This is a genomic window from Bacteroides sp. AR20 (assembly GCF_964250605.1).
Classification (GTDB): Bacteria; Bacteroidota; Bacteroidia; order Bacteroidales; family Bacteroidaceae; genus Bacteroides; species Bacteroides uniformis.
This window is the reverse complement of the sequence record NZ_CAXUGK010000008.1, coordinates 1-57,671: the sequence shown is the minus strand read 5'-3', so window position 1 is coordinate 57,671 and position 57,671 is coordinate 1. Positions and strand designations below refer to the sequence as shown.

Genomic DNA, 57,671 nt, shown 5'->3' with positions numbered 1-57,671 from the left:
TCTGGGCATCATTCACATATTTGCGGATGGTATGTTCTTCATCTTTCTTGCAAATCAGTAATACATTGTCCGACTCGGCTATGAGATAACCTTCCAAACCGTCGATAACTGCAAGTTTGTTGTCGGGCAGCACCACGATATTGTCTTTGCTATTATAGATGAGGGATTTACATTTTAAGGCTACATTGCCTGCTTCATCTTTGGGAGACAAATCATACAAAGACCCCCAGGTTCCTAAATCAGACCAGCCGAAATCGCCTAATGACACATATACATTGTCTGCCTTTTCCATGATGCCGAAGTCTATGGAGACATTGGGGCAAGCAGGGAAGTTCTCATCAATGAATTGTTTCTCTTGGACTGTTCCATACACATCTTTGCCGGGGGCCAGTTTGGAAGTCAGCTCGGGCAGCAGGGCTTCGTTTGCCTTGATGATGGTATTTACGTTCCACATGAACAGACCAGAGTTCCAATAGAATTCTCCACTTTCCACGAATACTTTTGCCAGTTCCAGTTCGGGCTTTTCAGTGAAGGTTTTTACCTTGTAGAAATTATCACCGGCGGCTTCGGCTATTTGTATATAGCCATATCCGGTTTCCGGACGGTTGGGCTTGATGCCGAGTGTCAGCAGATTGTCCGATTGGGAAACGAAGTCCAGCCCTTTTTCGATAGCTGCCAGAAATTCGCCTTCCTTCAGGATTAAGTGGTCCGAAGGAGCTACCACTATATTGGCGTTCGGATTCAAGGCGCGGATATGATAGGAAGCCCACGCAATGCAGGGGGCTGTATTCCTGCGTGTCGGCTCCAGTAGAATCTGTTCGGGTTTAAGTTCGGGAAGCTGTTCTTTTACAAGGTCGGCATACAAGTCATTTGTTACGATAAGTATATTTTCCATGGGGATTACCTGCTTGAAGCGGTCGAAGGTTTGCTGCAGCAAGGAACGTCCTGTACCGAAGAAATCCAGAAACTGTTTTGGAAGTGTCTTGCGGCTGAATGGCCAGAAACGGCTGCCGATTCCTCCGCCCATAATTACACAGAAATTATCCTTATTGGTTACCATGCTATTGATTTTAAAAGTTTCTGCTAATGTACTGCATATTTTACAAACAAGGAATGATTCAAGCAGGTTTTATCGTTTTTTTCGCCTTTTTTTAGGAAAAGTATTGCAGGTTTAGAAAAAAGCTGTATCTTTGCACCGCATTTGAGAAGTCAAACATGCCCAGATGGCGGAATCGGTAGACGCGCTGGTCTCAAACACCAGTGGATTCACTTCCATCCCGGTTCGACCCCGGGTCTGGGTACGAAATAAAGAAGCGGGGAAAGTTTTAATGCTTTTCCCGCTTTCTTTTTATACTTATCTTTTATGCCCTTTGCTCATGGGAACAGATATCTGGCAAGAGATAGAAGTACTGAATCAAGAATTTGTGAGGCTTGGTATCAGTCAGTCGGTAGACTATGAAAAGTACTACCTCTATTCGCTTATTACCCATTCTACTGCTATTGAGGGCTCTACACTTACCGAATTGGATACCCAGTTGCTTTTTGATGAGGGGGTAACAGCTAAAGGAAAGCCGTTGGTCTATCATCTGATGAATGAGGATTTGAAGAAGGCATACGAACTCGCCAAAGAAGAAAGTGCACAAAATGCGGAAATTACGCCTGTTTTCTTACAAAAATTGAATGCTGCTCTAATGCGTACTACTGGGAGTGTATATAATGTAATGGGCGGTTCTTTTGATTCTTCTAAAGGTGAATTTCGTTTGTGCGGCGTTACTGCTGGGGTGGGCGGGTGTTCTTATATGAGCTATCCTAAAGTTCCCGCTAAAGTAGAAGAACTTTGTTCTATATTGAGAGAAAAGCAAAAGAATATGGAAACATTTCGGGAACGATATGAATTGAGTTTCAATGCTCATCTCAATTTGGTAACCGTTCATCCGTGGGTAGATGGCAATGGGAGAACGGCTCGTTTGTTGATGAACTATATCCAGTTCTGCCATCATCTTTTTCCGACGAAAATCTTTAAAGAAGATAGGGGCGACTATATTCTTTCTTTGCGGCAGTCGCAAGAAGATGAGAACAGTCAGCCTTTCTTGGACTTTATGGCAGCGCAGCTGAAAAAATCATTTGCGTCAGAGATTGAGAAATACAATACTGGACGTAAAAAAGGTTTTAATCTCATGTTTTGAAAAGCGACGATTCCTTCCTGATAAGCTCATATAGGCATTAGCTGATTGTGCTGTATCATCCTTTTGTATTGGGTTATTCTCAAAATATTCTCTTCTCGGCATTAAATACAAAATAATGGGTGTAAAATGCAAATTTATTTCGTAGATACTGTTTTCGCATTTATTTTTTTCTAAATTTGCAGTAGCTGGAATCTTATCTAACTATTTAATTATTAAATGTTTGCCAATTATGACAAAACATGTTCCTTTTTTTTTACCTCTCGGAAGTATTCGGTTACTGACGATATTCTTCTCTTTTTGTATAATCTTTGTTCATCCGGCATTGGCTGACAAAATGGCTGAAAGCCCCGAACTTTTCGATACTGCTTTCACCTTGCAGGAAAGGCTTGATATTCCCGACGGGTTTGTTCAAAGAGAGATGGTCTATATTTCCATTCTTTTAGGTACATTGGTGCTGTGCCTCTTCTTTTTCTTCATGCAGAGGCGGATGAAGAAATTGAGGGAAAGGGACCGGGAGAGGTATCTGCAACTGTTGGAAGGCATTCTTGATAATCTTCCCATTGCGGCAAAAGTGAAGGATGTGAATGATGGGATGCGCTATACTTTTTGGAATAAAAAGGCAGAGGAACTCTTTGAATGTTCGGCCAGAGAGGCTATAGGCAAGACGGATTTTGAAACAATGCCAGAGGCTGCGGCTTTAATTAGGAAGGAGGATGAAGAGTTGGTCAAGACGGGGATTCCACAAGAAGGTATACGACGTTTTTTTACCAAGAAGAACGAGGAGCGGTTTACCTTCCAGAACAATAATTTTATAAAGCTTTCTGATGGTCGCAAGTGGATTGTTTATACTGCTTGGGACATTACTGATTTGAAAATCATGGAGCGCAAGCTACGTCTGGCCAAAGAGGAGGCTGAGGAGTCCAACCGGATAAAATCGGCTTTCCTGGCCAATATGAGTCATGAGATACGTACTCCGCTCAATGCAATAGTTGGTTTTTCGAGTATTTTGGCCACGGAAGTGTCTGAGGAAGAACGGGTGGAGTATCTCGATATTATAGAGCGGAATAATGAACTGCTGTTGCAGCTCATCAATGACATTCTGGATTTGTCGAAGATAGAAGCCGGTACATTGGAGTATGTCTATGCTAACGTGGATATCAATAAAATGGTGTCCGAGATAGAGCAGGCTACAAGTATCAGGCTGACCAATAAAGACGTGCGTCTGGTCACGGTTACGCCATTGCCCGGTTTGCTGCTGTATACCGATCAGCGCAGAATTACTCAGGTATTCAATAACTTCATCAGTAATGCGCTGAAGTTTACTGCTGCCGGTAGCATTACCATTGGTTACGGAATGCCCGAAAATAGCTATATCCGTTTTTATGTCACCGATACCGGGACGGGGATATCATCTGAGAATGCGCAGGGGATTTTTAACCGCTTTGTGAAGCTGGATTCCTTTAAGCAAGGTACCGGACTGGGACTGGCCATTTCGCAAAACATTGTGAAGGAACTGAAAGGAGAGATAGGGGTGGAGTCACAGTTGAGCAAGGGCTCCACTTTCTGGTTCACGTTGCCTTTTTATAAGATGGACGCGCACCGTTCTATCTTTCCTTGATGCTGCAAGCTCAATCCAATGAAGGGACATCGATTGTCTGGCTTTCCTCGTTCCAGTTGTCAAGGGTGAATTCTCCGGATGATTCTTCGGAAAAGATGTCTCCCAGAGTGAGGGTCAGGGTCAGTTTGGAGTTTGCTTCCAAAGGTCCGTTCAATGTTTGCTTGAAACTTTTCACGTTTCCATTTTTCAGTATGATGCTCATCTGGAATTCCGGTTTCCCGAAAGAAGGGAAGAGCATGACGGTGGCGTTGCTCATTTGTGTACCGTCGACGGAACGGACCAGAGGGAAGGCTACTGTGCGTGGGCTTCCTTGAGGAGCGGCGGTGTAGAAATTCAGTTCTCCAGCAATATTGGTGATGCGCACCACCATGCTGTCGATGCTCGAACTGAGGATGCCGTTGTTCTTGTCCTTGATGATTACTTTCAGTCCGGTCACTACCCGTTTGAGGGATGCTTTCAGGTCCTCACTTCCAATGTTGGCAGGCTGGACGGCGTGTACCAGGTCGAATACCGGATAATAGGTTGTGTCCGCTTCCATTTTGAATAGGGAGAAGTGTTGCCGGGACATGTCTTCGCCTAAGATGTAGACCGGGTCCCTCATGAGAGGATGTGCATAAATCGGCTCCTCGTATTTAGGGGTTCCCCAATAAATCATGTTATAGAGACCTGCGGGTAAGGATAACTCTCGATTGACGCCATCGTTATAGAAAGCTCCGTCTTTAACTTGGTAGTAACCGTAAAAAGGTGTCAGCTTCCGGTTTATGTAGTTTCCATAATAAATAGAGGTGCCCGCCTTGCAGGGCATGATGGTCAGTATGCCGGTCAGCGGGCTTTGTCCGCTTTCTGTGGACACGTCCATCAAAAGTCGTGGTGATACCAACTCACTGCTTTTTTCTATCTGGGGCGGATTGTCATCGGCGCAGCTTGCCACGATTGCGGCAAGTACTGCAAATACTACTAATTTTTTCATTATCTGTTAAGCTTTAGGTTGTTCTTCCTTGAGAACGTTTTTAGAAAGAAATGGTTCTTTGTACTCCGGAGAAAGTATATTGGGGATGGAAAAGTGAGGTGAAACCAATTCCGGTATTGAGGGGAATGGGAAGAATAGCCCCTCTTCAAAAGGCTTAGAGAAGGGACGGAAAACAAATTATACCTTTTTTAGTAACATTTTAGAAGCCTTGATTAACGAAATCATATACTCTTCGTAACAATTTCTCGACATTCTTTTCTTGTTCCTCCATACATTTGCATCCGAGTTCTTTGGTATTAATTGAAGAACACAATGAATCTTTGATATTAACCATTAAATAATGTACAATGAGAAAAACATTCTTGGAAAAGTGCATAAATCTGCGTTTATGCCGTGTTGCATTGGTACTTTTGTTTCTTGTACCTGCAATCAGTAGCCTGCAGGCTAATCCTTCTCAAAACAAGACCATTTCGGGTGTTGTGACATCGGCTACGGATAGTGAGCCGTTGATAGGTGTCAGCGTGCAGGTGAGAGAAACCGCTACGGGTGGAATTACCGACATTGATGGCCGGTATTCGGTAAGTGCCCAACAAGGACAGACACTGGTGTTTTCTTACATCGGTTATCAATCACAGGAAATCAAGGTAGGTACTTCTTCCGTCATCAATGTGGTGCTGAAGGAGGACACGGAAATGTTGGATGAAGTGGTTGTAGTGGGCTATGGTGTCCAGAAGAAGAAATTGGTGACGGGTGCCACTGTTCAGGTGAAGGGTGACGAAATAGCCAAGATGAATACAACCAATCCCTTGCAGGCTATGCAGGGACAGACACCGGGTGTAAGTATTGCTTCGACTTCCGGTCAACCGGGTGCTGACATGAAAGTGAGTATCCGTGGTCTTGGTACCGTGGGAAATAGTGCTCCTCTTTATCTGATTGATGGTGTGGGTGGTGATATTTCTACTTTGAATCCTGCCGATATTGAAAGTATAGATGTACTGAAAGATGCGGCTAGTGCGGCTATCTACGGTTCGGCCGGTGCTAATGGTGTAGTGCTTATTACTACCAAGCAAGGGCGCGAAGGTAAAGCGCAGATTAGTTTCGATGCTTATTATGGAATACAGAATGTAGCTCGTAAGGCTAATATGCTGAATGCAAAAGAGTATATGGCCATTATGGATGAGCAGGCTTTGAATAGCGGACTTTCGGCTTACGATTGGAGCCAATACCAGTCTATTTACGATGCCAATGGCAATGTGTATGATACGGATTGGGTAGATACTATGTTCAAAGATAATGCCACAACGGAGAGCTATACGCTGGGTGTCACTGGTGGAAACGCAACTTCCACTTATGCCCTTTCGTTAGGATATATGAGTCAGGAAGGTATTGTCGGCGGTTCGGATGTGTCTAACTATTCGCGTTACAATTTCCGTGTGAACAGCGAGCACAAACTTTTCAAGGATATTTTGAAAGTGGGCGAGCAGGTGAGTTTTGTATATAAGATGAATAACGGTATCAGTGTAGGCAACCAATATAATAATACCTTACGCGGTGCATTCGGAACATCGCCTATCGCTCCTGTCTATAGCGATAATAATCTTTATGATTCGCCTTACAATGACACCAGTACCAGTGACTGGAATAAAGGTGATGGAAACCCTTATGGTTTAATGATGACCGACAGCAACAATGAGAACAAAACGGCTACTTTTTCCGGTAATGTTTATGCTGAATTGCAGCCTGTCAAGAATTTGAAGATAAAGTCTGTATTCGGTGTGGTTTATGGTTCCAGCGAATACCGTAGTTTCAAGCCTCTCTACAAGTTCAGCCAATATATATATAATGAAGAACGTACTACCGTATCTCAAAATGCCAATCACTCTTTGGGTATGACATGGACCAATACGGCTTCTTATGACTGGACTATGGGAGAACATTCGTTCAACGCCTTGCTGGGTATGGAAGCCTATCGTTACGAGGGCACTTATATCGAAGCTAAAAATGGTATGTTGAAAGAAGGTTTTGATGATTGGGAGCATGCTTTTGTGGGCAACGGAACGGCCTCCGATTCGACCAACGGCTTGGGTGTCAGTGGCAATCCGCATACCGAGAGCCGCAAGGTGTCCTATTTCGGCCGATTGGGTTGGAACTGGAAAGAAACTTATATGGTCAATGCTACTTTGCGTGCAGACGGTTCGAGCAACTTTGCCAAAGGCAACCGTTTTGGTTACTTCCCTTCGGTATCGGCAGGATGGACCATTACTAACGAAAAATTCATGGAAAGTACGCAAAACTGGCTCGACTTCCTGAAAATACGTGCCAGCTGGGGACAAGTGGGTAATGCCAACATTGACGCATTCCAATATCTGGCTCCTATCAAGAGTACCAATACACACTATCTTTTCGGCAGCGGTTACGGCGACTCGGATGCTGCGGCACAGCTCGGAACCAACTGGGGAGCTTACCCTAGTCGTCTGGCTAATGCTGACATCAAGTGGGAGACTTCACAGCAGACCAATATCGGTCTTGATGCCCGATTCCTCAACAGTCGCCTGGGTGTTAATTTCGATTTCTACATTAAAGATACTAAAGACTGGCTCGTGGTGGCTCCTATTCTTGCTACTGCCGGAGCAGGTGCTCCTTATATTAATGGCGGTGGAGTGAAAAACACCGGTGTGGAACTCAATCTTACTTGGAATGACCAAATAGGCAAAGACTTTAGTTACAATATCGGTATCAACGGTGCCTACAATAAGAATAAGGTCGGAGAGATTCCTAACGACGATGGTATCATTCATGGCTCTACCAACCAGTTGTATGACAATACTCCTGAATTCTATCGTGCCGAGAATGGTAAGCCTATCGGTTATTTCTATGGTTTCAAGACAGCAGGCATATTCCAAAACAATCAAGAAATAGAGGATTGGATTAAGGCTGGTAACGGTGTGCTGCAAGCTGACGTACAACCAGGTGACGTGAAGTTTGTGGACATCAACCATGACGGACGGGTGAACGAGCTTGACAAGACCGATCTTGGTAACGGTATTCCTGATTTCACTATGGGCTTCAATCTCGGTTTCAACTGGAAAGGACTTGATTTCTCTGTAGTGGCCAACGGTGCTTTCGGACAGCAGATTGTCCAGAGCTATCGTAACCATACCTCCAAGCAAGCCAATTATACTACTGCAATTTTAGGACGTTGGACAGGAGAGGGAACCAGCAATCGCATACCTCGTGTCACAGACCAGAATCTCAACTGGCAGTTCTCAGACCTCTATGTGCAGGATGGTGATTACCTGCGAATCAGTAACATTACTTTGGGCTACGACTTTGCCAAGCTACTGAGATGTAAGGTCATCAGCCAGTGCCGTATCTATGCTCAGGTACAGAATGCGTTCACATTTACCAAATATGACGGCATGGATCCGGAAATAGGTTATGGTCCCGAAGGAGATAACGGACAAGGTTGGGTATCGGGCGTTGATTTAGGTTATTACCCCCGTCCCCGTACCGTATTGTTTGGTGTTAACTTGAAATTTTAAAATATAGACTGATATGAAGAAAAACAAAAATATATTTATGGCAAGTGTCCTGCTCCTGAGTTTGGGACTGGCTTCGTGTACCGACAGTTTTCTCGATGTTACGTCGAAGACTGAATCTTCAACCGGTACATTCTATAAGACTGAAAAAGATGCTTATCGTGCTCTGATAGGTTGTTATGATGGTTGGCGCCAGACTTCATCAGCCATGATGGTAGGGTTTTATATGGCTTCCGAGGTGATGAGTGCCGAGTGTTTTGGCGCTACCGGAAATGCCGATGGACGTGGCTATCAGGCCATTGACCGTTTTGACATCTCCCAATCGCCGGCTGACCTCAACCTATACGAAGGTGACTGGAAAAATTATTATGCGGGCGTCTATCGTTGCAACGAGCTGATAGCTCATGAAGAGCAGATTGTATGGAATGAATCGGATAGCAAACGTGGTATCTATATGGGCGAATGTCGTACGTTGCGTGCATTGCTTTATCTGGATATGGTTCGTTTATGGGGGAATATCCCACTCTTTCTGGAACCGGTAAACGAAAATCGCGCTCCTTCACCTGCCAAAGAGGTGTTCAGTGCCATATTTACTGACTTAAAATATGCTATCGAGAATATTCCCGGTGACGCTTATCCCAAGGCCGACTATACCAAGAACGACGGACATATTACAAAATATGCCGCCGAGGCTTTGCTGGCACGTGCCTATCTTTTCTATACCGGATATTACGGTGAAGAACCTGTAGAGGTGACTCGTGCCGAAGCTTTGGCTGCTGTAGAAGACGTAATCGCTTCAGGAGAATATGGTTTGGTACCGCAATTCAAGAATTTATGGCCGGCTTCTTCTGCAAAAGTGGCCGAAAAAGGAGACTATGAAACTTTGAAGGGTACATATGCCGGTGATGGAAACAAGGAAACCATTCTTGCGTTGAAATTTACCGCTACTCAGGATTATAACGGGAATAATGACTCCAACCGTTGGCAGGTGATGTTGGGTATGCGCCAGCTTAATGCTGCTCCCTATTGCAAGGGATGGGGCGCATTGACGGTAAATCCTGATTTTGTGGAAGCGTTTCCCACTGGTGACCTCCGCCGTTCGGCTTCTATCATTGATTTGGTAGGGGAAGGAATCACCGGTTCGGCCGACTTTACCACCAGTTTTAATGACTGGCGTGAATATACCGGCTATGCTGTGAAGAAGTATGCTCCCCTTTGCTATGCCGATGGAAGCCATGCCGGTAAGCAGGATGGTAGCGGTGACTTCCAGACACAGAACCGCCAAGACTACGTTTTTATCCGTTATGCCGACGTATTGTTGATGGCCGCAGAACTGGGTAGCCCCAATGCGCAAACTTATTTCGACCAAGTGCGTAAGCGTGCTTATCAGGTTGATGACAACGGAACAGTATCGGCCAACTATCAAGCTAAGAGTGTGTCTCAACAAGCTATTATGGAAGAACGTCGTCTTGAATTTGCTTTTGAAAGCATTAATTATTGGGATCTCCTGCGTCAAGGTATAGACGTGGCAGCCGAGAAGCTCGCCTTGAATGGTGTCAAGGTGAAGAGTGGAGGCGCTGATGATGCAATAACCATACGGGTCGACCGTGTGAAAGCCACCAAAGGCTTGAGCCAGATTCCTTATAATCAAATTAACCTTTCACAGAGTGTACTTGTGCAGAATCCCGGATGGTGAGTACCATTAATAGAGTAAATAAAAAATAAAAACAATAAGATATGAGACTTAAATCATTCTTTTCCATATTGGCAGGAGCGGCTTTGATATTTTCCGCTTGCTCGCCCGAAGAGTACGAGATGGGGGCAAAAACCTATGTTTCCGATGATTTGGTGGAAGGTATCGCCTATACGGTGACCCCTGATGCCAATGATCCTAATACGATTCATCTGACTTCGCTCATCAAGGGAGCCACTCCCTTGTGGGTCACTCCAAGCGGTCCTTCTCAAAAGACCACTCTTGACTTGGCACTTCCTTTTGCCGGAGAATATAGCGTGACTTTCGGCGCTTCCACACCGGCAGGTCCGGTATATGGCGAACCATATACCTTCAAGGTAGAGACCAATAACTTTGCCATGCTCGAAGACCCTATCTGGGCTAACCTTGCAGGTGGAGTGGGCAAGAGCCGTAAGTGGGTTCCCATTGACAAGAACTTTGGTATTGGCCGTTGTTCGGGACCGGTGATGTACATGAGCCACACTGATGTGAAAAATGATGGAAGCAATATTACCGACCTTATGATTGGTAGCGCCAATTGGGCTCCCAACTGGGATCCGGGTATCCAATCGTGGCTCATTCCGGCAGACGACCCCTATTTCCAGTCGTACATCACTTTCGGCCTGGATGCTGTGAAAGGCTGTACGGTGGAACTTCATCGGGTGGCTGCTTCGGGCACGACGGATGCCACCGGAACTTTCAACTTGAATGTGTCTGACCCGAAACGCCCTGTCATATCTTTCTATGGCGGTACCTATTCATTGCATAACGAGGGTTTTGATGATGTCTGTTCCAACTATACCAACGACATCAAGATTATAGAATGTACTCCTTATCTGCTGCAGGTAGCTACGATGCGTACCAATAGCGAAGGTCGGTGGTGGCTGGTGTGGAACTTCATTTCCGAAGAGGCTTATAATGACCCCAGTATCATACCGACTGAAGATCCGGGTTTGCTTCAGCCTGCCGAAGTACAACAGCCTGCCATTGAAGATTTGGCAACCAAACTGTTCACTACTGAAATCAACGGTGTCACCTATGTGGGCAATGAGGCACGCTTCCTCATCAATGATGAAGAACCTTATGACTGGACATGGTGGAATGGTGGCTCTGCTGCTTGGGAAAGCGTAGTGAAGGGACAGTACGGTTCTTCATGGGCACCTGTGGCCGATGCTTCCATTGCCGACTATGAGCTGGTATTGAGCAGCACGGCCGATGGCTACAAATGGGATGACGGTACCAATGCCGGTAAGCTTGCCATTGAAGACGGCAAATTGAAATTTATGGATGCCGACGGCAATCCGGTTGAGATAACCGTCCTCACCGCTACCGGTGATAAGCGCACGGTGGAAGTGAAGGGAAGCGAGTTTACCGTAATGGCTTGCGATGTCACCAGCTCTTTCCAGATGGGTGTGCCTGCAACGACCAATGACAAGGGAGCCGTGGATTCTTATCTTTGTGCCAACCTCAACTACAAACCTATCGCTACCGGACCTACCGGGCCTACTGAAATCAAGGTAGACAACAGCAAGGTACAAATTCTTTTCGGTGACGGAAATCCCGATCGTTTGCGCTTGCAGTTCTACAATCCTTGGGGCGGTGGTGACGCGGGATGGCCGATCGACATCACGAAGGTGAAGTTGAAAAAGAACCAGACGCTGAAGATACAGTACAAAGTGCTGAGTGGAATCACTTGGAACGAGGGCGCGACTCCTAAGACCGTGATTATGGACAATAACATCGGAAATGCTTGGGAAGATGACTGCTACAACCTGGCTCATGCCGTGGCCTTTGATACTGCCGAAGGAGCTGTACAGACTGTGTCCGTGACCAATACCACCGGTGCCACTGTGACTTACGAAGGAAGCAGTTGTATCTGTATCGGTATCCAGAATAAGGGACTTGCTACTGTGGCTGCCACCGAAGACGGACAGCCGGATGTGAAGGTTGAGATAATTTCGATGACCATTGAATAACCACTTAAATGAATTTAGTATATATGAAGACAAAGATATATTTAGGAATACTTTCATTTGTACTGGGTCTTTCGCTGGCTTCGTGCAGTGAAGATGACGACTATACTATCCACACCACCCCGATTCTGAACGAATCGTCGGTGGTGACGGGGTCGTCCGATGTGACCGCCACTACCGCTACACTCCATGCCACGCTCTCCGGGTTGGATGGCATGGATGCCGGAAGCTATAAGACCGGCTTCTTCTATGGTTTTGCGCAAGACAACCTGCCCGAGGACGTGCAGGCTGCTTATGACGGCAGCGCCTTCAGTGCTCAGTTGAACGGGTTGAACAATAACTCTACGCTCTATTATCAGGCTTATGTATGCTTGCAGGGTAAGGTGTATTACAAAGGTGAGGTGAAAAGCTTGCTCACCACCGATGCCAAGGTGGCTACTGCCGATGCCGCATCTGTCGACTTCGCCTCGGCTGTATTGGGTGGGACATTGACCGATGCTACGGCCGATGCTACTTGTGGTGTTGTTATCTCTACTTCATCCGATGTAGAAGCGGTTCGTGCAGGCCTTATAGTGAAGAGTGAGGAACTTAAGGACAGCTATTCATTCGTCCATGAAGGGTTGGTGCCCGAAACGCAATACTATTATGCGGCTTACCTCAATCTGGGTAGCGGCATTGTGTATGGTGAGGTGAAGAGCTTCACTACTCCTGCCTATGACTTCGATCTCGACAATGACCTTGTCGACCTGGGACTCTCCGTGAAGTGGGCTCGCTTCAATGTGGGTGCCAAGAGCGAGACTGGACTGGGTGGCCTTTTCGGATTCGGTGACCTGACCGGATGCAACAATAGCATCGACCCTGCCGACTATGCTTCGGCCGATACTTATAAAACGGCTTCCGACTTGGCTTTCCGTGCATTTCAAGGGCGTGCCACACTGCCTACTGCCGATGATTTCGAGGAACTCTTCACGTTGTGCCAGAAAGAGTGGACTGAGCAGAATGGAGTGACAGGTTTCAAGTTCACCGGTCCTAATGGTAATTCCATCTTCCTGCCTGCAGCCGGTACGCGTGTGGCAAACGATGTGACAGCGCTGGGTACTGAAGGATATTACCTCACCGGTACTGTCAACTCTTCCAATACAGAATTTGCGGTAGGTTACCAGTTTGCAGCTTCTGTCAATCACCGTATCACTGCCGCAGTTTATCAAGGTATGGCTGTACGCGCTGTTTCCACAGCCAAGAACGTACCGTTCAACAAGGCTCTGCTCTATCAGAAGTGGTATCTTGACAATGGCCAGGACGGTAAGCAGCACGCGTTTGAAGGACCTTTCACGCAGTGGGGTGTTACGGACAACTGGAGTACGGTTTCCAACGGACAACCCAACATTGAACAGCAGATTCATTGGGAGATGGGTACGGATAATGGCTGGATAGGTTATACTTACGGAAAGGACTATGGTTATATGGAGCTCAAGGAGGACGGTACGGTGAATATTCATCGTATTGCCGAAGACGGTACCGTGACCGATGAAACCGGTAAGTTTACGATTGACGAGGCGAATAAAGTGATTGACATCGACATAGATGTGCTTTGTGCCAATACTTGGATTGGCACGAAGAGTGGTAAGCTGAACATTCTGTCGTTGACTGCCGACGGCCTGCAGATTGCCCTGCCCGATGGCGACTATGGCTATTCGTTGAACTATTACAGCCAGGCCAAGGCCGATGCCGATGCGCAGGTTCCTGTATTGCTCAATATCGCCGATTCATCATGGGCAGGAAGTTGGGATGCACTGCTTGTAGCCATTTCACCCGAAGACTTGGCTGGACAGCACACGTTTGTTTTCGAGGGAACTTGTACCGATGCTATGGTGTTTACGCTTGACTTTGCCGGTATGGCGAAGCGCTATCCCAATTCGTTTGTACGCATTGACGACATCAAGCTGGACGGTACTTCCATCCGGTTTGATGCCAACCGCTTCTATTATGGCGACATTGAAGGAAACGGCAAGTACCGTGTTCAGTTGTTCAATGCTTATGGGGCGGGTTCTGTAGGCAATGCTGTTCCTCTCAGTCCGTTCAGCAATGTAGAAAATCAAGGTACCGAGCCTGCCATCCATTTCAAGGAGAAGCTTGAGATTGTCTGCACCGTCATTACCGACGGTACCGGTGCAGGTATTTATACGCCCAATCTGGTTACTGTCAATCCGGATTGGGGAAGTGCATGGGGATATAACGCAGGAGCTACGTTCGAGGTGAAATACGAGAACTTCCAGTACAGCCTTGTGGCTTCTCAGTTCGACATTAAGTACGAATCTGCCGACTATGCGGCAGGTTCCATCATGACCTTCGTTGAAGTGGCTGACATTTACAAGTATTTCCCCGGTTTACATGCCACACTTGACAACCTCTATCTGGATGGCAAGGAAGTGACATTTGATGCATCCAAAGTGCTCGATGCCAATGAATCCCCGAAGTATCGTCTGGAACTTTGGAATTGCTATGGGACAACAAAGGATAAAGGGTGCGCTTTCGGTACTCCTGATGGTGATGTTATCAAGGAACTTGGTTTCAGCAGTTCTATGGAAGTGAAGTTCACGTTCCACACTCTTTTCTCTGTTCCTGAATGGTAAGAGGGATAGACGGAAATATACTGGTTAGATAGGAAATCCGGGATGCAGGCCATGCCGGATTTTTTGTTTTGCCCTCACCGGTGTGCATCGTTCTGATATAGATTGAAGAACCATAGAGAGAATAAAATAAAGGAGGTGGTCCGTAAGGCGGCGCTTTGATAGCTCTTTGCCTTGTACTTTGTTCGGACGGGATGGGTACTTATTGCGATAAACATAGTGATTTTATGGTATCTCCACTAAAGTGGTCCGCCTTGTTCATAGTAGTGAACAAATCAGCCCACTTAGGTGAACAAACTTGTTCACCTAAGTGGGCCGTTCATGAATCTTTGTACTGAACCGGACAGACAAAAGGGCGGAAGCGGAGAAAAGCAGGGGCTTTCTCTAAGATTGGCTGCTATTTTCCTTCGTAATCAAAGTATTCAAAGTCTGCATATGCTTTTGAGGTTTGAGAACCGGAGACGGCATACAATCCCAGCATGATTCCCGTAAAGCCACCGGCAGTTTCTGTACTGATATAGCGCGTATTCATTCGGCCCAGTTCTTTGAAGTCCTTTCCGTTTGTGGCATACTCGAACGAATAGATTTCGTTGCTGCCTTTTACACGGAGTTGTACTTTCCCCTGGGGCAGAATAACTTCCTTTTCCGTATGGGTCAATTCATTCAATTGGTAGCGCAATACTACAGCTTGTTTCCCGTCTGCCAATTGCTTGACTAATAAATCGTAATGGGACGATTCGAACATGTAGACCGTCAGGCCGGCTTCGTCGCCACTGGCGGCTTTTTTCAGTTGCATGGAAGTGGTGGCTGTGAAGTCGATATGTTCTTGCCGGCGGCCGGCAAAAGTAGGACTGCCTTTCCCGTTGTTCAGGTTTACGGGGGTTGCTTTCAGACGGAGGTTACCGGAAGCAAAGGTATAGTTTTCCGGATGATAGTTTCTGATATGAACCCATTCGGGACCTAATTTGCCGTTTTTGAAATCGGTGCGTGCAGGCTTGGGGGCAAGAGGATATTGCGGTAGGGTTGGCACATCCATTTGCAGGGCTATTGTGCCATCTCCGTTTACTACCGGCCAGGCATTCTTGTCCCAGCGCACGGGAGCAAGGAACGTTTCGCGTCCCAGCAGGTGATGGTTGCCGCTTTGCGGACGGAAAGCGAGACACACCATCCACCACGAACCGTCAGGGGCTTGTATCAGGTCGGCATGGCCGGTTCCTTGTATCGGGCTGTTTTGTGCATTCTTGTTGATGTGGGTCAGGATGGGATTGGCGGGGTTCTCTTCGTACGGGCCGTCTATATCGCGGCTACGGGCTATTGTCACTTTGTGGCCGTATTCCGTGCCGCCTTCGGAAATCAGCAGATAATACCATCCGTCTTTCTTGTAAATATGCGGCCCTTCAGGGTGCCGTCCGCCCGTGCCGTTCCAGATGCGTTTGGACTCGTTGAGTTGTTCGCCGGTTTTGGGGTTGATTTCGCACAGATAGATACCTACGCCCGGATTGCTGACGAGGTAACACTTGCCGTCTTCAAAATAGAGGGACGGGTCTATACCGCCTTGCTTGAGCCATACGGGTTCTGACCATTCGCCACGCGGGTCGGTAGTGTGTACAAGGAAGTTGCCTTTGTCGGACACGTTGGTGGTAATCATGTAGAATGTACCGCTGTTGTAGCGGATGGTAGGTGCATAGATTCCTCCCCATGGGCCGGCGTCGTGAAGCGGCAGTTGTGAGGGGCGCGTCAGGCAGTGTCCGATTTGTTCCCAGTTGATGAGGTCTTTGCTGTGGAACAACGGTACGCCCGGGAAATATTGGAAACTACTGTTGACCAGATAAAAGTCATCTCCTGCGCGGCAGATACTCGGGTCGGGATGGAAACCGGGAATAACGGGATTTTGATAACCTTGCCGGTTTTGTGAAAAGCAGGACAGGCTGAGCGCCAGTCCTAAAAGTAACATCATCTTTCTCATAAATGCATTGTATTTTAAATAGTTTATCAGATATATGAATCAGGGTAGTTGAAGGAAGTGTTTATACACAAAAATAAAGTATTCTTTCGGTTCAAGCAAGCCGGATGTGTCTGATGTCATTCAATGATAACTTTTGAGCCCTATTCGGAAACAAATGATACCGTTGCAGATAACATGGCATCGGTGTGTTTTCCGCCTTTTCCGCTACTTTTGCTCTCACTGATTTAACCATTATTTTTAATACGTAAAGACATGATGAAGAATATCATTGAAAAATTCCAAATTTGCCTGGTGCTGTCGGCACTGCTTTTCTCTTCTTTCGTTGCCGCATGTTCCGGCAATGATGATACTGTGACTCCAGAAATAACGATTCCCGCGAACATTCTGACGGATGGAATGACTTTCTCCAAGACCGGAGGAACAAGTACGCTGAACATCAAGTCGAACGTTGCATTGGAAGTTACCAGCAGTGCACCGGAGTGGTGTAAGGTTACTGCCGAAAGTTCTGCTTCGAGTAGTATTTTGAAGTATACCGTTATGGCAGAAGCCAATACGGACACGAGTGACCGTGAAGCCAAGGTAACGGTGAAAGCCGGAGGCAGCGAAGTAGGGAGCTTCACAGTGAAACAAACGGCTGCGGACGGATTAATCATATCCAACTCTACCTCTTTCGACCTGCCAGCTGCGGGAGGAGATGTTTCTGTGGTGGTGGAAACCAATGGTGACGTACAAGCCGTTTCCGATGTTTCTTGGATAAAGGCGGTCAATACCCGTGCCATGGAAGACAAGATTTTCAAGTTTACCGTCTCTCCCAATCCTTTGGGAGCGCGCGAAGGCCATATCTCTTTTACTTTGGGTAGCCTGACGGAGACTGTGGCCGTAAAGCAGGGTGCGGGCGAAACCGGCAATATGGAAAGCGATGCCAGGACACTTGCCGCCAAGATGTATGCAGGTATCAATATCGGCAACACGCTGGAAGCTTGTGATAACAAGAACAAGATAGCGAGCGAAACGTTATGGGGAAATCCTAAAGTGAGTGAGGCATATATCAAAGGGCTGAAGGCATTGGGATTTAATGCGGTGCGCATCCCTTGCGCGTGGGATTACTACATTGTGAATCCATCGACCTATGAGATAGATGCTGCATGGCTCGACCGGGTGAGCGAAGTGGTGGGCTACTGTGTAGCCAATGATATGTATGCCATTGTCAATATCCATTGGGATGGCGGTTGGCTTGAAGAGAGTATCACCCATGGTTACAGCAGCGAAGTAGATGCCAAGCAGAAAGCTATCTGGACACAGATTGCCAATAAACTGAATGCTTATGACGAACACCTGCTCTTTGCCGGATGTAACGAACCCGGACAGCAAGACCAGGGGAACGTTGGCACATCGGCCATAGATGTCATCTTGAAATACGAACAGACCTTCATTGATGCCGTGCGTGCCACCGGAGGAAATAATGCGAGCCGTTGTCTGATTGTGCAAGGTCCTTATACCAATATTGACAAGACGGTGAATGACTACACGATGCCCAAGGATGAGGTACCCGACCGTCTGATGGTGGAAGTTCACTTCTATGATCCCTATCAGTTCACCATGATGAACCATGACGAAACCTGGAGCAATGTATTCCTTTATTGGGGTAAGGATAATCATGTATCCGGTTCCATTCATAATGCCACCGGTTACGAAGAAGATTATGTGAAGCAGCAATTCCAGAAGATGAAAACGGCCTATGCAGATAAGGGAATTCCTGTGATTGTAGGCGAGTATAGTGCCATGAAGTGGGCAAAAGAAGACAAGATAGAGGGGACTTCTGAACTTGCCTATCCTGATATTGACCAGGAGATGCATAACAAGAGCCGCTCCTATTGGAATGAGGTAGTCACCCGAGAGGCGAAAAACCACGGTTGTGTCCCCTTTTATTGGGAAACCGGCGGTGACATGAACCGTGGTACGGGTACGGCGAAGGAGGCTTATGCCATTGAGGGCATCATGAAGGGAGCCGCAGCCGGTCAATACCCTTATTGATTGAGTGGTGGATAGAATAAAAGACAGTTTTTAAAAGTATCATACAAATAGGTTTTATAGGTTACAAGGATTGTTGATATAGTTTTTTTGATTGGTTACGGAGAAGTATGTCCGCGAGGGATATGCTTCTCCTTCTTTAAAAATCCTTGCCTTTTCTTGCTTTTCTGTTCGTTTTTCACTTCATTTGCAATAAAAATAACTTCCCTTAGCTCTGATAGTATGAAAAGACTGCAACTACTGCTCTTGTGGGTTTGGATGGTATGTTTCTCTGCTGCTTCACACGACTACATGTTTAAACATTTGGAAGTGAAAGACGGACTTTCCAATAATCAGGTTAATGCTATTTATAAAGATTCAAACGGATTCATGTGGTTTGGTACAGCTTCGGGGCTGAACCGCTATGATGGTTACAATATAAAGATTTATCGCAGCCAGAAAGATGATGAGAAATCTCTTCCCGATAGTTATGTCGAGGATATACAAGAAGATACGTCCGGTAATTTGTGGATACGTACGGGAGGCGGGTATGCCATTTACAACTCGGCTTCCGATGTTTTTGACCGTAATGTGGAAGCCTGGATGTGGAACATCGGTCTGACCGGAAATCCTTCGCTTATCTATATTGATAAGGAAAAGACTTTCTGGATCTATATTAATGGTAAAGGTGTTTACAGCTATAGAGAGGAACAGAAAAATGCCGTAGCAGTAAAGGGGGCGGATGAACTGCTTGCGAAAGCCGAAGTGTCCGACATGAAAGAATGCGGCGAAGGAATCCTGCTGGTTCTGAGTAACGGTATCTTGGCTTGTATAGATGAGGAAAAGCAAAATATCAAGTGGACCAATCCGGACATTGCCGAAGATTGCAGGGAAGTAAAGAATGCTACCTTTGATTTGTTTGTCGACCATAGTGGGCGGGCGTGGATATTCAGTGTGGAGGGGATGTGGATTTATAGCCTTTCTCAGAAGGTTTGGGAACAGCGTTCTCCCCGAACGGACACCTACAATACCGTACGTGCAGTGGCACAGGATAAATACGGATGTATATGGGTAGGCAGGGATCAGGATGGCGTTGAATTGATAGAACCGGCGGGACGGAAAATCCGTCTGGCGAATGAACCTAATAACGGGCGTACTCTGTCCAACAATACAATAACGGCTCTTTATGAAGATGAGGCCGGTACGATGTGGGTGGGAACCTACAAGAAAGGCATCTCTTTCTATAATGAAAGCATTTTCAAGTTCGGTATTGCCGATGTAGGCGACATCAATTGCGTGGAGGACGGAGGCGGTGACATCGTATGGCTGGGAACCAACGACCGCGGGCTGGTGCGCTGGAATAGCGTGACAGATGAACGTATGGTTTTTTCGCATACGGCAGATCCCCACTCTATCTCGAGTGATGTCATAGTCTGCCTTCTTCGGGACAGTAGCGGCAGAGTGTGGGCAGGTACTTTCTGGGGCGGACTGAATTGCTATGATGGGAACCGCTTTATCCATTACCGGTCCCGTAAGGGAGACAGTAACTCACTGGTCTACGACAATGTATGGGCATTGGCAGAAGATGCGGACAAAAATATCTGGATCGGTACGTTGGGGGGAGGATTGCAATACCTGAATCCTCAGACGGGGATATTTACCACCTATTCTACAGGTAATTCAAACCTTGTGTCGGACTATATCTCATCCCTCTGCATCAGCTGTGACAATAATCTGGTTATCGGTACTTCGGCAGGGATGGCTTTCATGGACCTGAGGACCGGCGAGATTACAAATTTTGCAGGTACAAAATCGGGTAAGACCAGACTTTCCAACCAAAATATCAATCAAGTTTACGAAGATAGTCGCGGTTTGCTATGGATAGCCACGCGTGAAGGCTTGAATGTATATGACAGCAAACGGGATGAATTGTACGAAGTGCCTATCAAGCCCGGTTTCTCCAAACTATTGATATTAGGTATTACGGAAGATGAAAACAAAAGTATATGGATCAGCACCGGAGGAGAACTGATAAACGTGGTGTTGTCCGTTGACAGCAAGACGGAGCAGCCCGTGTTCCGTTGCTATACCTATAATGACAAGGACGGGTTGCAGAGTTGTGACTTCAACCAGCGTTCCCTCAAACGACTGCATACGGGCGAGATTGTAGTGGGAGGACTGTATGGGCTGAATCGCTTCCAGCCGGGCAACATAAAGTATAACCGTACGTTGCCCAAGGTTATGTTTACCGGTTTCCAGTTGTTCAATGAAGACGTGAAGGTGGGCAAGGAGTATGCAGGACGTGTCATCTTGAAGGAAGCTTTGAATGAAACAGAAGAAGTTGTCTTGGATTATAAGCAGAATGTGTTCACGGTGCTGTTTGCGTCGGACAATTTCGTGCTGCCCGAAAAGACACAGTATTTCTATAAATTGGAAGGATTTAATGAGAACTGGCTGACGAGTATGTCCGATATGCATCGCGTTACCTATACCAATCTGGCTCCGGGGACTTACATCTTAAAAGTGAAGGCTACAAACAGTGACGGATATGCGGGCACTGAAGAGGCTTCGCTCAAGATTGTCATTCTTCCGCCTTTCTGGATGACTCCGTGGGCATATATCGTTTATGCTCTTCTGATAGTAGGAGTTGTTTCCTTTTCACTTTATGCCGTACAACGGAGGGAACGTAATAAGTTCAGAATCCGCCAGATAGAGGAAGATGCGAAGAAGAGGGAGGAGTTGAGCCAGATGAAATTCCGCTTTTTTACGAATGTCAGCCATGAGTTGCGTACGCCGCTTACGCTGATTATATCGCCGATGGAAAGTATGATGAAGGAGATTACGGACGAAAAACTGCATGGCAAGCTGCAACTGATGTACCGCAATGCGCAGCGTTTGTTGAATTTGGTCAACCAGTTGCTCGATTTCCGTAAGAATGAGATGGCAGGATTGCATCTCACTTTGTCCGAGGGGGATATTGTGGCGTATGTGCGTAGCATCTGTGCTTCTTTCCTGATGCTTTCTGAAAAGAAACATGTACATCTGACATTCTTTTCGGCCATGGAATCGCTGAATATGTCATTCGACGAGGATAAAATTGGTAAAGTTGTGATGAATCTTCTATCCAATGCCTTCAAATTTACCCCGGACGGGGGACGTGTGGATGTGGCATTGGAAATGTCGAAAGAGATGTCCGGAAGATTGCTGATAAAGGTATCGGATACCGGTGTTGGCATTAGGGATGAAGACAAGGAGCGAATTTTTGAACGTTTCTATCAGGTGGAGCAGGAAGAACCGGAACACCAGTCAACGGGTAGCGGTATTGGCTTGAGCCTGGTACGCGACTTTGTGACGCTGCATGAGGGCACGGTGCGCGTTGTTGACAATGTGGGGTCCGGTAGTGTGTTCCTGATTGAGCTTCCGGTTAAACATGTGCATGTAAGTCCTTCCAAGCCTGCACCGCTTGCAGAAGAGGTGGAAGAGCATGAGGAACTTTTGCCGGATATGGAAGAGGAACCGCTTCCGGATGATTTGCCGGACGATATGGAGGAGGATAATGAAGATGAAAAAGAGAAGCCGTTGGCCCTGATTGTGGATGATAATGAAGATTTGGTTGCCTTCATGAAAGATAGTCTGAGCTTGTATTTCCGTATACAGTCAGCTTCTAATGGCCGGGAAGCTTGGCAGAAAATACCGGAACTGATGCCGGATGTTATTGTCAGCGACGTAATGATGCCCGAGATGGATGGAAATGAACTGTGTCGCTGGGTGAAGACCGATAAACGCACGAGTGACATTCCGATGATATTGCTCACTGCACGGCAGGCTGTGGAAGATAAAGTGGAGGGGTTGACCATCGGTGCAGATGATTATGTGACGAAACCTTTCAATGTGGAAATCCTGATTCTGCGTATGCGCAAGCTGATTGACCTGAGCAAGAAGCGCAAGGCAAAGTCGCTCATCGACCCCGAACCAAGTGAAATAGCCATTACTTCGTTGGATGAAAAGCTGGTGGAAAATGCCATCAAATATGTGGAGGCGAACATCGGTCGGTGTGACTTGTCCGTAGAAGAGTTGAGTCGGGGGTTGGGTATGAGCCGGGTACATCTTTACAAGAAACTCTTGCAGATAACCGGTAAGACACCTATTGAATTTATCCGTGTCATCCGTCTGAAAAGAGCGGCGCAGATGCTGCGCGAGAGTCAGCAAAATGTATCGGAGATAGCGTATCAGTTGGGCTTTAACAACCCCAAGTATTTCAGCAAATATTTCAAGGATGAATTCGGTGTTTTGCCCTCTGTTTATCAGGAAAGAGAGGGTAGATAACAAAAGATACCCCTTACGGAAACATATTGTCTTTTAGGGTAATCAAAAGCGCCCTTTTGTTTCAACATCGGGGAGACCCGTTTTTGAAGGAAACTTTCTATTTTTACATCGGAGAAAATTCACTTTAAAAACAGTAATATGAAATTGAAAAACACTTCAGTTTATTTGCTTGCCGGATGGATGCTCGCCGCATGTTCCGGAGGCGGATTCCAAAAGACCGAGAACGGTGTTGTTGTGGAAGTCAAGCAGCAGCAACCGACGGATGTGCGTAAAGTAAGATTGGAAGTAATGGGTGAGAAGCTCATTCATGTATCGGCTACTCCTGAGAAGGAATTTTCAAAGGAGCAGAGTCTCATTGTGATCCCTCAACAGAATAAGACCGACTTTAAGGTCGAAGAGCAGGGCGATGAAGTGACTGTCAAGACATCGGAATTATGTGCCATTGTGTCCAAGACAACGGGTGAGGTACGCTTCACGGATGCCGACGGCAAGCAGATTCTGGCTGAAGACTCTGACGGGCGGACCTTTACTCCGGTGGAAGTGGAAGGTACGAAAGGATATACAGTACGTCAAGTATTCCAGTCGGCAGGCAATGATGAGGCTTTCTATGGCTTGGGCCAGCATCAGGCGGATGAGTTCAACTATAAAGGTAAGAATGAGGAACTGTTCCAGTATAATACAAAGGTGTCTGTACCCTTTATCGTGTCTAATAAGAACTACGGTGTGCTTTGGGACAGCTATTCGCTCTGCCGTTTCGGTGACCCGCGCGACTACTCACAACTGGGTGATGTCTTCAAACTTTATGATAAAGAGGGCAAGGAAGGTGCTTTGACCGGTACATATATTCCGGGCAAGAAAGATGTGGAAACCCTTGTACGTCGTGAGGATTCTCTTTATTTTGAACATCTGGACCGTGCCGCACATCTGAGTAAGGTGATTAATTTGCCTGCGGGTTTCCCGTTCGGAGGGTCTGATGTAGTTTATGAGGGAGAAATAGAACCGGCAGAAAGCGGCTTATTCCGTTTCATCCTTTACTATGCAGGCTACATGAAAGTATATATTGATAATGAATTGGTGGTTCCCGAACGTTGGCGTACGGCTTGGAATCCTAACAGTTATAAGTTTGCTGTCAATCTGGAAGCGGGCAAGCGCGTTCCGTTGAAGATAGAGTGGAAGCCTGATGCCGGTGTTTCTTACTGCGGTCTGCGGGTATTGAGTCCGGTGGCTGATGAAGAACAGAACAAACTCTCTTGGTGGGGTGAAATGCAGAATGAAATAGACTACTACTTCGTTTATGGTGATGATATGGACGATGTGATTAGCGGCTACCGTACATTGACAGGTAAATCCCAGATTATGCCGAAATGGGCGATGGGTTACTGGCAGAGCCGTGAGAAGTACAATACGCGTGAGGAGGTTCTCTCCACCTTGAAGGAATTCCGTGAACGTCAGATTCCTATCGACAATATCGTAATCGACTGGCTGCACTGGGAGCAGGATTCTTGGGGAAGCCATGAGTTCGACCCCGAACGTTTCCCCGATCCGAAAGGAATGGTCGACTCCATCCATGCCATGAACGGACGTCTGATGATTTCCGTATGGCCCAAGTTCTATGCTACGACCGATCACTTCAAGGAATTTGATGAAAAAGGCTGGATGTACCAGCAGGCTATTAGAGACAGTATCAAAGACTGGGTAGGTCCCGGCTATCTGGGCTCTTTCTATGACGCATACGATGCCGATGCACGTAAGTTCTTCTGGAAGCAGATGCAAGACCATTACTATCCTCTCGGCATCGACGCCTGGTGGATGGATGCCAGCGAACCGAATATACGAGACTGTACGGATTTGCAATACCGCAAGGACCTTTGCGGCCCGACGGCACTCGGCCCCTCTGCCAAGTTCTTCAATGCATACGCACTGATGAATGCTGAAGCTATCTATGACGGACAGCGCGGCGTGGAACCGGACAAGCGCGTCTTCTTGTTGACACGTTCTGGCTTTGCAGGATTGCAACGCTATTCTACTGCCACCTGGAGTGGTGACATCGCTACCCGTTGGGAAGATATGAAAGCGCAAATCTCTGCCGGCTTGAACTTTGCTGTCAGCGGTATCCCTTATTGGACCATGGACATCGGCGGATTCTGTGTAGAGAACCGTTATGTGGCTGGTCAGATGGAATTCAACAAGACTGGACGTGAAAATGCTGATTATAAGGAATGGAGAGAGTTGAATACCCGTTGGTATCAGTTCGGCGCTTTCTGCCCGTTGTTCCGTGCACACGGCCAGTATCCGTACCGTGAGGTTTGGAATATCGCTCCGGCAGGACATCCGTGCTACAACTCCATCGTTTATTATACGAAGCTGCGTTACAACATGATGCCGTATATCTATTCTTTGGCAGGTATGACTTATTTCAATGATTATACCATCATGCGTCCGCTCGTAATGGACTTCACAGCTGATGCAAACGTCAACAATATAGGTGACCAGTTCATGTTCGGTTCTGCCCTGATGGTGGCTCCGGTTTACGAATACGGTGCACGCAACCGCGAGGTTTATTTCCCGGCAAGCTGCGGTTGGTATGACTTCTACTCCGGCAAGTATGTGGACGGTGGCCAGAAGCTGACAGTGGATGCTCCTTATGAACGTATCCCGCTCTACGTTTGCGAAGGTGCCATTGTACCTTATGGTCCGGATATGCAATACAGTGATGAAAAACCGGCTTCGGAAATCACTCTCTATGTTTATACGGGTAAGGACGGCGCGTTTACGCTCTATGAGGATGAAGGTGTGAACTATAACTACGAGAAGGGACAATATGCCACTATACCGTTTGCCTATAACGATGCTGAGGGTACACTGGTTATCGGCGACCGTACGGGTGACTTCCCCGGTATGCTGAAGGAACGTACTTTCAATGTGGTGAAGGTAAGCAAAGACCAGCCGCAACCGTTCGATTTGAAGGCGAAAGGCACAACGGTGAAGTATGACGGAAAAGCACAAACCGTAAAATTATAATCAGAATGATAGACGACGGTGCCAGGGAGAGAAGTCTTCCCGGTACCGATCTCGTCGTTCCTCGGTGCCGGGCACTTCCCCACTTCTGAATAGCTGTGAGAGAGGAGTAGGCACTCGATAATCTTTTAGATATTTATTACCATGAATAAAATCATATTGTCTTTGGCCATCGGGCTGTCCCTATTGGCCGGTTGCAATGCTCCTAAAGAGGTAGCTGGCGATGACCGTAGCTTGGATTTTACTGCCGACTGGGCCTTTCGCTTGGGAGATGATACGGCGGCAGCCCGTCTGGATTATAATGACGCAGACTGGCGGAAACTGAACTTGCCCCACGATTGGGCTGTTGAAGGAGAGTTCAGTCGGGACAATCCGTCAGGAACAGGGGGAGGTGCTCTGCCTGGTGGTATAGGTTGGTATCGTAAGACTTTTATTGCCGATAAGGTCGATGAGGGCAAGCGCTATCGCATAGATTTCGATGGTGTCTATATGAACTCCACCGTTTATATTAATGGGCATGAACTGGGAACACGCCCCTATGGATACATCTCGTTTAGTTATGATTTGACTCCTTATATCAAATGGGGGGAGAAGAATGTGATTGCTGTAAGAGTGGACAATGCCGAACAACCCAATTCACGTTGGTATTCCGGTTGCGGTATCTACCGTAATGTGTGGTTGACGAAACTGAATCCGGTGCATGTGGCACAGTGGGGTACCTACGTGACGGCAGAAGAAGTGTCGAAGAACAGTGCCCGGTTGAAGATACGTACCAGTTTGCAGTACGATGTAGAGATGCAGACGGAAGATTCCGTGCAGCAGGCCGACGGTACATATGTTGTGTTCGATTCGGAAATTATTCCTCTGATTGATGTCGTCCTGCAATCCCGGTTAGTGGATGCCGACGGTCATGTGGTGGGTGAGGCTGTGTCGGAAGCTCAGCTGATGCCTGTCGCTCCGGCAGAAATGGAGCAGGAAATAGAATTGAAGAATCCTAATCTCTGGAGTATTGATGCACCTTATATGTATAAGGTAGAAAGCATCCTCAAGAATAAAGAGACCGGCGAGGTACTCGACCGTTACTATACTCCTACCGGCATCCGTACTTTCCGCTTCGATGCACAAAAAGGATTTATCCTGAATGGTGAACAAGTGAAGATAAACGGTGTCTGCATGCATCATGACCTGGGTTGCCTGGGAGCTGCGGTGAATACGCGCGCCATCGAGCGCCAGTTGGAGATTCTGAAAGAAATGGGTTGCAACGGAATCCGTTGTTCCCATAACTCTCCTGCACCGGAGCTGCTCGACCTTTGCGACCGTATGGGCTTCATCGTGATGGACGAGACTTTCGACATGTGGCGCAAGAAAAAGACCCGCCACGACTATTCACGCTATTTCAACGAATGGCACGAACGCGATTTGACTGACCTTATCGTGCGTGACCGCAATCATCCTTCCATCTTCATGTGGAGCATCGGCAACGAAGTGCTGGAGCAGTGGACGGATGCCAAAGCCGACACCTTGAGTCTGGAAGAGGCCAATCTGGTCTTGAACTTCGGTCACAGTGCGGATATGCTGGCAAAGGACGGAGAAATGTCCGTCAACTCACTGCTGACAAAGAAACTGGCAGATATGGTGAGAAAGCTCGATGCCACGCGCCCCGTGACGGCAGGCTGCAACGAGCCGAACCCGAACAATCATTTGTTCCGTTCCGGTGCGCTTGATATTATCGGCTTCAATTACCATGACGACTGGTTTGCAGGTGTTCCCGAGAACTTCCCCGGCAAGCCGTTCATCGTGACGGAAAGTGTTTCCGGCCTGATGACACGCGGTTACTACCAGATGCCGAGTGATTCGATGTTCATCTGGCCCGAACGTTGGGACAAGCCTTTCTATGATGCCTCGTTCTCTTGCTCCTCCTACGACAACTGTCATGTTCCTTGGGGCAACCGTCACGAAGGTACTATGCGTCATGTGAAGAACAACGACTTTATCAGTGGACAATACGTCTGGACGGGCTTCGATTATATCGGTGAGCCTACTCCTTACGGTTGGCCGGCACGCAGCTCTTACTTTGGCATTATCGACTTGGCCGGCTTCCCGAAGGATGTCTACTACATGTATCAGTCCGAGTGGCGTCCGGATAAGGCGGTGTTGCATCTTTTCCCGCATTGGAATTGGACGGAGGGACAAGACATCGATTTGTGGGCATATTATAACAATGCCGACGAAGTGGAGCTTTTCGTGAATGGAAAGTCGCAGGGTGTGCGCAGCAAGGGAAAAGACGATTTCCACGTCATGTGGCGCGTGAAGTATGAGCCGGGTACGGTAAAGGCTGTTTCCCGCAAGGAAGGAAAGACTGTGGCCGAGCAGGAAATCCGGACAGCGGGCGAACCTGCGCAGATTCGTCTCAGCCCCGACCGCAGTACCATTCAGGCAGATGGCAAAGACTTGAGTTTCATTACGGTTGAGATTCTGGACAAAGATGGAAATTTGTGTCCGAATGCCGAAAACGATGTGACCTTTGCCGTAGAAGGTGCCGGCTTCATTGCTGGAGTGGATAACGGAAGCCCCATCTCTATGGAGAAGTTCAAGGACAACCACCGCAAGGCTTTCTACGGAAAGTGCCTGGTGGTACTGCAGAACAACGGTGAACCGGGTGGTGTCAAGGTGACGGCTACGGCTGATGGACTGGAGAAGGCGACGACGGCGATTAAAGTTAAATGATAATTTGATGTGCTAATTGGCACATTAGCATATTAACCAATTAAGACATGAAGAATAAATTTTTAGCAACCTTATTTCTTGCATGCTCCATCAGTACCGTGTCTGCACAGACACCGGTCTATATGGACGATGCACAACCTATTGAAGCACGTGTAAAGGATGCTCTCAGCCGGATGACACTGGAAGAGAAGGTAGCCCTTTGCCATGCGCAGAGTAAATTCAGCAGTGCGGGTGTTCCGCGGCTCGGCATTCCCGAGCTTTGGATGAGCGACGGCCCTCACGGTGTCCGTGCCGAAATCAACTGGAATGACTGGGGATATGCCAACTGGACCAATGACAGCATTACCGCTTTCCCGGCCTTGACTTGTCTGGCCGCTACCTGGAATCCGGACATGTCTGCCAAGTATGGCAAGGCCATCGGTGAGGAAGCGCGCTATCGTGAAAAGGATGTGTTGCTGGGCCCCGGCGTCAACATCTACCGCACTCCGATGAACGGGCGTAATTTTGAATATATGGGCGAGGACCCTTATCTGGCCAGTGTGATGTGCGTACCTTACATCCAGGAGTTGCAGAAGAACGGAGTGGCAGCTTGTGTCAAGCACTATGCGCTGAACAACCAGGAACTGTGGCGCGGACATATTGATGTGAATCTTAGCGACCGTGCTTTGCATGAAATCTATCTGCCTGCATTCAAGGCTGCGGTAGAAGAAGGAGGTGCCTGGAGCATTATGGGCGCTTACAATAAGATTCGCGGCCAGCACGCCTGCCATAACGATTTCACACTGAACAAGATTCTGAAAGATGACTGGAAGTTCGACGGCTGTGTCATTACCGACTGGGGCGGTGCCCACGACACCTATGAAGCTGCCGTCAACGGTCTGGATATTGAAATGGGTTCTTACACCAACGGTCTGACGTCCGAGAGTGTATTTACCTATAACGATTATTACCTTGCCAACCCTTACCTCCAGATGTTGAAAGATGGCAAAGTGCCGATGTCTACAATAGATGACAAGGCTTCCCGCATTCTTCGCTTGATATTCCGTACGGCGATGAACCGTCAGAAACCCTATGGTTCGGTAGCTACGGAAGAGCATTATGCCGCTGCCCGCGAGATAGGCAATGAGGGCATTGTGCTGTTGAAGAATGCTCCGGTGATAAAGAAAGGTGCCCCGTTGCTGCCGATTGATGCAGCCAAGTATCAGAATATCCTGGTGGTGGGCGATAATGCCGTACGCTTGCTGAATCAGGGAGGAGGCTCTTCCGAACTGAAAGTGAAGGATATGGTATCTCCGCTGGATGGCTTGCGTGCCGTTTATGGTGATAAGGTAGCCTATGCGAAAGGCTATGCCGCCGGTCGTCCGATGTACGGCCGTGCAGATGAAATTCCGCAGAATGTGGTAGACTCACTCCGTGCAGAAGCCGTGGAAATGGCGAAAAAGGCAGACTTGGTGGTACTGGTAGGCGGATTGAACAAGAACCACTTCCAGGATTGTGAAGGCGGCGATCGTCTGGAATACGGCTTGCCTTTCGGGCAGGATGAACTGATTGAAGCTTTGCTGGGGGTAAACAAGAACCTGGTTCTGGTGCTTCTCAGTGGTAATGCGGTGGAAATGCCGTGGGTATCCCGGGTTCCTGCCATTGTGCAAGGCTGGTATTTAGGCTCCATGGGTGGCAAGTCTCTGGCTGACATCCTGAGTGGTGCGGTGAATCCAAGCGGAAAGTTGCCCTTTTCTTTCCCTGCCAAGTTGACGGATTGCGGTGCACATGCTTTTGATGAACTCAGTTATCCGGGCGACAGCATTAAGCAGGAGTATAAGGAAGATATTCTGGTGGGCTATCGTTGGCACGACACCAAGGAGATTCCGGCTCTCTTCCCCTTCGGTCATGGCTTGAGCTATACTACCTTTACATATGGCAAACCGGTGGCTTCTGCCAAGGCCATGGCTGCCGACGGTACGCTGACGGTGACAGTTGCCGTGAAGAATACGGGTAGCATTGCCGGAAAAGAGATTGTACAGCTTTATGTAGGCGATGATAAATGCAGTGTGCTTCGTCCTGTAAAGGAACTGAAACATTTTGCAAAAGTCGGTTTGGCGCCGGGCGAGGAGAAGAGTGTGACTTTCACCCTTACTCCGGATGATTTGAAGTTCTACGATGAGGCTTCCGCAGCTTGGAAGTACGAACCGGGTAAGTTCAAGGCATACGTTTGCGCTTCGTCTGCCGACGTCCGTGGTGTAGTTTCGTTCGAAATGCAATAATCTTATAATCAGTGCGTAACCACTGCAAAATCAGTACAACTGTTTTGCAGTGGTACTGCATACCTTTTGCAGCGCTACTGCAATTGCTTTGCAGCGTCACTGCAAAAGGTATGCAGCAATGCTGCAAAGTGTATGCAGTAAGTTTGCAGCCTGAAATCAGAATCAAAAAACAATATGAAGACACTTGCCACTCTATTTCTGCTTGCAGCCTCGTTGCTGCTTCGTGCAGCCGATGCGCCTGCCGACAGTTGTAATCATCAGTTGTATTATACGTCACCTGCCGCTATCTGGGAGGAGACTCTTCCTTTGGGCAACGGACGCTTGGGCATGATGCCCGACGGAGGCATTCTCCGTGAGCACATTGTGCTGAATGAAATATCATTATGGAGCGGAATGGAGGCGGATTATAGCAATCCGGATGCTTCGAAGAGTCTGCCTGCCATCCGGCAACTGTTGTTTGAGGGAAAGAACCGAGAGGCACAGGAGCTGATGTACAGCAGTTTTGTTCCGAAGAAGCAGGAGACTGACGGGAGATATGGAACCTATCAGGTATTGGGCGATTTGGATATAGATTTTACCTACAATTCTTCATTATCCATTCTCAACTCTCCATTAAACAACTATCGCCGTTGGCTCAACTTGCGCGATGCGGTGGCATATACGGCTTTCAGGCTGGAAGATGTCGATTATCGCCGTGAGTATTTTGTTTCCCGTGACCGTGATGTCATGCTGATTCATCTGGTTGCCGGACGTGAAGGAGCTCTGAATTTCTCTGCCCGTTTGAGCCGTGCGGAACATAGCTCGGTGACTGTCCAAGGGAACACCCTTTTGATGGACGGCATGTTGGAAAGCGGTAAGCCCGGTTTGGACGGTATGAGATACCGTGTGGCCATGCAACTCGTGCAGAACGGTGGTGAATCGTCTGTCAGCCCGGAAAACGGTATCCGCTTGAAGAACGGGCAGGAAGCCTGGCTGATACTTTCTGCCGCTACCTCCTATGCCGCTGCCGGTACCGACTTCCCGGGCGAACGCTATGCGGAAGTCTGCGACAGCTTGCTCCGTCCTTTCACCGCCCCCGCTAATTCTCCATGTTCCATTCTCCATTCTTCATTCTCCAGCCATGTCACTGCCCACCGTTTCCTCTACGACCGTGTTTCCTTGACGCTTCCTGCCACGCCGGATGATACGCTCCCGACGAACGAGCGCATCCTCCGCTTCACACAGCAGGAGTCGCCGGCATTGGCTGCTCTGTACTATAACTACGGACGCTATCTGCTCATCAGCAGTACCCGTCCCGGCAGCTTGCCGCCCAATCTGCAAGGACTCTGGGCAAATGGAGTATCGACTCCCTGGAACGGGGACTATCATACGAACATCAATATCCAGATGAACCACTGGCCCTTGGAGCAAGCCGGCCTCTCCGAACTCTATCAGCCGCTGACGACGCTGATGGAGCGCCTTATCCCTTCGGGAGAGGCAAGTGCGCGTACCTTCTATGGCGATGAGGCAGATGGCTGGGTGCTCCACATGATGACCAACGTATGGAATTATACCGCTCCCGGCGAACACCCCTCCTGGGGAGCTACCAATACCGGTGGCGCTTGGTTGTGTGCCCATTTGTGGGAACACTATCTGTATACGCAGGACAAGGATTATCTGCGCCGTATCTATCCCGTCTTGAAAGGTGCCGCCCGGTTCTTTAGTTCCACTACCGTGCAGGAGCCTTCGCATGGCTGGCTGGTAACTGCCCCCACTTCTTCTCCGGAAAACAGCTTCTATGTGCCGGGTGACAGCGTGACTCCCGTCAGCATTTGTATGGGTCCCACTATGGATGTGCAACTGCTCACCGAGCTTTATATTAATGTCATCGCCGCCGCTCGCCTGCTGGATTGTGATGCGGATTATGTGGCGAAGCTTGAGGCGGACCTGAAGAGATTCCCACCCATGCAAATCAGTAAGGAAGGATATTTGCAGGAATGGCTGGAGGATTATAAGGAAGTGGATGTGCACCACCGCCATGTCTCCCATCTCTACGGCCTGCATCCGGGAAACCTGATTTCGCCGGAGTCCACCCCCGAGCTTGCCGAAGCCTGCCGGATGACCTTGAACCGTCGTGGAGATGAGGGTACTGGTTGGAGCCGTGCTTGGAAGATAAACTTCTGGGCTCGTTTGGGTGACGGAAACCGTGCTTGGAAACTCTTCAAGAGTTTGCTGCATCCTGCTGTCGATGCTGCGACGGGAGGTCATGGTAGCGGCACTTTCCCTAATTTGTTCTGTTCGCATCCTCCTTTCCAGATTGATGGCAACTACGGTGGTGCGGCGGGAGTCGGCGAAATGCTGCTGCAAAGTCATGAAGGCTTTATCCATCTGCTTCCTGCCCTGCCGGATAGCTGGACTACCGGCAACTTCCGTGGAATGCGCGTACGCGGCGGTGCTTCCATAGACCTGGATTGGAAGGATGGACGGGCAACGAGGGCTGTTGTTACCGCTCTTGTTCCGGGGAAATTTACAGTAAAGATGCCCGCAAGTACTGTCCGTGCCGAGGTGAAGGTAGGAGGACATACGCATACTTACAAGAAACCGGCATTCTCGTTGGACTTGAACAAGGGAGAGGCGGCGACCATACATTTCTTATAAGAACGTTCCCTTCCGACAAAATTATCAAGTTATTTGTCTTTCGCGCCCGAATGCTGTACATTTGCAGCGCATGTAGAACAAATATCTTAGATAATTATGAAAAATAGAGTACGTTTTTTCTTCTTGTTTCTCGGCTTGCTGGGAGCGTTGGCAGCTCATGCACAAATCAATGAGTTGCCACGTTCCACACCCGAGGCAGAAGGAGTCCCTTCCAAGGCTGTCACTGCCTTGTTTGATTCACTGATGGCATTGCCAAAAACAGACATCCACAGCGTGGTCGTGCTGCGTCACGGCAAGGTCATCGGAGAAATCTATCCGGCTCCGTTCGCGCCGGAATATCGCCATACCATGTATTCCTGCTCCAAAACCTTTGTCGGGGCTGCCGTAGGACTTGCCATTGCAGACAACCGTTTGCTCTTGACAGACCGTGTCGGTACCTTCTTCCCGGAACTTCTTCCGGATTCGGTTTCCGCTAATCTGGCAGACATGACTGTCCGTGACCTGCTTACCATGACGTCGGGTATCACTCCCGACTGGAATATGCGCAACCTCACTTCCGACTGGATACGTACCTTCCTTGCCAAACCGGTGAAAACTCCGGGCAAGAAGTTTGAATATGATTCGATTAGTACCTATATGCTTTCTGCTATCGTGCAGAAGGTGACGGGCATGACCTTGCTGGATTATCTGAAGCAGAAGCTTTTCACCCCGATGCATATCACGGACGTTGCGTGGGAGATAAGCCCCGAAGGCATCAATACCGGTGGCTGGGGACTGCATATTCAGAGCGAGTCACTGGCAAAATTCGGATTGCTGCTGCTGAACCGGGGTGTTTGGGAAGGCAGGCAGTTGCTCCCGGCTTCCTGGGTGGAGCAGATGATGACCAGACAGATAGGAGATTATGGCTATCAGATGTGGCTTTGCGAATATCCGGGTGCTGTACGTGCTGACGGGGCTTTGGGACAATACATTCTGATTGTTCCGGATAAGGATATGGTAGTGGTCATTACCGAATGTACATTGATAGACGGTCGTCGGCAGCGTCGTCTGGTCTGGAACCGCTTGTTGCCGGAGGTCGGTGACCAGGTATTAGCGCCCGGTAAGGACTACAAGCGCCTGCAGAAGAAACAGCGTTCTTATCAACTGCCGTTAGTGCAAGGAAAGGCTGCTTCCTCCCTTTCACAGAAATACGCAGGCAAGCGCATCCTGCTCGGAGAGAACAAATACGGATGGCAATCCATCGAGCTGCAATTCAAGCAGCAAGAAGTAGTGATGACTGTGGTGGAGAAAGACGGAAAGACATACAGTCTTCCGTTTGGCTATAAGCAATGGTCGAAAGCGGCAATTGATGGCTATCCTCCGTATTCGGTTGCTGCAAAGGGGCGTTTTAAGGGTATAGAAGGCCCTTTCCAGGTGGCAGGCAGTTATGCGTGGGCGTCACTTGATGCTTTGCAACTGAAAGTACATTATGTCAACTGGATAAGCGCTCTTGGGCTTACGCTCTGCTTTGAGGATAACAAGGTACTCCTGACTGTTACGGAGAATTATTCTTCGGGTGAAGGGGTGACTTTCGAAGGTACATTAGCACATTAAAATAATGAATCGTATTTTGCTTACTCTAAAACGGCCTTTTATCTGGCTGTACCGTTTCCGGCACCGTTGCGGCTACGGTGTACATTCTCCTTTTGCCTTTAACCTGATTACGCATGTAATTTACGAAAGTACGGCTTATTATAAATATGAAGAGCTGGCCAAGGCACAGAAGCAACTGGAGCTGGAGAAAGATAAACGTTGGAAGTACGAATCGAAGAAAGTAAAACGCCTTCTGTTCCGTCTGGTAAACTATACCCAGCCGGAGACCATTGTAGATGCCGGTACGCTTGCCGCTTCTGCCCTCTATTTGAAAGCGGGGAAGGAGGGGGCAGATTATACTTCGGCTTCCGACCTTTCCGAGCTCTTTCTGGAGAGTGGCGTTCCCGTTGATTTCCTTTATTTGCACGATTATCGTCATCCCGATTTTGTAGAGGAGGTCTTCCGCATCTGTTCCACCCGTACCAGGGGAAAGTCTGTTTTTGTAATTGAAGGTATCCGTTACACTCCGCAGATGTTTGCCCTCTGGAAGCGCATGAAGCAGGACGGACAGGCAGGTATTACGTTCGACCTTTATGACCTTGGTATCATATTTTTCGATAAAACAAAGATAAAACAAGACTATATTGTCAACTTTTGATTATCTTTAGGCGTTTCAATAGTGAACAGCGGTTAGTGATTAGCTCCACTTACTAGCTGCTAAACATTAACCCCTAAACATTAATCCTTTATGAAGATATACACCAAAACCGGAGATAAAGGAACCACCTCTCTTGTAGGCGGAACCCGTGTACCTAAAACGCATATCCGCCTTGAGGCATACGGTACGGTGGATGAGCTAAATTCCAATCTGGGTCTTCTCATCACGTACCTGCTTGACGGAAAGGATAAAGATTTTCTGCAGCAAGTGCAAGACAGACTTTTTGCCGTAGGCTCTCATCTGGCCACAGACCGGGAGAAAATGGAGCTGAAAGAAGCCAGTATCATCAGCTCGGAGCAGGTGGAAATGGTGGAGCGGGAGATAGACCGTTTGGATACTCTTTTGCCTCCTCTTTCAGCCTTTATTCTTCCCGGCGGAAGTCGCGGTGCGGCACTCTGCCACGTTTGCCGTACGGTTTGCCGCCGTGCAGAGCGTCGGATTCTTGCTTTGGCCGAGCAAGTGGAAATCTCTTCAGAATTATTGGCTTATGTGAACCGCTTGTCTGATTATTTGTTCGTCCTTTCCCGTAAAATGAATCAAGACGACAAAAAAGGTGAAATATTTTGGAATAATAGTTGCAAGTGAAATAAATTGTTATACTTTTGCCGAAAAATAGAAATAGGATTTAATATTCACAATTTTAATACTAGAGACTATGTATTGGACATTGGAATTAGCATCTAAATTGGAAGATGCTCCTTGGCCGGCAACTAAGGATGAATTGATAGATTATGCCATGCGTTCGGGTGCTCCGCTTGAAGTGATTGAGAATCTGCAGGAAATGGAAGATGAGGGCGAGATTTATGAAAGCATAGAAGATATTTGGCCCGATTATCCCAGTAAAGAGGACTTTTTCTTTAACGAGGAGGAATATTGATACGCTTTAAAAGAAAAAACTTACCGGTATGTCTGGTAATATTTTGAAACATAGGGAGAAGTAATTCCAAAACCGATAACTATGGTTGAAGAATTGCTTCTTTTCTTTTTAATACCCCCACACTACAATAATAATGAATGTACAAGAAGCAACAACACGCCGGTTACCGGATTTGAAGGAAAGGCATCTGCCTGAAAACTGCCGCGAAACCATAAACACGATTTTAAAGGAGACTTACGGCTACGAACAGTTTCGTAATCTTGAGATTTACGATGACTTGTCCAAGGGAAAAGAGAAACTCTGCATTTCGCAGGGACAGCTGATAGAGAACGTTATACTGGAGGCTGAAAAGGCTTGGAAAGGTGAAACGCAGGTAGACAATATCTTGCTGACTGCCCCTACCGGCTCCGGAAAATCCTTGTTGTTCCAGCTTCCTGCCATCTATCTGGGGAAGGAGTATAATCTGCTTACCATTGTGGTTTCCCCTTTGAAGGCGTTGATTGTAGACCAGGTGGAAAGTCTGCAAGAACTGGGGTATACGCGTGTGGCATACGCCTCGTCCGATTTATCGCCGGAACAGAAGATGGAGGTTTACCGGCAGGTGCGTGAGGGGGAGATTGATTTGTTCTATCTCTCGCCGGAATTGCTTCTCTCTTACGACATCAAGCATTTTGTAGGCGAGCGCCGCATCGGTCTGGTAGTGGTCGATGAGGCACATACGGTAACGACATGGGGCAAGGAGTTCCGTGTGGACTATTGGTTCTTGGGACGTTACTTGAATACGCTGAAACAGACTCTCGGTTATAATTTCCCGTTGTTTGCATTGACCGCCACGGCTGTCTGGAATCCCAAAGGGGGCAATGACATGATATTCGAGACTATCCGTTCCCTGCAGATGGAGCCTTGTGTGCTTTATGTAGGTACGGTGAAGCGCCGGAATATTGGCTTTGACATCCGTCAGATGGAGATGGAGGACGGGGAGACATACGACAAGGCAAAGCAGCGCGTAGTTGCTGCGCGGGTCGAAGACTTCCTGGACGGTCACAAGACACTGCTCTATTATCCTTTTGCGGGTGGCATCGACATGCGCCTGAAGACGTGGGTGAAGCCGGCAGACTGGCGTCTGGTCGCCTCCTATTATGGCAAGAAGGACAAGGAACAGAAAGCTGTCATTGTGCAGGAGTTCAAGGAAGGAACCAAGAAACTGATTGTGGCTACGAAAGCTTTTGGTATGGGAGTGGACATCAGTGATATAGACCGTGTATATCATGTGGCGCCATCCAGTACGTTTGTCGACTATATTCAGGAGATAGGGCGTGCTGCGCGTGATACGGAGATACAGGGTATTGCCGCTACCGACTACCATGAGCGTGACTTCTATTATATGAAGCGTCTGCATCAGACGGGGAACATTGCCCAGGAACAGCTGGTGCTTATTCTGAGAAAGCTCATGGAAGTGTACCGCATGAAAGGGGAAAAACCGGAAATCATGGTGTCTTTGTCCGATTTCGAGTTTGTGGTGAAACTGCCGCGTACAAAGAACAAGCTGGAGTATGAAGCAGAGTTGGGACAGCTCATCAAGACTGCCTTGCTTTGGCTGGAAGACGATTTGATGCAGCGTTATGGAAGGCATCTGCTTGAAATCAGCCCCAAGAATCTGTTGACCGAAGGATATGTCCAGGACAAGACGGGTGATGTCTTTGCCCGTGAATTCCATAGCTATCTGACAAAGGTAGAAGGGGAGGACGGGGTTTACGTCGTACGTCTGGAAGCGCTTTGGGAAGAGCGTTTCCCGGAGCTTGGCTACAAGGAGTTCAAACAGAAGCTGAATAATGGAACGTTGCGGGAAGGTGCCCGTGCCGTATCTGTAGGCAAGCATGAGGTGTTGTTAAAGGAAGATGCCACTGTCATCCGTGAGCGGATGGATGCCTTGTTCAAGAGCCTGACAATGATGCTGAAAACGGCATTGATAAAGTCGAAAGGACGTTTTGATGAAGAAGAACTGCGGGCTGTCTTTGCCGAGCATGGCATGGACGTGCGCTCTGCCAAACGCTTTATCGGTTCCCTGCTGGAGAGCCGCACGGAGGAAGGCCGCAGTGTGAGCTATATCAGCAGTGTGAAAAAGAAAGATTCCAATGAACTCTCTTTTACGGTGACCAAAGGCTTTGATTTGCTTCTGTCGCGCTATCAAAAACTGTTTAGCCAACGTATAGTGGGCAGTAAGGGAGACCGCCTGTTATTTTATTGCACTCCTTTCTCGGACTTGAATATGCTGCTTAATCTGCTTTCTATGCTCGACTGCCTTTCGTTCAGTGTGGAGGGTGGCGGTACGCCTTGCGTATTTGTCCGTTTCAATGACCCCGAAACTCTGCAGGAACTTGCGCTTGGCGATGATTACCGCAATCTGATTCTGGATACCAACGAGCAGATATTCCAGGAGCAGATTGACTTGTTCTCTTTCTTCTTCGGAACAGATAAGCTGACGGATGAACAGCGCTGGGACTTTATCGAGGATTATTTTACGGGAATGGGAGTGGACGACTTGAAAAAGAAGTTTGTGTCCTTGTAGCACCAATTCGTTGAACAGCCTTTCCAGAGTTACAGTTCATCTTTGCTTTTACTGTAAAGATTGTGAGTAATTAGTCTAAGTGCTCCTGCAGAAACCGTTGCAGGATGCGTGCATGGTTGTATATCGGTGCTTTGGAAGCATATAGTAAGGTTATGGTATGGTGGTGTTTTATGGTGTCAATGAACCTAAGGGCGGCTTCCGAATTTTCCAGTTCCTTGCGATACATGGCTGCAAACCCCTCCCAGTGTTCCGCTTGGTCTTCGTGAAACCATTTTCTTAATTCAGGTGAAGGGGTAATATCCTTTTCCCAGACATCGTATTTCAGATGTTCCTTTTTTATGCCGCGAGGCCACAGCCGGTCCACCAATACACGGTAGCCGTCTGTTGCATCGGGTTCTTCATATACCCGTTTGATTCTGATTTGTGTCATGGCTGTTCTCTTAATTTTGCTTCCATTTTGATGGAGCGTGGGAAAACGATATTATTTTCCAGATGGATGTGCTGGTGCAAGGCCTCTTCAAATGCTTTAAGCTGTTGGAGTACGAGGCGGTAACTGTTGCAGGCATCTTCTGGAGCTGTATAGTCGTTGGTCAGATGCTCTATGTGGCGATAGCGTTCTCCTTCAATGTCATGTTCTGCCATCATGACGGATATGGGAGCTTCGATGCTTCCACAGTGGAATTCGGGCAGGGGAGTATTTTCCAGCTTAGCCTTTACCATCTCATAGATGTAGGGAAACAGTACCAGTTCCTCTTTGTTGAGATGGGCATTGAGGTCGGAGAGGGAATCATGAAAGAGAGCCTGCACATTGTAGAGTGACGGATGTTTTTCACCGTGTACGCGACATATTTTATCCAGCAGTTCTTCAATCTCGGGACCTTGTGTACGGATATTACGGTGGTGGATTTTGAGAATATAGTCCACCAATAAGTCCAGAGGCCAACTCTTGAAATCAATATTTTCGGAGGTTGTCGGAGCCAGATGCTCTATTTCTTCTATCACCTTCTCCATATCGGCTCCGGCAGTTTTACTGGCTTCGGGAAGCAGTGCGGAACCATGGCAGCAGAAATCAATGCCATATTTATCAAATATCCCGGCATTGTTGAAGTTGTCGGCTACGATTTCGCCGACTGTCATACGTTTATAATCCTTCATATGTTATCTTGTTTTTGTTTTCCACAACATTGTGGAAACCTGCTATATATACAATTATATGGCAGATAATGTTTGAAGGGTTATGATTATTTGAGTTTTCTTGCCCGGTTCTTTCATTTAAAGGAATTGGAGGAGTTATCACTTCGCTCCGCTCCGTCAGGAGTTGAAGAAGTTAAAGCCGATACTTCTGTGAATACATACGCACGAGTATTGGCTTTAACTCCTAAGCCGACTTGTCGGCTGATAACTCCTTTAAATGAAAGATTCGTGGTTTCCTTGTCTATCCTTCTACTTTTTGGAATGCCAGCCGTTCGTCTCCATTGGCCAGAAGGATGATGCCGCAATATTTGAATCCGTGCTTCTTCAGTATGTATTGCAGGATATGATTGTCCCGGTGGGTATCTGCACGTAGGTTGGGTATTTGTTCGTAGCACCATTGCAGGCAGGCATTGGCCACTCCTTTGCTGTGTTCTGTACTTGCCAGCCGGTGAATGACGCCGTAAGGAAGCGTATCTTCCACCCATTTTCCTTCATAGATATGCGTATATGTGGGGTCGTTTCCACGGATAAAGGCGAAGGTTCCGATAATTTCTTCGGTATCGTCGGTGCACACATAGCTGTTTCCTTGTTCGATGTCTGCTATGACGATTTCCCTGGAAGGGTAGTTGCCTCTCCACTGCAGCATATTTCCGTCTTTCCGCATGATGTGCTTCGCTTGTTCAAAGATGTCCATAAGGATTGCAATGTCTGTGGGTTGCGTCTTTCTGATTTTTATCATAGCTTTTTATTTTATCTGTGTGGTATCTTTCTTTGATTCAGGTTGCAAAGGTAATGCGTTTTGTGATTCATTGTTCTCGTAAATGAACAAATGCTGACATATGTTGTTTCTTTAGGAAGAATTTGCATATATTTGTCCCGTAATATTAAACACAATTGATTATGAAAAAGATTTTTAGTGCTTTCATGATAGCTGTATGCTGTATGCTTATGGCTATGCCTGCTCAGGCCCAACTATTGAAGTGGGGTGTTAAGGGTGGTGTGAATATGACGAAAATAGATTGGGATGGCGGATATAAGGGAAACAAGGATAATTCTACCGGTTTCTTTATTGGTCCGATGGCTGAGTTTACCATTCCCATTGTAGGCTTGGGTGTTGACGGTGCTTTGCTGTTTTCCCAGCGCGGCAAGGACGAGGTGAAGCAAACAGGACTTGAAGTACCCGTAAATCTGAAATATACCATTGGCTTGGGTAGCTTGTTGGGTATTTATGTGGCAGCCGGTCCTGATTTCTTCTTCGACTTCAAGAAGAAGGATTACGTAGACCGCAAGAAGGCTCAAGTGGCACTTAATTTGGGTGCCGGTGTGAAGCTGCTGAAGCATCTCCAGGTTGGCGTGACCTATCAGCTCCCGATGGGCGACTCATTTACGTGGGAGGAGGCGGGTAAGGCTTTCGGTGCCAAGAATAAGACTTGGCAGGTGTCTGCGGCGTATCTTTTCTAAAGAAACAGTTTGTTATAGAACTTTCTTCGCAGCTTGCGGATATATGTCCCAAGGTTGCGGACGTCTATCCCAAGCCTTGGGACGGGCATCCGCAACCTTGGGACAATCTTTTTATTTAATACTTGCCAGCTTTTCTCTTCATTCCTGTAGTCTTTTCTTTAAGTACTTCGGAACTTTTTAATGCACGCCTTCCGGACCTCTTTTTTATGCCGTTGGATTAACTTTTCTACAATGACCTCGATAGGTGCAGGTGCATTGTCATGGAGTGGGTTGCGGATTCGCGGCTGGATTGTCTGCCGTCTTTGATGGTGAGTACCCATTCCCCTTTTGTTTTTATAGGGTTGAATATGAACCCCATACTACTACCTGGAGTGCCAGAATCTGGACGTGGCGTAAATAAATCCTACCTATCTTTCAGATACCCAAAAAAATCCCCGACTTCCATAAGCCGGGGATTCTTTAGTTTTAATTATAAGGTTCTCTCGATAGAGAATTGCTTATTCTTGAATTATTGCAGTACCACAGGTACGTCAACAGTCTTGGTCTTACCCCATTCGTCAACAACACTTACACGAACGTAGCAAGTAACTGTCTTACCATCACCTGGGATAGTTACGTTAGCTTTCGGAGTGATAGTGACATCATCATTTGTAAAGTCACCTGCCAAATCCAGATATTGTTTAGCAGCATCACCTTCCAAAGCAACAGAGACGCTTGCTACATAAGCATCAGTCAAGTGAGAGTTACCGAAGTATATAACATTGGTCTTAGTAATACCACGGATTTCTTCTGCTTTCAGAGTTGCTTTTGCATTCGCTGCTGCTACATTGATAGTCTTATTGTCGCCTGTAACGTATTCATTCTTAACCTTCTTCACATAATTCAGTGAACCTTCGAATACAGAAGATTTGATTGTCAGAGTGAAGTCGTATGCAGTGGCAGTCAAGTTCTTGTTAGCATACGGAGTGTAAGTAGCTTTCAGAGAACGGGCTTCGTATGCACCACCGAAGTTACCAGTCTTAGTAGCTTCATTCTTCGTAGCAACCTTATCTACTGTGATGTCTCCCGATGTAGCATCAGCCAACCAAGCATTAGCAGTCCATTGAATACCGTCTGCATCCTTATAGCTTTCAGGAACAGTTTCAGTAAATGCGATGTTATCCCAAGTTGTGATACCGAACAGACCCTTCAAGTTATAAGTAATTTTGCTTTTAGCAGGAGTACCATAAGCAGTAGCATTAGTACCGGTGAAGTACAGATCCAACGGCTTGAAGTCATAAGAAGCTACATTTTCTTCTACAATCAAAGTCAGCTTAACGGTGTTAACCGGACTTGAACCATAAGTCAATTCTGCTTCGTAAGTTCCAGGAATAACTGTAGCATTATTCACTCTGTAAGTCAGCGTATGCTTGTAGTAACCGTTCGGAGTAGTAGAAGCATCTGCAGTAGCAACAGCAACCGGTGCAGTGATACCTACAGCATCATTTCCCTTAGCTTTGTCTGTATTGCTGTTCTTGTCCTTAGCAGCAGCAGTAAACTTAGCATTACCGATGTTGGTGAAGAAGCTAGGAGCACTTGATGTAGTATTACCAATCAAGCTGGTTACATCGAATGTCAATACATTCTTAGAAGCGTCTGCATTCAATACCAATGTTTGAGTAAAGGCATTTTCTGTAGCAGGATTGATGAACTTAACAGTGATAGTTTTAGTTGCGTCTTTAACCTCACCGTCGTAAGTCAGATATTTAACACTTACAACGACAGTCTTATTTGCAACTTCACCTTTAATCTTAGTACCTGTAATCGTAGCCTTAGCAGCATCAACAGCAGCTGTCTGGTTTGTTGCAAAATAATATTGCACATCGATTACATTTTTCATATCTACACAGTCATTCAAGTCGAGTTCTTTGTTGATTTCAACTTCTTGTGTAGTTGCAGTTACATCAAGAGTGGTAGTTGTTGCTGTTTTCACATCAACCGTTACATCATAACTAGACAACACTTCATTGTCATAAGCATCTTTTGTAGCGATAGCGTAAGCACCCTTAGCAGCCTTAATTTGTGCTTCAGTCACACCACTTACAAAAGTAATACCCATATCATAGATACCCTTATTGGCTGTAGCAACTCTTGTCAAAGGCTCTTCTGTCATATTGGGAGTTGCTTCAGACAAAGTGAAGATGGAGCTTCCTTTAGAGTTGGCCAAGTAGAAATTATAGACCGTAGCATCGGCAATGGTCGGATTAACCTGGGCGCTGATTACATTCTTTGCTTCTTTAGAAGGAAGCAGGATGTCGCCTTTCTTGAAAGCAGTTCCATCAAAATACTTACCATTGTCAGCAGCCTTACCATAAGTCAACTCGATGTCGGCACCTTCCGACAATACAGCAGCTGAACTTACTGTTACAGCCTTGATACTGGAGATGGAAGCAGCTCTCGGCAATACGATGTCTTCGTACTCGCCATCTTTGTTCGGGATGTGGATAGTCAGCTTCACGCCATCTTCTACATAGTAGATACCACCGGTAGAAACGCCCAAATCCGTCTTTTCACCGTCTTCACCATATTGTACGTAGATATGGCCGTCTTCTCCTACAGAGAAAGTCGGAGTTGCAGCAGCGTCACCTGCTTCACCCTTCAAGTCTTCCAGTGAAATAAGATCAGTCCAAGTAGTGCCATTGTCATAGCTTACTTGGATTTTGTCATTGTTCACTGCAATTTTCGGAGTCACACCGTCTTTACCTGCTTCACCTTTTTCACCATTAGTGATAGTGTAGCTGGTTCCATTACCCAAAGTAACAACAATACCATTGGTTGTAGATGTCACGCTGGACACCCATTCACCGCTTTTGATTTGGCTCTCTAAAGCAGCAATAGCATCTTTGTTAGAGGTAATCTGTCCTTGTAAGTTCTCGATGTCGTCATCATAGTCCTTACAAGACGTGAAAGTACCTGCAGTACCCACCATTAAGGCACTGAACAGGATCACACTTAGAAACTTCTTGTTCATAATTGAAAACTTTAAATTTATAAATTTAAAAAAATAAAAAGTGAATAATCTCTCATTTTGAATCCCTTTCGCATACTTCTTTTGTTACTAAGTATTCCGTTACTTCGCAGGTAATGAAATCCTGTTAATTTCGTTAATAATCAGGGAATAAGGAGAAAATAGACCGGTTTTGTTTGGAATAGTAAAAATCAGTCCGTTGGGATATTGGAAAGAGGATTGGAAGTCCAGAAAGATGACAGTGGGAAAGGGATGAAATGAGGCTTTTAAAGGATGAAAGTGTATATTTTTCGGTTCAAAGGCTTGAATGACAGTATATTGATAGCACCGATTAGAGCTCCGTAAAGACAACACCATTCCGTTCTTCAAAACTCATTTTGAAGATTCCGGAAAATGTGCGACAAATCTATTCTATCCTATCAAAAGAAGTAACGTCTTTTATACTGTACACGCTCCGCTTCTTACAAAAGAAATTACCCTTTGATTGGCCTCGTCAATCTTTCTGTTGCTAAAAGGCTTCAGATAGGTTTCCGTCACCGTGATGGAGGAGTGCCCCATGGCTTCCGATATGATTCCGGGGTGTATCTCGCAATGGTAGGCCATTGTGGCCCAGGTGTGTCTGGCTGCATAGGTACTGAGTGCCGACTGCATTCCCAGGCACTGCCTGAGTACTGCCAGCCGCTGGTTGAATCCCCTGAGTGCCGACTGGTATTCCCGGTATGCGGCTTCCGTGCCTTCCTCGCTCTGCAGGATGGGAAACAGATAGGGGGAGTCGGGGTTCCTGTTCGCCACCATCCTGACCATCTGCATGGCTTCGGGTGTGAGTGACACGGTCAGCGCCCGTCCCGTCTTCCGCCTTCTGTAAGACAGCACATTCCCCTGCAAGTCCCTTTTGTGCAGGTACGCCAGGTCCACGAAGGGTATGCCCCTGAGCATGAACATGAGTACGAAGAAAATCCTTGTTCTCTGCTGTGTGTTTGGGAGCGTCCCTCCTTGCAGGCTCCTTTCCGTCTCCCTTACCAGGCTGCTGATGTCGGATGCCTCGAGCGCCTTCTTCCTGTCCGCCCGTGTGCCGGTATATACATGCTCGAACAGTCTGGGTACATACCGTATGTACTTTCTGTCCACCGCCCGATGATACACCGAGCGTACCGTCTTGATGTAGGTGGATACGGTGTTCCAACTGCAGTTCCTCTGCCTGAGGTAGTTTTCGAATCTCTTCAGTACGGTCGGGCTCAGCCTGCGCATGGGCATCGGCTGCCATTTGGTGAATGCCGAGAATGCATTCACCGCTGACTGGTAGATGTGTGCCGTCCCCCACCTGCCGCCTTCCCGGAGTTCCCCGATGACTGAGGAGAATATCTCTTGTAAGGTAATTTCATTTCTATTCATTTCCAATTTATTTATAAAAGGTTTATTCTGCAATATAAATAAATTAGATGAATATAAGGGAGACGAATATATTTCTTATATTTGCGAGAAACTTCGCATTGAAAATTGCAATACGAATACACCATACTGACTATACTCATTGGTGGAATTAAATAATTGAACACTATATGTCACTGCCAATAAACATAGAAGACCTGCTGCATCGTAATAAAGTGGAAAGTAATCGGGATTTCTTGAAAGAATTGGACTTGACAGAAGGTCGCTGCACCGGAATTCCTACAATCCAAGATGGGCTGGCTAAAAACGGTTCACCACGTGCTTCTATCGAAACCGATGAGGAACGCAGTTACTTCCTCATGTTCATACCCGTACATGAAGGATGCGGTAATGTAGTCAGAATGAAGGACAATACCGGAACATCACTGAGTAATATGGGGCAGGATGAAACTAATGTTGCCCAAAGATTGCCCAAAGATTGCCCAAAGTACATTGGAAGCAATTATACAAGATCCATATATAACCATTGGACAGTTGAGTGAAGTGCTAAAACTTTCTGAGAGAACAATAAAAAATAGAATAGTGCTGCTTAAACGGGAGGGACTGATAACTCGGATTGGCAGTAGAACATCGGGGTACTGGGAAGTGTTTAACAACGTGTAATAGTCAAGACTTGTTCTGACAGTTGGTTTATTATTGGAGGCACTATAAAAGAAGAGTGGATATAATCTTTTGTAAGACTATATCCACTCTTTTATTTATTATCTTCTAATAACTTGTTTACTTTTAGTTATTAGTGATAGTAGAGCTTACAGGAACTGTAATGAAATCAGTCTTGATGGTACCCCAACCATATTCTACGGTAACTTTAACGTAGATATTGAATGCTGAAACTTTAGTACCATTGTTCTTGTAAGTGATGAAACCATACTGAGAAGTCTTAGCATCATCACCGCTACCCATTGTGGTATTTGTGTTAGCTTTCAACTCTACCGTTACAGGAACAGCCTGACGAACACCGTTCAAGTCACATTCTGCATTATCCACATCGGCAGTAATTGTGAATGGTCCGTAGAAGCCCCAGTAATTAGCATAGTCACTGAAGTAGCGATCACGCCAGTCGTAAGGAGCAATCAAGTCTTCCAAGCGGATGAATGAACCCTTTTCACCAAAGTCAACAGCGTCGATGAAGTTATCAGCAGCTTGTTCAGCAATGTTGACCGGACGGATGAAATTAGCCTGGAAGTGATCTTCATTATCAAATGTAATAGTAACTACCTTAGTCTCATCATCGCATACACGACCAGTAGCACCAATATAAGTGTACATAGCGCCAGTATTCAACAATTGCTTGGCAATAGCACTATTCTTGTTATAGGTTACAGTGTTAGGAGCGGTAGAACCAGCATTGTTAATAACAGCTATCTCTTCTTTTACGCCGCCTACTGTAGCGTATAATGTCGTACCATCTGCATCTGTTGTGAAGACTACATTAATATCACCAATCTTAGTGATATTCTTGATGTCATCAGCGCAGAAGAAGTATTCTATACCAGTCACTGCTTTGTCAAGTTTCAGTACGCCCGGAGTTCCTTCCGTACTATTCTTTGCCCAAGTTGTGAACGGAGAATTCAAATCATTAACAAATGTACAGTGAGTTGGGTCAGCATCTGTCGTGCTACTTGGTACGGCAACATTAAACTTGGTATAAGTTTTGTCTGCATCCCAATAGTTGGAGATGAAGTCGGCTTTTGCTACATTGTAAGACTTCTGGATATCTTCTACCGTAGCTTTCAGTACCAATTCAACATAAGCACCTGTTTGATTTTCACCTGCATAATATCTTACACGGTGAGTCAGCTGCTTGCTGGCATTTTCCCACAAAGCGTCTTTAGAGATAGTCCATTTGATTACGTGAGTAGCTTGAGTTTCTGCATCTGTTGTTTCTTCACAAGTACCCAAATCTGCCGGAGTCTGGTTTGCACCATAGTCGTAGAAATACGGATAAGTTGCGTGGAATTGTTCTTTACTCAAACCGATTTCATTGTATACCTGAACGTTCATATCCTTAACTGTTGACAGTTTTGAAGCTGCAGCATCATCGCAATCATACTTGAAGTTTTCGATAGTCAGTTCATATTGGTTAGTAACAGGAGCGCTTGTCTCATCTGCAATGAATACCTTGATGTAAGCTACCTTTACAAGGTTCTCGCCATCCATCAAACGAACACGTACGATAGGAGTACGGCCAATAGCTGCACGGCCTTCGGTTTCATACACTTTCGGGGTCAAAACGCCATCAGCCAAAGTCACGAAGTCTGCCTGATCGGTTACAGGATTACCTACCTTATAGTTCTTTACCACATCAAAAGCAAAGCTCAGGCCAAGTTTCTCCAAATCAGCAACCTTGATTTTGTCACCACCTTCACATGCCAATTCATGAGCTTCTACACATTTCGTCAAGTCTAAGCTTTGGTTGTAAACAACAATGGTATCACAGTATGTTTTAGATTCTGCCTCAGTAATTCCTTCTGCCCAAACAACCTTTTGATTGTATGCGTCAGCATCTACAGCAGCAATTTTAGTTCTATAGTGCTCGTCTTTATCAGCGATACCTTTCTTTGCAGCTTCGGCAGCCGGGTCAGCGATAGCCAAGTCACTCAAATCTTTCTTGAATACTGTAGCATAATCAGAAGTAACATCTTCACCATTTTCTTTCTCTACATTCAATGCAAACACAGAAATCTTTTCTTCTGTAGCGGCTATTCCCTTGATATTGACTTTGACCTTCAAAATACCGTCCGTAAAGGAAACGAATTCGGGAGTCATTGCAAAATCATTGGAAGCAGCAGCACGTGAACTGATATAATCCACGTTCGGTTTCACCATGAATGAAAGTTTGTCTTTCAGTTCATTAACGTTGGCATTGGCCGGATTTACATGATATTCGGCATAGACAACCGGATTGATAGTGGTGCTGGTAGCTGCAGCTGTCGTTTTTTCCGATTTAGAATCTTTTTCAGATAAAGTCAGTGCTTTATAAGCATAGGAATCATAAGTCAACCCCTGCACACCATCAACATACACTTGCGGGATGAAAACCAAGCTACGCAAATTGTTGGTCTTTGAAATTGTAACACTGCCTGTCGTTCCATCAGCCTTTGTCACATTGTATAGAATCACATCATTGCCATCCTCTACAGCTGTAATGCCCGTACCTTTCCAAGAGATATTGGTAGATTCCTTTAAGGTACCATCAGCATTGTAGATGTCAAAGTTCCCAGTTGTTTCATTAGGCTTATAGTAGCAACCATCACCACCTTTTTCGCCAATGGCTTTATAAGCCTGTTTTACGTCATCTTTATACCAATAGCCATCCTCTCCGATGCTCCATACTGCAGCATTTGTGCCATTTGAGCCATTGGTAATTTCATAAGAATTACCATTGCTAAGAGTAATAGTGATGCCATTTGCTCCCTTGACTACCCCTGTTATTACGCTACCGTCTGAAATCAGCTTATTAATCTGATCTATAGCCTTAGCGTTTTCATCAATTTGCTTCTGTAAGTTTTCGATGTCATCATCATAATCCTTACAAGAAACAAATGTACCTGCAGTACCAACCATTAAGGCAATGAACAGGATCACACTTAGAAACTTTTTGTTTATAATTGAAAACTTTAAATTTATAAATTTAAAAAAATAAAAAGTGAATAATTTCTCATTTCTGGCATTCCTTTTCCCATAATGCTTTTGTTAAAAAATTCCGTTACTTCGCAGGTAATGAAATCCTGTTAATTCCATTAATAATCAAGGAATAAGGATAAAATAGGTGGGGTTTGTTCAAAATAGTAAAAATCAGCCCGTTAGGATATTGGAAAGAGGATTGGAAGTCCAGAAAGATGACAGTGGGAAAGTGATGAAATGAGGCTTTCAAAGAATGAAAGTGTGTATTTTTCAGTTCAAAAGGTTGAATGACAGTATATTGATAGCACCGATTGGAGCTCCGTAAAGACAACGCCATTCCGTTCCTCAAAACTCATTTTGAAGATTCTGGAAAATGTGCGACAAATCTATTCTATCCTATCAAAAGAAGTAACGTCTTTTATACTGTACACGCTCCGCTTCTTACAAAAGAAATTACCCTCTGGTTGGCCTCGTCAATCTTTCTGTTGCTGAAAGGCTTCAGATAGGTTTCCGTCACCGTGATGGAGGAGTGCCCCATGGCTTCCGATATGATTCCGGGGTGTATCTCGCAATGGTAAGCCATTGTGGCCCAGGTGTGTCTGGCCGAATAGGTGCTGAGTGCCGACTGCATTCCCAGGCACTGCCTGAGTACTGCCAGCCGCTGGTTGAATCCCCTGAGTGCTGACTGGTATTCCCGGTATGCTGCTTCCGTGCCTTCCTCGCTCTGCAGGATGGGGAACAGATAGGGGGAGTCGGGGTTCCTGTTCGCCACCATCCTGACCATCTGCATGGCCTCGGGTGTGAGTGACACGGTCAGCGCCCGTCCCGTCTTCCGTCTTCTGTAAGACAGTACATTCCCCTGCAGGTCCCTTTTGTGCAGGTACGCCAGGTCTACGAAAGGTATCCCCCTGAGCATGAACATGAGTACGAAGAAAATCCTTGTTCTCTGCTGGGCGTTTGGGAGCGCCCCTCCTTGCAGGCTCCTTTCCGTCTCCCTTACCAGGCTGCTGATGTCTGATGCCTCGAGCGCCTTCTTCCTGTCCGCCCGTGTGCCGGTATACACATGCTCGAACAGTCTGGGTACATACCGTATGTACTTTCTGTCCACCGCCCGGTTATACACCGAGCGTACCGTCTTGATGTAGGTGGATACGGTGTTCCAACTGCAGTTCCTCTGCCTGAGGAAGTTTTCGAATCTCTTCAGTACGGTCGGGCTCAACTTGCGCATGGGCATCGGCTGCCATTTGGTGAATGCCGAGAATGCATTCACCGCTGACTGGTAGATGTGTGCCGTCCCCCACCTGCCGCCTTCCCGGAGTTCCTTGATGACTGAGGAGAACATCTCTTGTAAGGTAATTTCATTTCTATTCATTTCCAATTTATTTATAAAAGGTTTATCTTACAAGTATATACAATTATAGCTGCAAATACAATGATTTCATATTCCTCATTTTTTGCAATATCAAGTGATTATTGCTGCAAGAGAAAAATGTTTAAGTCATGATAGGGATTGGATGAAGAAGGGAATAAGTAAGAGAAAAACGCTCAGGTATGTATTTCGCAGTACTTGGTATGGTACGAAGATTTAGGAGAAGAATATGCGTTGGAAGTAAAAAAGAATATAAATTATAGAAATAGATGGCATGTGATAAACAAGACTTCATTGTATTAGAATTCCAGTTTTTCTAATATCACAATAAAGAGGATTGTCCATATCTTCTGTAAGCAGGACTGGCTCTATAAGGTTACTTATCTTGCGTCTAAGTTTCCACAATAGAGGAGTATCTTTAAAATAATCGTCATCCAGGCGTTCTACTATCACAGCAATATCTATATCGCTGTCTGCTCTATAATTTCCTTTACTGTACGAACCATAAAGATAAAGGGCCTTTAATGGACTTCTCCGCTACCATTTCCTTATAGCGTTTGGCAAGGTTTATAGCTTGTTCTTTATCCATAATTGCAACTCTTTAGTTTGGCTCAAAAGTTCAGCACAGTATTCTTTGGTTAAGCTCTTCATTAATCTTTCTTTATAAGAGGGGTAACGGGCTTCTATATTAAGAGGTTCAAGTTTGTCTATAAAGGCTAACTGCTCCTCCGACAATTGCTTGTCCAATCCCGTTCTCTCCGCAAGTCTGGATAGTGAATGTATCTTTAGAGGAACTTCCATTAAGCAATTAGTCCAATATGCTTTGAGAATTTTCTCTATTGTTTGATGGCACATGAACCGACATAGAGATAACGGCCTGTAAGCAGCATTGCATTCGCTGTTTCCAAATCATAATCTGACATCTCAATCCAATAAGGTTACTTTACTATCCATATTTCGAGTCTTTAGAACAAAGATAGTTATTATCCTTCAAACAACAATGATTTGCTACAACATTTTATCCGTTGGAACCATATTGAAGGTATTTACTTTAGTCTTATAATTATATTTTGCAAAGCCTGCTGCATCTCTACTCATTTCTAAATTGTTTATAGAATGAATATAAGATTCAAGAAAGAAACCATTAAAGCTTATTCCTTTGCAACCAAAGTTGGAAGAACTGATCATATACCTGGTAAATGCCTTTATCATACGTAATAAAGTCTTTTTCCAGTAGTCCTTTTACAGCTGAAGAGACAGAACTGGCAGATTGCAACTTGTATTTACGTACAAAGTCACCGCTTGAGATAGCCTTAGCTTTTCCCTCTGCTGCTATTGCCATAAACACAATACGTTGCTTTTCGGGCATCTGATATAATAAGGCATCATAGGTATCGGCAGAAAAATCCAGAAGGTCGTTAATGGCAGTATCTATCATTGAGGGAATACATATTTCTCCAGTTCCGGTCATGGAAAATAAAATGTTCATAACCTTCTGCATATACGAAGTTATACCATTGAAGCGCTCATATAGCTCTGTTACCACTAATGTATCTAAGTGTTTGCTTGCTCGCTCAAAGTGCCTAAGGCAGAACTCCGCGTATTTATCAACAGAAATGGGAGGCAGGTTTATCAGTGTAACCGATTGGTAGAATGGACGTGCCGGAGAAGTAAACATTGCCCCCATCAGATGCCTATGGGACCCGGAGAAGACAAAGTGGGCATTGGAACAGCGTTGTATATGTGTCCGTAGTGCCGCTTCTATGTTGGGATCGTCTGCATATTTGGTTATTTGCTGGAATTCATCAATGGCGATTAGGCAAGGCTTCCCGGCATTATTCAGATAGGAGAATATCTCATCCAATGTTGCAGAGGGATTAGTTATAGCTCCCAGACCGATTCCCCAGGTAGGCTGTCCATTCATGTCGAATGTTATTTCGGAACGAAGGGAGGCCAGTACATTCAAGAAGGTACCCCATACGGATTTTCCTTTTGGACGTAGTTCATCCAGTACAGCCTTGCCGAAAACATTCACAAAATCGCGTACAGAGCTTGTGGCATAAATATCGATGATGAAAGTGTGGTAATGCTCCTTGATTTCCGGCTGTCCAAAACAATGCCGCAGCAAGTCTGTTTTGCCTAATCTGCGTGGGGAAATCAATGCAATGTTGTTCTCATTCGTCAAAAGTGAGACAATTTTAGCCGTTTCTTTCTCTCTGTCACAGAAATATTCCGGTGATACATAGCCGTTCGTAACAAATGGATTTTTCATATGATTATTGAGTTTACACGCAAATATAAGGAAAATATCACGATAATCATAAGATGATAATCATAAAACGATTATTATTGGAAATGTGTGGTTGACTATCATATGAAATGGCTATTCTTTTCCTCATCCAAAGAATAGAGGAATAGTAATAGCCATTTTCTGTTTTAATCTTGATATTCAATTTCTTCACCAAGAGCTTGACGTATCATATTATGTTCATTGCGATAGAGTTTACCATTACGCAGATAATAATAGTTAAAGTAACCGGCAAACTCAATAGTGGCATACTTTAGTGTATCTCCTTGATTATAGACTTTCCATGTACCCTCGTACGAACTGGAATCATCATATTGAATCAGGGTGGTGGAGTCGGCTCGAAGGTCGAATTGGATACCGGTTTCAGTAACGAATTTGCCTGGAAAAGGATGTGTAGCTGCTGACTTCTTACATGAAGAAAAGCAGATGAGTGAAACTGACACAGTCAAAATGAATAGTATTTTCTTCATATCTGATATTTATAAATGAAAGATTGAAAAAAAGGACGCCCTGCAAGAGGACGTCCCTTTTATTAAATTATATCAAGAATCTCTTCTTAATTATTTGGCACTCGGTGTACCGGCAGCCTTCTTAACGATGACTTTCAGGTTATCCTTGCTCAATACCCCCCACTTGTAGTTGACATTTACTGTCAAGAACATATTGTAGTCAACGTTAACCGGTGTACCATGGTTGTTGAAGTATGCCAAGTGAGTCGGGTCAGCATCGACAGGTTTAGCTGTTGACTTGTCTGTAGACTCATCCCAATTCATCATCTTCAATGAAGCATTGGTCGGCAATTTACCGTCAGTAGTACCCTCCTTGTGCTCATAAGTGCTGGTTGCAGCATTCCAAGCCAAGCTGGTAGTGGTCTTATCAGTCAAGAACTTGACCTCACGTACGGCATAGTAGTCATACAAAGCATGTGCATAAACTTCATCACCAGTGGCCTTGTCAGCTACAGCAGCAGCTACCGGTTTATTATTCCAGTCAGTGAATGTGAAGTTCTTGGCAACGCTCAAGAAGCTACCGTCAATTTCAGCATCAACGAAGTTGTCGCTGATAGAACCGTCAATAGTCAACGGGTTGATGAAGTGTACCTCAAATTCTTGAACTGGAATAACATTGAACTCATTGTATGCAACAACTAGCTGTACAGGAACTTCCTTGCCAATCAACTTGAGGGCGGCATCAGTACCGTTCAAGTCATCTTTTTCGTGGAGACGGATGATACTGGAGCATTCATTTACGCTATTACCTAATGTTTCATCATAATTCCAAGGCAAGTTCTTTTTGTTTTCTGTAACATCAGCACCCATCAGGTTATTGATAGTGGCAGCCAAATCGTTAGATTGTTTATAATCATTAATTCCTGCATCCGTTCTACCGATGTTGCTGTTGTCACTTACGACTTCGTCTTTTGCTGTACCTTTAGTCTTATACCACAATTGAGTTTTGTCATCGCTTGTGACAAAGTCTTTCAAATGCGGATAAGTAGTCAGGTCTTTCATGCGTGTTTCGTCAAAGATAAACTTAACCTCTGCACACTCACGAATATACTGGATGAATTGAGCCAAGTTGGCTGGCTTTTCTTTGGTCGGTTCGTATACAAAGCCATTAACCAAGTCAGCTTCGATGTGGCTATAGTCTTTCAGCGTACAACCGTCAGTAATACCCGGATATACATGCGGGTCTTTCTGTGTTCCACCGTCATTTGCAGTAGTGTAAACAATCGGATTCACATTGAAGACACCTTCGCCCTTACCATTCTTCCAGAATGTACCTTGGTATGCAAACTTCTGTGCAGGAACAACGATTGTCTGCTTGAATGTCTGCTTGATATCACCATTCAAACCAGTTTCGTCAATGTACTTAACGTCGATTTCGAATGTAGAAGCATAAGTCTTGGTAGACTCATTGTAAGCCAATGTACCAACAGTCTTCGGGTTCATAGCCCAAACTAAGTTGTAAGACGTATTGTCTTCAGCATCGTGCAATAAAGCAAATACAAGGTCTTTATTGTTTTCAATCGCTTCCTTACCGTCTTTGCCAACTTTGTCAGAACCTTCTTTCCAGTCAGTAGCCACCTTAGAAACAGCTAATTTAGACAAATCTACCTTCTTGCCGTCTTTTCTCAGTTCAAGGATCTCCATATCTGTATAGATGCTGTGGAACTGAGTCTTACTCATACTCTGACCACCGTCAAACTTAACCATATGATAGATCTTCTCGTTCATTTCCTTAGAGAACAACTGCTGGAACATATCCTTGCAAGTTACAGTATCGTTCGGGAATGTAATAGCAGCAATCGTTTGATCCTTTTCACCGGTCCAACGAATCTTGATGTAACGTACAGCAATCATATTGCCATTATTCTTGTCCCACAATTCAGCACGAATGATAGGTTCGCGACCGATGGAAGTCTTGGAATATTCTGTATCTCCCAACTCTACGTCGTAAACTTCAGACTTCAGCGTGTAGCCGTCAGACAAGATGCGGCCGAATGCCTGTTCGTCAGTCTTACGGTCACCTTGCAGATACTTAGCTTTTGCTAAAGAGAAACGGAATTCCAGGCCATAGTCGGCGTAGTTCGTCAATTCCTTGTGAGAAGCGTGTTGTTTGTCAGTATAAGTATAGCATACAGTAACCAACGTTCTCAAGTCAAGTGGACTGTCATATGACTGCTTAACATCAACCAATTGTTCGTTGCCTGATTTATACAAGCAGAGAGAGTCATGATAATGAACGTATTTACCATCCTGCATTTCGTCTGCAAAATCAGTCGTGAAGTCCTTCGTGAAGTCAATCTTCTTGTTAGCCAAATAAGGATATACAGTAGATTCTTCGATACGGCTGTATTCGGAATTTACAAATACGTCTTTACCAGCTTCTTTCTCAGCATCTGTCAGGTTTTTGTCAGCAATAGGAGTCTTCAGAGAAGCCATCCAGAACTTTTCAAGTTTACCTTCACCGTGAGCGCTACCGGTTGTGCCGATGCTCTTGCCTACGTAATCTGCATTCTTCTTATAAAGAACAGTCATTACACCGTCTTTTACATCGTAGTCTACAACTTCGAGAGGCTTGTTCTGAGAAAGTTCAGGAGCAGCCTTTGTTACGTTCTGAGAGGTAAAGCATTCAAACATAGGAAGCTTAACATCTTCTTTCATCACACCGATGCTCGGGCTAATCTTGTAGCTTACCTCATTCTTTTCGGTAGAAATGCTGAGTGCCTTGGCGCCCTTTACAGCAGTGTGGTCCAAAACCGGGCGATCAGTGTGCTTAGACGGGTCTGCTTCGTGGTCAGCATAGTTCTTGGCAGCAAAAACCTGCGGTGTATACGTCAGTGTCAGCAGTTCAATTGAAGGAATGCCGTTGATGTGCGTAGTTGGAATCAGCGTAAGGCTGGTCAATCGGTGACCAATCAAAGCCATAACTTTAACACTCAGAGTTTCGACATCTGTAGCCAATTTCTTCAAATCAGCTTCAGAAATAAACTCACTTGCCAGACTCTCCTTCAGTTCTTTGATCTTAGTATCAACAACCTCTAAAGATGCCAGCTTTTCCATTTCTTTTTCCAAAGCATCTTGTAATTTCTCTAAATCAGCTTCAGATACTCCTCCTTCGCTTGAACCAGCCTTATCCAGAGCTTCCTGAGCTTTGGCCTTGGCTTCGTTTGCGGCAGTTTTAGCTTCATCTACAGCTGTCTGCAAAGTAGCAACTTTTGCATTCAGGTCATCAAGTGAAGCTTTCTTGTCCAGTTGTCCCTGCAAGTCCTTGATGTCGTCATCATAGTCCTTACAAGACGTGAACGTTCCTGCAGTGCCCACCATTAAGGCGCTGAACAGGATCACACTTAGAAACTTTTTGTTCATAATTGAAAACTTTAAATTTATAAATTTAAAAAAATAAAAAGTGAATAATCTCTCA

Annotated in this window: 34 protein-coding genes, 1 tRNA gene and 1 pseudogene (1 of these 36 running past the window's edge); 21 read left to right on the top strand and 15 right to left on the bottom strand. The window is 46.1% G+C overall.

Annotated features, from left to right (window positions below):
• Positions 1-1,060, bottom strand: partial view of a mannose-1-phosphate guanylyltransferase gene (locus tag ACESTD_RS06245; protein WP_005824399.1) — the 5' portion only. Its footprint begins 26 nt before the window's first position; the window shows 1,060 of its 1,086 coding nt (coding positions 1-1,060); it begins with the start codon at positions 1,058-1,060; its stop codon lies off the left edge, out of view.
• 157 nt (positions 1,061-1,217) lie between these two features.
• Between ACESTD_RS06245 and ACESTD_RS06240 the strand changes: the two genes are divergently transcribed.
• The 3 genes from ACESTD_RS06240 (at position 1,218) to ACESTD_RS06230 (ending at position 3,804) form a co-directional block, all read left to right on the top strand.
• A tRNA-Leu gene (locus tag ACESTD_RS06240) sits at positions 1,218-1,301 on the top strand.
• Between the two features lie 75 nt (positions 1,302-1,376).
• The gene (locus tag ACESTD_RS06235) at positions 1,377-2,186 is read left to right on the top strand and encodes a Fic family protein (RefSeq protein ID WP_034525383.1); all 810 of its coding nucleotides are present in this window, start codon (positions 1,377-1,379) and stop codon (positions 2,184-2,186) included.
• A gap of 229 nt (positions 2,187-2,415) precedes the next feature.
• Positions 2,416-3,804 (top strand): ATP-binding protein, encoded by a 1,389-nt coding sequence (locus ACESTD_RS06230; RefSeq protein WP_373158790.1) that lies wholly within the window; start codon positions 2,416-2,418, stop codon positions 3,802-3,804.
• Between the two features lie 10 nt (positions 3,805-3,814).
• Here ACESTD_RS06230 and ACESTD_RS06225 read toward each other — a convergent pair whose 3' ends face one another.
• The gene (locus ACESTD_RS06225; RefSeq protein WP_005833650.1) at positions 3,815-4,774 is read right to left on the bottom strand and encodes a FimB/Mfa2 family fimbrial subunit; all 960 of its coding nucleotides are present in this window, start codon (positions 4,772-4,774) and stop codon (positions 3,815-3,817) included.
• 347 nt (positions 4,775-5,121) lie between these two features.
• On the opposite strand from ACESTD_RS06225, the gene ACESTD_RS06220 reads away from it, so the two are divergent.
• From ACESTD_RS06220 to ACESTD_RS06205, 4 genes are read left to right on the top strand one after another with little or no spacing between them, the layout of a single operon-like run.
• Positions 5,122-8,316 carry a SusC/RagA family TonB-linked outer membrane protein gene (locus ACESTD_RS06220; protein ID WP_373158791.1) on the top strand — a complete coding sequence of 1,065 codons (3,195 nt, stop codon included), beginning with the start codon at positions 5,122-5,124 and terminating at the stop codon, positions 8,314-8,316.
• Positions 8,317-8,329: 13 nt separating this feature from the next.
• A complete protein-coding gene (locus ACESTD_RS06215) occupies positions 8,330-10,009 on the top strand; it encodes a RagB/SusD family nutrient uptake outer membrane protein (protein ID WP_195288531.1) in 1,680 nt (559 codons plus the stop codon).
• 41 nt (positions 10,010-10,050) lie between these two features.
• Positions 10,051-12,021: a hypothetical protein gene (locus tag ACESTD_RS06210; RefSeq protein ID WP_373158792.1), complete on the top strand. Its 1,971-nt coding sequence runs from the start codon at positions 10,051-10,053 to the stop codon at positions 12,019-12,021.
• An 8-nt stretch (positions 12,022-12,029) separates the two neighbouring features.
• A complete protein-coding gene (locus tag ACESTD_RS06205) occupies positions 12,030-14,651 on the top strand; it encodes a hypothetical protein (protein ID WP_195288532.1) in 2,622 nt (873 codons plus the stop codon).
• Positions 14,652-15,045: 394 nt separating this feature from the next.
• Here the strand turns inward: ACESTD_RS06205 and ACESTD_RS06200 are convergent, their stop codons facing one another.
• Positions 15,046-16,614 carry a glycoside hydrolase family 43 protein gene (locus ACESTD_RS06200; RefSeq protein ID WP_057253881.1) on the bottom strand — a complete coding sequence of 523 codons (1,569 nt, stop codon included), beginning with the start codon at positions 16,612-16,614 and terminating at the stop codon, positions 15,046-15,048.
• 252 nt (positions 16,615-16,866) lie between these two features.
• Between ACESTD_RS06200 and ACESTD_RS06195 the strand changes: the two genes are divergently transcribed.
• The 11 genes from ACESTD_RS06195 (at position 16,867) to ACESTD_RS06145 (ending at position 39,329) form a co-directional block, all read left to right on the top strand.
• On the top strand, positions 16,867-18,648 hold the full coding sequence (locus ACESTD_RS06195; protein ID WP_373158793.1) for a cellulase family glycosylhydrolase: 1,782 nt from the start codon (positions 16,867-16,869) through the stop codon (positions 18,646-18,648).
• Positions 18,649-18,867: 219 nt separating this feature from the next.
• The gene (locus ACESTD_RS06190; protein ID WP_373158794.1) at positions 18,868-22,950 is read left to right on the top strand and encodes a two-component regulator propeller domain-containing protein; all 4,083 of its coding nucleotides are present in this window, start codon (positions 18,868-18,870) and stop codon (positions 22,948-22,950) included.
• A gap of 138 nt (positions 22,951-23,088) precedes the next feature.
• Positions 23,089-25,971, top strand: coding sequence for a TIM-barrel domain-containing protein (locus ACESTD_RS06185; RefSeq protein WP_373158795.1), 2,883 nt, complete (start codon positions 23,089-23,091; stop codon positions 25,969-25,971).
• Positions 25,972-26,112: 141 nt separating this feature from the next.
• On the top strand, positions 26,113-28,695 hold the full coding sequence (locus tag ACESTD_RS06180; protein ID WP_034522872.1) for a sugar-binding domain-containing protein: 2,583 nt from the start codon (positions 26,113-26,115) through the stop codon (positions 28,693-28,695).
• A gap of 47 nt (positions 28,696-28,742) precedes the next feature.
• Complete coding sequence (locus tag ACESTD_RS06175) at positions 28,743-30,956, top strand: glycoside hydrolase family 3 C-terminal domain-containing protein (RefSeq protein ID WP_005833629.1); 2,214 nt, start codon at positions 28,743-28,745, stop codon at positions 30,954-30,956.
• A gap of 174 nt (positions 30,957-31,130) precedes the next feature.
• Entirely contained in the window at positions 31,131-33,593 is a 2,463-nt protein-coding gene (locus ACESTD_RS06170) for a glycoside hydrolase N-terminal domain-containing protein (protein WP_373158796.1), read from the top strand.
• A gap of 96 nt (positions 33,594-33,689) precedes the next feature.
• Entirely contained in the window at positions 33,690-35,186 is a 1,497-nt protein-coding gene (bas-suc, locus tag ACESTD_RS06165; RefSeq protein ID WP_005833625.1) for a 3-succinylated cholic acid synthase, read from the top strand.
• A gap of 4 nt (positions 35,187-35,190) precedes the next feature.
• On the top strand, positions 35,191-35,823 hold the full coding sequence (locus ACESTD_RS06160; protein ID WP_005833623.1) for a hypothetical protein: 633 nt from the start codon (positions 35,191-35,193) through the stop codon (positions 35,821-35,823).
• A gap of 90 nt (positions 35,824-35,913) precedes the next feature.
• Positions 35,914-36,468 carry a cob(I)yrinic acid a,c-diamide adenosyltransferase gene (locus tag ACESTD_RS06155; RefSeq protein WP_005833621.1) on the top strand — a complete coding sequence of 185 codons (555 nt, stop codon included), beginning with the start codon at positions 35,914-35,916 and terminating at the stop codon, positions 36,466-36,468.
• Positions 36,469-36,538: 70 nt separating this feature from the next.
• Entirely contained in the window at positions 36,539-36,760 is a 222-nt protein-coding gene (locus tag ACESTD_RS06150; protein WP_002558131.1) for a DUF2795 domain-containing protein, read from the top strand.
• 133 nt (positions 36,761-36,893) lie between these two features.
• Entirely contained in the window at positions 36,894-39,329 is a 2,436-nt protein-coding gene (locus ACESTD_RS06145; protein WP_373158797.1) for a DEAD/DEAH box helicase, read from the top strand.
• Between the two features lie 70 nt (positions 39,330-39,399).
• Here ACESTD_RS06145 and ACESTD_RS06140 read toward each other — a convergent pair whose 3' ends face one another.
• The 3 genes from ACESTD_RS06140 to ACESTD_RS06130 all read right to left on the bottom strand — a co-directional run bounded on the left by ACESTD_RS06140 (position 39,400) and on the right by ACESTD_RS06130 (position 41,262).
• Positions 39,400-39,759, bottom strand: coding sequence for a DUF488 domain-containing protein (locus ACESTD_RS06140; protein WP_005824440.1), 360 nt, complete (start codon positions 39,757-39,759; stop codon positions 39,400-39,402).
• Entirely contained in the window at positions 39,756-40,484 is a 729-nt protein-coding gene (gene ric, locus ACESTD_RS06135) for an iron-sulfur cluster repair di-iron protein (RefSeq protein WP_195288539.1), read from the bottom strand. Before ric ends, ACESTD_RS06140 begins: the two co-directional genes overlap by 4 nt.
• Positions 40,485-40,764: 280 nt before the next feature.
• Positions 40,765-41,262, bottom strand: a complete 498-nt coding sequence (locus tag ACESTD_RS06130; RefSeq protein ID WP_008661945.1) for a hypothetical protein — start codon at positions 41,260-41,262, stop codon at positions 40,765-40,767.
• A gap of 161 nt (positions 41,263-41,423) precedes the next feature.
• On the opposite strand from ACESTD_RS06130, the gene ACESTD_RS06125 reads away from it, so the two are divergent.
• Entirely contained in the window at positions 41,424-41,984 is a 561-nt protein-coding gene (locus ACESTD_RS06125; protein ID WP_005824451.1) for a porin family protein, read from the top strand.
• Positions 41,985-42,492: 508 nt separating this feature from the next.
• Here ACESTD_RS06125 and ACESTD_RS06120 read toward each other — a convergent pair.
• On the bottom strand, positions 42,493-44,994 hold the full coding sequence (locus tag ACESTD_RS06120; protein ID WP_373158798.1) for a PL29 family lyase N-terminal domain-containing protein: 2,502 nt from the start codon (positions 44,992-44,994) through the stop codon (positions 42,493-42,495).
• A gap of 435 nt (positions 44,995-45,429) precedes the next feature.
• Positions 45,430-46,383 carry a tyrosine-type recombinase/integrase gene (locus ACESTD_RS06115; RefSeq protein ID WP_373159068.1) on the bottom strand — a complete coding sequence of 318 codons (954 nt, stop codon included), beginning with the start codon at positions 46,381-46,383 and terminating at the stop codon, positions 45,430-45,432.
• A 167-nt stretch (positions 46,384-46,550) separates the two neighbouring features.
• Between ACESTD_RS06115 and ACESTD_RS06110 the strand changes: the two genes are divergently transcribed.
• Positions 46,551-46,922: a hypothetical protein gene (locus tag ACESTD_RS06110; protein WP_005833603.1), complete on the top strand. Its 372-nt coding sequence runs from the start codon at positions 46,551-46,553 to the stop codon at positions 46,920-46,922.
• A complete protein-coding gene (locus tag ACESTD_RS06105) occupies positions 46,825-47,043 on the top strand; it encodes a winged helix-turn-helix transcriptional regulator (protein WP_080597300.1) in 219 nt (72 codons plus the stop codon). The genes ACESTD_RS06110 and ACESTD_RS06105 overlap by 98 nt, the downstream gene beginning before the upstream one ends.
• Positions 47,044-47,166: 123 nt before the next feature.
• On the opposite strand, the gene ACESTD_RS06100 is transcribed toward ACESTD_RS06105, so the two are convergent.
• The 7 genes and pseudogenes from ACESTD_RS06100 to ACESTD_RS06070 form a co-directional block, all read right to left on the bottom strand.
• Entirely contained in the window at positions 47,167-50,028 is a 2,862-nt protein-coding gene (locus ACESTD_RS06100; protein ID WP_373159067.1) for a PL29 family lyase N-terminal domain-containing protein, read from the bottom strand.
• Between the two features lie 457 nt (positions 50,029-50,485).
• On the bottom strand, positions 50,486-51,439 hold the full coding sequence (locus ACESTD_RS06095; RefSeq protein WP_373159066.1) for a tyrosine-type recombinase/integrase: 954 nt from the start codon (positions 51,437-51,439) through the stop codon (positions 50,486-50,488).
• Positions 51,440-51,727: 288 nt separating this feature from the next.
• Positions 51,728-51,907 (bottom strand): annotated as a pseudogene (locus ACESTD_RS06090) (nucleotidyltransferase domain-containing protein); the annotation flags it as partial.
• A gap of 96 nt (positions 51,908-52,003) precedes the next feature.
• Positions 52,004-52,291 (bottom strand): HEPN domain-containing protein, encoded by a 288-nt coding sequence (locus tag ACESTD_RS06085; protein WP_227980258.1) that lies wholly within the window; start codon positions 52,289-52,291, stop codon positions 52,004-52,006.
• A 289-nt stretch (positions 52,292-52,580) separates the two neighbouring features.
• Entirely contained in the window at positions 52,581-53,708 is a 1,128-nt protein-coding gene (locus ACESTD_RS06080) for an ATP-binding protein (protein ID WP_005825750.1), read from the bottom strand.
• Between the two features lie 164 nt (positions 53,709-53,872).
• Positions 53,873-54,214 (bottom strand): hypothetical protein, encoded by a 342-nt coding sequence (locus ACESTD_RS06075; protein ID WP_005825747.1) that lies wholly within the window; start codon positions 54,212-54,214, stop codon positions 53,873-53,875.
• A 90-nt stretch (positions 54,215-54,304) separates the two neighbouring features.
• Entirely contained in the window at positions 54,305-57,616 is a 3,312-nt protein-coding gene (locus tag ACESTD_RS06070) for a hypothetical protein (protein WP_195289137.1), read from the bottom strand.
• Between the last annotated feature and the right edge of the window lie 55 nt (positions 57,617-57,671).

Bases quoted from the DNA above. Each gene is read 5' to 3' on its own strand.
- ACESTD_RS06235 (WP_034525383.1), top strand. From the start codon at position 1,377: ATGGGAACAGATATCTGGCAAGAGATAGAAGTACTGAATCAAGAATTT.
- ACESTD_RS06230 (WP_373158790.1), top strand. From the start codon at position 2,416: ATGACAAAACATGTTCCTTTTTTTTTACCTCTCGGAAGTATTCGGTTA.
- ACESTD_RS06225 (WP_005833650.1), bottom strand. From the start codon at position 4,774: ATGAAAAAATTAGTAGTATTTGCAGTACTTGCCGCAATCGTGGCAAGC.
- ACESTD_RS06220 (WP_373158791.1), top strand. From the start codon at position 5,122: ATGAGAAAAACATTCTTGGAAAAGTGCATAAATCTGCGTTTATGCCGT.
- ACESTD_RS06215 (WP_195288531.1), top strand. From the start codon at position 8,330: ATGAAGAAAAACAAAAATATATTTATGGCAAGTGTCCTGCTCCTGAGT.
- ACESTD_RS06210 (WP_373158792.1), top strand. From the start codon at position 10,051: ATGAGACTTAAATCATTCTTTTCCATATTGGCAGGAGCGGCTTTGATA.
- ACESTD_RS06205 (WP_195288532.1), top strand. From the start codon at position 12,030: ATGAATTTAGTATATATGAAGACAAAGATATATTTAGGAATACTTTCA.
- ACESTD_RS06200 (WP_057253881.1), bottom strand. From the start codon at position 16,614: ATGAGAAAGATGATGTTACTTTTAGGACTGGCGCTCAGCCTGTCCTGC.
- ACESTD_RS06195 (WP_373158793.1), top strand. From the start codon at position 16,867: ATGATGAAGAATATCATTGAAAAATTCCAAATTTGCCTGGTGCTGTCG.
- ACESTD_RS06190 (WP_373158794.1), top strand. From the start codon at position 18,868: ATGAAAAGACTGCAACTACTGCTCTTGTGGGTTTGGATGGTATGTTTC.
- ACESTD_RS06185 (WP_373158795.1), top strand. From the start codon at position 23,089: ATGAAATTGAAAAACACTTCAGTTTATTTGCTTGCCGGATGGATGCTC.
- ACESTD_RS06180 (WP_034522872.1), top strand. From the start codon at position 26,113: ATGAATAAAATCATATTGTCTTTGGCCATCGGGCTGTCCCTATTGGCC.
- ACESTD_RS06175 (WP_005833629.1), top strand. From the start codon at position 28,743: ATGAAGAATAAATTTTTAGCAACCTTATTTCTTGCATGCTCCATCAGT.
- ACESTD_RS06170 (WP_373158796.1), top strand. From the start codon at position 31,131: ATGAAGACACTTGCCACTCTATTTCTGCTTGCAGCCTCGTTGCTGCTT.
- bas-suc (WP_005833625.1), top strand. From the start codon at position 33,690: ATGAAAAATAGAGTACGTTTTTTCTTCTTGTTTCTCGGCTTGCTGGGA.
- ACESTD_RS06160 (WP_005833623.1), top strand. From the start codon at position 35,191: ATGAATCGTATTTTGCTTACTCTAAAACGGCCTTTTATCTGGCTGTAC.
- ACESTD_RS06155 (WP_005833621.1), top strand. From the start codon at position 35,914: ATGAAGATATACACCAAAACCGGAGATAAAGGAACCACCTCTCTTGTA.
- ACESTD_RS06150 (WP_002558131.1), top strand. From the start codon at position 36,539: ATGTATTGGACATTGGAATTAGCATCTAAATTGGAAGATGCTCCTTGG.
- ACESTD_RS06145 (WP_373158797.1), top strand. From the start codon at position 36,894: ATGAATGTACAAGAAGCAACAACACGCCGGTTACCGGATTTGAAGGAA.
- ACESTD_RS06140 (WP_005824440.1), bottom strand. From the start codon at position 39,759: ATGACACAAATCAGAATCAAACGGGTATATGAAGAACCCGATGCAACA.
- ric (WP_195288539.1), bottom strand. From the start codon at position 40,484: ATGAAGGATTATAAACGTATGACAGTCGGCGAAATCGTAGCCGACAAC.
- ACESTD_RS06130 (WP_008661945.1), bottom strand. From the start codon at position 41,262: ATGATAAAAATCAGAAAGACGCAACCCACAGACATTGCAATCCTTATG.
- ACESTD_RS06125 (WP_005824451.1), top strand. From the start codon at position 41,424: ATGAAAAAGATTTTTAGTGCTTTCATGATAGCTGTATGCTGTATGCTT.
- ACESTD_RS06120 (WP_373158798.1), bottom strand. From the start codon at position 44,994: ATGAACAAGAAGTTTCTAAGTGTGATCCTGTTCAGTGCCTTAATGGTG.
- ACESTD_RS06115 (WP_373159068.1), bottom strand. From the start codon at position 46,383: ATGAATAGAAATGAAATTACCTTACAAGAGATATTCTCCTCAGTCATC.
- ACESTD_RS06110 (WP_005833603.1), top strand. From the start codon at position 46,551: ATGTCACTGCCAATAAACATAGAAGACCTGCTGCATCGTAATAAAGTG.
- ACESTD_RS06105 (WP_080597300.1), top strand. From the start codon at position 46,825: ATGAAACTAATGTTGCCCAAAGATTGCCCAAAGATTGCCCAAAGTACA.
- ACESTD_RS06095 (WP_373159066.1), bottom strand. From the start codon at position 51,439: ATGAATAGAAATGAAATTACCTTACAAGAGATGTTCTCCTCAGTCATC.
- ACESTD_RS06085 (WP_227980258.1), bottom strand. From the start codon at position 52,291: ATGTGCCATCAAACAATAGAGAAAATTCTCAAAGCATATTGGACTAAT.
- ACESTD_RS06080 (WP_005825750.1), bottom strand. From the start codon at position 53,708: ATGAAAAATCCATTTGTTACGAACGGCTATGTATCACCGGAATATTTC.
- ACESTD_RS06075 (WP_005825747.1), bottom strand. From the start codon at position 54,214: ATGAAGAAAATACTATTCATTTTGACTGTGTCAGTTTCACTCATCTGC.
- ACESTD_RS06070 (WP_195289137.1), bottom strand. From the start codon at position 57,616: ATGAACAAAAAGTTTCTAAGTGTGATCCTGTTCAGCGCCTTAATGGTG.